This is a genomic window from Actinomadura sp. NBRC 104425 (assembly GCF_030269545.1).
GTDB classification, from domain to species: domain Bacteria; phylum Actinomycetota; class Actinomycetes; order Streptosporangiales; family Streptosporangiaceae; genus Spirillospora; species Spirillospora keratinilytica.
In genome coordinates this window covers 1-55392 of record NZ_BSTN01000029.1, presented here as the reverse complement: position 1 = coordinate 55392, position 55392 = coordinate 1, and the positions used below count along the sequence as shown (strand labels likewise).

Here is a 55392-nt window from a genome sequence, read left to right as displayed (position 1 = left end):
CGGCGGGCGGGGCTCGAATGTCGGTGGAGGCCGATACAACGTTCGCCATCCGACGGACCGCAAGGGTGGAGGACGAAGTTCATGACTTCCGGCGACGCCGGGTGGGAGGAACGGAGCGCGGTGCGCGTGGTGCCGCCCCTCCGACCACGCAAACTGGCCAAGGTGCCCTTCGTCGAACTGGCGGAGGGCCGGTTGCAAGGGGTGGTGTCGAGCGGTTCGGACATCGCCCGCGTGTACGTCTCGTCGATCGCGGCCGGGACGCACAACTTCAGCTGCAGCACCAACAACAACCGGCCGTGCGCGGGCGCCGGAGGCTCCCGCCACTGCAAGCACCTCAAGGCGCTGATCGACGAGGCGGTCAGGCAGTACGGGTTCGACCGCGTCGCCCGCTACCTGAAGGTGGACGCCTCCGAGGGGGACGACCTGCATTTCCTGCTCAAGGGCAGGCTTGAGAAGGCACCGGCCGCCATGGTGTTCAGCCGGTTCCTTCGGCACCTGACCTATCTGCAGGTTCCGGCCGTCTCCGAGCCCCTCCCCGAGATGCACTGGTTCCCGGCCTGGAAGGCGGTGGCCTGATGCAGGCGGTACAGCTCGCCGAACTGCTCGCCCAGAGCCCGCCCGGCGTCGCCGAGGCCGTGGAGGTGGTCGCCGGGTTCGACGCCGCGCTGGCGGGCGGGCTCGCCCGGCTCGGCCCCCGGCACACCGAGGCGGTCAACGCGCTGGCCGCCGCGGTGGGCGCGTCCCCGCTCGGCACGGCGCTGGCGGACGCGTCCGCCAAGGTCGCCGGCGGCGCCATCGGCGTCCCCGAGATGACCGCGCTGGCGGGGGCGCGCGCCGCGCTGCTCGGTGCGGCCCATGACGCCCTGCTCGCCCGGCTCGACGGCGCGCTCGGCCGGTCCCGCGCCGTCTGGGAGGAACGCCCCGCCGAAGGCGAGCCGGTGCCCGCCAACCTGCTCGCCGCGGCTCGATCCTGGCTGCGTGAGCTGGCCATCGCCGGCTGGCTCGGCGTCGACGAGGGGCTGGCGTCGGCCGCCGAGCAGGCGGTCGAGGCGCTGTGGGGCGAGCCGCGGCTGCGCCGCCTCGCCGTCCTGCTCGACGGCATGGCCGCCGAGCTGCGCGTCTCGTCCCCGGTCGCGACGATGGACCGGGTCCCCGAACGCCGCTGGGCCGACCTGTGGACGCGCGCGGTGCTGCTGTCGCATTCGGGCGGCTGGACGGGCGGCACCGCCACCGTCTCCGGGCGGCTGCTGCCCCTCGGCGTCGACGTCCACGAGCACGGCACGGCCGTCCAGGCGCAGCTGCACGCGGTGCTGGAGCCCGCCGACGGCGACGGGCCGGTGCGGCTCGTCCGCGTCGCCGTCTCCGCCGCCAAGGTCGACACGATCGTCGGCCCGGAGGTGTGGAAGCTGCTGTCGGCCTACCCGACGCTGCTGGCGGCCCTCGCCGAGCACCGCTCCGTCAACGTCGCCGGCATGCGGCTGACCGCCGGCGGCGACCTGCTGTGGGACGAGGAGCGCGCCGAGGCCGGCGAGCCCGCCGACCCGTTCGCCACGGCCCGCGTCCGGCTCCCCGACGCCGAGGCCCCGGCCGTCGCGCCGCTCGACCGCCACCCGGTGCACATCGCCGAACCGGTGCTGGTCGAGGGCTACAAGGTCAAGCGGGAGGGCACGTTCGACCTGGGCGGCCAGATCCTCGCCGTCGACCTGGACCGGCTGCCGCCGGGCGGCCCGCTCACCGAGCGGCTCGTCACCGCCTCCACGGCGTGCATCGGCCTGCTCCGCTGGGACGCCGGGCGGTGGAGCCTGCAGCCGCTCGCCGTGCAGAGCGCCGTCAAGAAGCAACCGGTCGCGGCGCACAACGGCGACTGGGCGCTGGGCCCCACCGACCCGAAGGTCGTCAAGGCCCAGGTTCGGTCCGGCGACCCCGTGGCCGTCCTCACTGAACGCGCGGGAAGGCTGCTGCGCAAATGATCGACAGCGACGACGTCCACAGCGATGACGTCCGCCGCCAGGTGCTGCTGTGGCGGCTGCTGGGGCAGGTGTTCGACGTCGAGGAGCAGCCCGCCCTGGAGTCGGCGAGCCTGGCCGTCGTCGAGGAGCGCGGACTCCCGGCGGCGCTGCTCGACCCCGGCGTCTCGGTCGACACCGTCCTGCAGCGGTTCCCCGAACTGGAGGCCGAGTTCCGCGACCCGCTGGCCGAAGGCGACGTCGGCGACCGGGTGCGGCGCACGGCCGTGGTGTCGAAGCTGCTGCTCAACGCGTTCCGCACCGGCACTGGCGACGTGTCGGCGGAGCGGCTGGCCACCTGGCAGCGCGACGCCGAATGGCTGCGCCGCGCGCTCGGCGCCTGCGCCGGCCGCGGCCCCGGCCAGGGCGAATCGGGCGACGAACAGAGCGGCGCAGGCCAGGGCGAGCAGAACGGCTCCGGGAAGGGCTCCGGCCCGGGGCGCGGGTCCGGCGCCGGGCAGGGGTTCGAGGTCACCGACGCCGACCTGGAAACGTTCCTGGCCACCCTGGAGGGCGACCTGGTCAGCCGGATGCGGCTGCGCGAGGTGCTCGCCGACCCGGCGCTGGCCCGCCGGCTCACCCCGAGCATGCCGCTGATCGAGCAGCTGCTGCGCGACAAGCACAACCTGTCGGACGAGGCCCTCGCCAACGCCAAGGCGCTGATCAGGCGGTATGTGGACGAGGTCGCCGAGGTGCTGAGGACGCGGGTGGAGCAGACCAGCACCGGCAAGATCGACCGGAGCGTGCCGCCCAAGCGGGTGTTCCGCAACCTCGACCTCGACCGGACGATCTGGAAGAACCTGGTCAACTACGACCCGCAGGAGGAGCGGCTCTACGTCGACCGGCTGTTCTACAAGCACACCGCCCGCCGCACCACGCCCGCACGGATGATCGTGGTGGTCGACCAGTCCGGGTCCATGGTGGACGCGATGGTCAACTGCACCATCCTGGCGTCCATCTTCGCCGGGCTGCCCAAGGTGGACGTGCACCTGATCGCCTACGACACCCGCGCGATCGACCTGACGCCGTGGGTGCGCGACCCGTTCGAAGTGCTGCTGCGCACCACGCTCGGCGGTGGCACGCACGGGCCGGTCGCGATGCGGATGGCCCGGCCGAAGATCGCCGACCCGCGCAACACGGTGCTGGTGTGGATCTCCGACTTCTACGACGACCGGGGCCTGCTCGACGACTTCCGGTCGCTGCACCGGTTCGGCGTGAAGTTCATCCCGGTCGGGTCGGTCAACAGCTCCGGCCGCGCCGGCGTCGACCCCTGGTACCGGCAGAAGCTCAAGGAGCTGGGCACCCCCGTCCTGTCCGGCCACATCGACAAGCTCGTGTTCGAACTGAAGAACTTCCTGACCTGACGCCCCCGCACGCAACCGACGTTCATTGAGGAGACCCTTGCCATGACCGACGAGATGCTGCGCGCACCCGCCGAGGTCAAGTACGCCGACGAGCTCGACTACCTGGAGTCGATCGACGACGGGCACAAGCCGTTCTCGTGGCGGCTGAGCCCGCGGATGGTCCGCACGTTCATCCTCGGGTCGGAGCGCTCCGACGGCCTCGACCGGGAGATTCCGCAGAAGTGGTTCGGCGACCGCACGTTCGTCGAACGCGCCATCGTCACGCTCGCGTCCGACCGCGGGCTGCTGCTGATCGGCGACCCGGGCACCGGCAAGTCCTGGCTGGCCGAGCTGCTGGCGGCGGCGATCTGCCGCAACTCGACGCTGGTCGTGCAGGGCACCGCCGGCACCACCGAGGACCACATCAAGTACTCCTGGAACGTCTCCATGGTGATCGCCAAGGGGCAGTCCCGGGAGTCGATGATCCCCTCGCCCATCATGACCGCGATGGAACGGGGCATGATCGGCCGGTTCGAGGAGCTGACCCGCGCCACCAGCGACGTGCAGGACGCCCTCATCTCGATCCTGTCGGAGAAGTACATCTCCATCCCCGAGCTGGACGCCGACAACACCGTGTTCGCCAAGCCCGGCTTCTCCGTCATCGCGACGGCCAACAGCCGCGACCGGGGCGTCAACGACCTGTCCTCGGCGCTCAAGCGGCGCTTCAACTTCGTGCGCATCCCCGTGGTGACCAGCAAGAAGGCCGAGGCCGACATCGTGCGGTTCCGCACCACCGAGCTGCTGCGGCGGCACCGGATCGAGCTGGAGGTGGCGCCGTCGCTGCTGGAGGTGCTGCTGCAGAGCTTCGCCGACCTGCGCGCCGCCGCCGCGTCCGCCCGCAGCGACGACGAGAAGCTGGAGTCGGCGCTGTCGACGGCCGAGCAGATCGGCGTACTGGAGGACGCGATCCTGCACAGCCAGTTCTTCGGCGAACGGGAACTGCGCGCCGAGACGCTGGCGTCCTCGCTGGTCGGGTCGCTGGCCCGGCGCAGCCCGGAGGACCTGGCCATCCTCAACAAGTTCTGGCACGGCGTCATCGAACCGCGCAGCAAGGCCGAGCAGGGGCCGTGGCAGGGCTTCCTGGAGGGCGGCCGCGAAGCGCTGGCGAAGCTGTCATGACCGGCACGGCGACCGACGACATGACGGGCGGGGCGACAGGCTTGGACGCCGTGGCCGCCGGGCCGTTCGGCGGGCTGCGCGAGCAGCTGCTCGGGGCGGCCGAGCGGTTCGGCTCCGGCCCCGTCGCGCAGATCCTGGCCGGGATGGTCGAGGACGTCGACCGGGCGCTGCGCGAACCGCTGGAGATCTTCCCGGTGTGCCACCACTCGCCCGCCTCGGCGACGGCGATGGTCCGCCGGCTGCGCGACAAGCGGCCCAAGGTCATCTACCTGGAGCTGTGCGAGGACCTGCGGCCCCTGCTGGACGAGCTGCACAACTGCACCCTGCCGGTGGCGCTGCAGGCGTTCGCCGCCGACACCGACGGCTTCCCCGAGCGGTGGGCGCCGCTCAGCGTCATCGCGCCGATCACCGAGGCGTCCGCCGAATACCAGGCGATCTCCTACGCGCTGACCACCTCCGGCGTCGAACTGGTGCTGGTGGACCGGTCGACCGACCACGTCTTCCAGTGGGAGCCGCGCGACGCCCCCGCCGGCGACGGCGGACCCGACGGCGCCGGCGAGGGCGAGGACGACGAGGCGGCGCTGCACGGCGACGCGGTCGGCGTCGAGATCGGCGACCTGCGGCCGGGCTTCGCGGAACTGGAGGAGCACCTGCTGCACCACGGCAAGGTGCGGCACTGGTCGGAGTGGTGGGACCAGTACGTCGAGCAGCCGCTGGTCGACGCCGACTACGACACCTACCGCCAGGTCATGGTGCTGATCGGCAGCCTGTTCCGGCGGCTGCGGCCCGAGGGGGCCGCCCGCACCCGGGTGGACGAGGACCGCGAACGCTACATGTGGACGCGGATCCGCGAGCATCTGGCGTCCTCGGGCGCCGACCCCGCCGACTGCCTGTACGTGTGCGGCGCCTTCCACGCCGCCAGCCGCGTCCCCGAGTTCGGCCTGCACGGCGCGACGGGGTTCGAGATCGGCCCGCGCACCGCCACGAAATGGCAGTACGGGCTCATCCCGTCCAGCCACTCGGCGATCGAGGCGCAGTTCGGGCTCGCCCCCGGCTCGGTGTCGATCGCCGCCGCGACCTGGAAGAAGGCGCTGCAGCGCACCGGCATCAAACCGTTTCGGCTGGACGGCCGGCGCAAGGGCCGCGCCAAGCCCGCGCAGCCGCGGCCCGGGCCGGTGACCGACCGGCTGTCGGGCTTCCTGACCACCGCGCCCGCCCCGCACGGCATCGACGAGCAGGAACTGCTCGGCTGGTGCGTCGACATCGTCCGGCTGGCCCGCAAGAACGGCTACCCGTCCAGCACCGCCGACGCCATCGCGGTGTACGAGACGTCGATTCTTTTGGCCGGGATCCGCGGCCGGCGGCGGCCGACGCCGTACGACTTCCAGGACGCCGCGGTCACCTGCATCGAGAAGGACGCCGTGCCGGGCCGCCGCGACATCGCGCGCCTGTGCGAGATCCTGCTCGGCGGCGACCGGGTGGGCGCGGTCGGCTACGACGCCCTGCCCCCGCTGGCCCGCGACGTCCTCGACCGGCTGGCGCCGCTCGGCTTCGACCTGGAGAAACGCACGATCCACCGGGCGCTGCTCAACCTGGACGCCGATCCCGACCTGCGGCCGTGCTCGGACCTGCTGTGGATCCTGCGCCGGCTGGTGCCCGACGCCGCCCGGCCCATCATCGGCACGCGCCGCCTGGGCGAACGCTCCAGCCAGGAGAGCTGGGACGTGGCGATCGGCCGCAACATGCGGGCGATCGTCGAGCTGGGCTACGAGGGCGTCACCGTCGAACAGGTGCTTGAGCAGCGGCTCCGCAAGACCGTGTACGCGCCGAAGGCCACCGCCGCGCAGGCGCTCGCCGCCGTGGAAGACTCCATCCTCTACCTCGGCGGCAGGCGCTTCACCGACGAACTCGGCGCCCGCGCGGTCGAGCTGCTGGCCGCCGAACGCACGGTGGACGACGCTCCCGAGGTGCTGCGCCGCGCCCGGCGGCTGATCTCCTACTACCAGGCGACCGAACCGGAACTGCCGCAATGGTGCCGGTCGTTCGTGACCGCGGGATACGCGCACTACTGCACGCTGCTGCCGACCGCGTTCGCCGACGACGACGCCGGGGCGCGGCAGGTCGCGGCGATGCTCGGGTTCCTGCTCGGCATGGAGAGCCTGGCGCTGTCCCTCGGCTGCGACCACACGCAGTTGGAACTGGCCGTTCAGCAGTCGCACCCGGAGGCCCCCGACAAGGTCGCCCTGCTGTGGGCGGCGCAGACGCAGCTCGGCCTGCTCCCGCTGGACGAACTGCGCAGGCGCTGCGACGGACTGCTGGACAACCCGCTGGTCGTCCCGTCGTTCCCGCTGTATTTGAGCGGCTTCGTCCAGGCCCTGGAACCCGTCCCGTCGCTGGCGTCGCTGGTGGTGGAGATCCTGTCGAAGGCGTTCGCGCGCCTGCCCGACGAGGTGCTGCTGCCGTGGCTGCCGAAGCTCATCACCACCCTGAAGGACCACGCGGCGGAGATGGTGCCCGTCCTGATCAGGGAGGCGGGCCGCACCTTCCCCGCGACCCTGGCCGCCCTGGACGCCTGGACCCCGCCCTGGTCGGCCCCGCCGGAGGCCCCCGCACCGCCCGTGGACGCGGGCCCCGCTGGCGACCTGCTGGCGGCGAACCCCGCGACCTGCGACGCGGTGGCCGCCCTGTTGGGCCTGCCGCCCGACTGGCCGACCGGGCCGTCCGACCCCACCGGGCCGGTCGCCGCCCTGCTGGCCGACCACCCCGCCACAGCGGACGCGGTCGCCGCCCTCCTCGCGTGAGCGCCACGTCCGGGCGGCAGGCTCCCTTCGGCCCGCCGCCCGGACGGCCCTCCCGCGGCTTGCGAACCGCCGGACAGCACGCCGGTCGCCGCCGTCCGCCTCGGAACCGCCCGAAGTCGGCGCCCGCCGACCGAGCCCGGGCTCAGCCGGGTCAACCCTGGTGAAAACCCGGCGGAACGCGGGGCCCGGTACTGCGCATGCCGGTCTTTCGAGCCGTGCGCCTTTGGGACAGCTCCAGCGGCGGCGCCGGATCGCCGCCGCTGCACCCGCCGACGGCTCGCAGCCGTCGCCGAGAGCAAGGCGTACGGCGGCCATCCGTCCATGCCCGCGGCGTTCGACCGCGGGCGGCTGCCGTCGGACAGTGACAGGCGCGAGCGGGACGTCAGCGGCTAAGGCCGGGGCCGCTTGGCGACTGAAGCGGAAAGGTTCTGTATGTCCCCCCGTCAGGACCGGCACCGGACGTTGTGGTGGGCCGCGCTCGCGGCGAGCGCCCTTCCCCTTGTGCTCGGACTGCTGCTCAACGTCCTGAGCAGGGGCACCACGGTGGGGATGGGCTTCGGCTTCGCGGGCGCCGCCGAGTGCCGGGGATGGCGGCTGCGGATGGAGCTGGGGCCGCTGCAGTGGCTGACGGGCATGCCGTTCCTCGTCGTCGGCCCCGCATTCATGGTGTGGGCGCGCACACGGTCACGGGTGCCCGGGTGGACGGCGGTGACGATTCTCCTGGTCGCCGGGCTGATGAAACCGCTGTCGGCCGCCTATGACCTGGCGGTATGGGGCGAAGGCTGCGCCGCCCTGTGGGAGCCGCTCGTGCCCCGCACGCTCGGATGGGACCTCCTTGCCCTCGTCCCGGCCGGCCTGATCTATTTGACGGTGCGCCGACGCCGCGGTCGTTGGGCCATGGCGTTCGCGTTGGCGGTGATGCTGCTGCTCACTGTCGGCGGCGACCACGGACGTCAGGAGATCGCCGCGATCGGCCCGGAAGACTGCCGGCCCGGCCGCGTCCGCCTTCCGCAGGCCCAAGGAACCGCGGGGATCGAGGCGATCGCGCGGATGCCGGTCAGGGAACGCGAACGCCTATCTGTGCATGGTGCGCGGCCACGACTACCCCGCCTACTCCCCGGCGAAGCCACTGCACGAGGACGTCGACGACGGCGAGCTTCTCTGGCGGGGACGACGCGTGTGCACGCGCATGGACTCACAGGGCCGCCCCACCCCGGCCGCCCTGGACGAATGGCGGCATCTGGGCGGACGCGCCGGTTTTGAGACCGTGCTCGCCTACCTGTGCCCGGACGTGGCGCTACGCCAGGCGCGGGCGGCCGCCGAGACGCGCCGACGCCTGGAGCGCGAGTACCAGAAGGAACAGGCCAGAGACGAGGCGACCTGCCGCCGCTCCGTCCGGCGCGACCCGAGGGCCGTGCGGCAGAAGACGGCCCTGGTCACCACGGGTGAGGGCGGCGGCTACTACATCGCCGACGGACCCAGCCCCAGCGACCCGTTCGGCCAGGCGATCAAGGACGGCCTGGTCGCCTCCAGCGGCCCGGCCGCCGCGGTGATGACCGGTGTGGAGAACGACGACATCTGCGTCACCGTGCGCGCCTACCGCAAGGCCCCGCCGCTGGTCCTCAAGGGCTGGGACCGCGTCCAGGAAGTCGGCATCGACAGCCCGCGCGGCACCGCCAAGCTCTACATGCCGATGGACACGCCACCAAACCTGCCGCCCCTGACCGCCGCAGGCCCCGGCCCGTACCGCGTCCGCGTCCACGTACGCAACCGCGACGCCGCCGACCTCCCCAACAGCCCCCTGGAAATCCACTTGGTCCAGGTCTTCCCGGGCACGCTGAAAAAGCCCGTCCTCCACAAAAGCACCGACCCCCGCCGCTGACTCAGCCGTACAGCGCGCGGACACCGGACGCAGTGTCCGCGCAACGGCCTGCCCGGCGGCAGCGGACACGGTGTTGACGCCGGGCGCGCGACGCGGTGGATTGCCGCCGCTGAGCTTCCCTGATCGGGGGTGTCCGCAGTGCCCCGGTTTTCAGGCTGGGGTGAAACGGACCTTTGCGCATAGCGGGGCAGGGAGAGCCGATTCGCCGTCAAGGCGGATCGGCTCTCGGTGGGTTCACGCTCAGTGGGGTCGGACGCGCCGGTTTGCCGCTCGATGTACTACCCAGGCCGAGGAGCGCGTCAAAGGTCGTGTCGTCCGGCTCGTGCTCGGGCCACGAAGGCGGCCCATGCCTGCGGGCTGAAGACGAGGTGGCCGGAGTCGGGGGCCTTGCTGTCGCGCACTCCGATGCCAGCCGCGAGGTTGGCGACCTCGACGCAGTCACCACCGGCGCCGTTGCTTCTGGAGCTCTTGCGCCACGTGGCGCGGGAAGCGTCCGGGAATCGCATGTTCTCCCGCACCTCCTTGTCTTCCGTTGCCAGCGTATATCGCTCGTTTTCGGCCGGACACCGGTCAGAAAGGGAAGTTCACTCCAAGGGACGGTCTCTGGTGGGGGAGTGGGCGGCGAGGTAGGCGCGGTACTGGAGTGCCAGGGTCTCCAGGGAGAGTCTGGGCCAGCGGGTCAGGGCGCCGGTGTGGCGGTCGATGACGAGGAGAGGGCCGTTCGCGTCCGGGCCGTGGACGGGCCACGCCACGTATCCGTACTCGAACTCGCGGATCTCGATGGGGACCGGGTGGCGGTCCCGGGACAGGCAGGCGTCGGCCCTCCGCCAGGCTTCCGCGCGGTCGATGGCGAGGGGGCGGGAGCCCTGGACGGCCATCACCTGGGCGACGCGGTGAAGGGTCGGGCACTCGGGGGTGCGGCAGGCCCGGCAGACCTGGCGGCCGGACGGGTCGGTCTGCGGGCGGTGGGCTTCCAGGACGGCGATCAGCGCGGTCGCGCAGCCCAGCACGAGGGGGCGGGCGTTGCGCAGGAAGTGTCGGCTGTGCGGGTCCAGGTGCCCGATGAGATGGGTGACGGCCGTGTTGATGGCGTCGGGGTCGGCGCGCAGAGCGGTGGAGACGCAGGCGTGCACGCGCTGCTGTACCCACGCGTGAAGGGCGTGGTGTGGGGCGGTCATGCCGGCAGCCCTCTGGTGAAGACGGCCGTCACGGTGCGGCCCCGGTCGTTGCCGTGCCAGCCCCAGCTGGTGGCGGTGAGCGCCACGGTGCGCAGGCCGCGACCGGTCTCGTCGAGCTCGCCGGCGTCCCGCGCGGCCGGCTCACCGGGACCGCCCTGGTCGGCGACGGACACCGCGATGCGGTCACCCGTGGAAAGGACTTCGACGGTGAACGAGCCCCCGCACTGCCCGGACTTGGTGTGGCGGAGCGCGTTCACCACGATCTCGTCCACGGCGAGGATCACGTCGTCAAGGACTGGGCAGCCCGCCAGCAGGCAGGCCACGAACCGGCGGACGGCCCGCGCCTGCTCCAGCGCGCCGGGGAACGTCCGCCGCCAGTAGAGCGGCGCGGTGACCGTGTTCGTGGGGATTGTCGAAAGCATGCGCACCTCGCGGGGCTTGGTCTCGTCGGGAAGCGGGTGGGCGCCACCTGCGCGGTGGCCCAATGCTCACACGCCATCACGATCGGTAGAGGTGAACTGCCCGTCACTCTCCGGCCGGGCGGCCGATTGCTGCATGCCGCCTCGGAACGTGCGGAAGCAGAACGTTCCAGATGCGCACGCACGTTCGGTGTCCGAATTCGGCCATTCGACGATCGCGGGAATCGGCGAGCGCATAACGTTGGCATCCATGCACCGTCGGTAATCGGGCGTGCTCAGCGTGCTGGTGCGTCCGCAAGTCCCCCGGGAGGTCGCCGATGACCAGCCCTTACGTTCGACGCCACCGCCTCGCCAAAGAGCTCCGCCGGCTGCGTGAGGAACGCGGCCTCACCACCGACGAGCTGGGCCGCCTCATCTACTGCAACCGCACCAAGATCTCCAAACTGGAGAACGCCCAGATCCGCCCCGACCTCGGCGAGGTCGTCAGCATTCTCAAGGCCCTCGACGTCACGGGGCGGGAATACAAGAAGGTCTTCGAGCTCGCCCACGCCGCGTCCGTCAAGCACTGGTGGGACAAGATCGGCAACACCATGGGCCCCCGCCAGCGCCTCTACGCCGACCTGGAGTCCGGCGCCAAGACCATCCGCAGCTACAACCAGATCGCTATCCCCGCTGTCTTGCAGACCCGGGAGTTCATTGACGCCTTGATCGAGATAGATCGGGCTTCCGGTCCCCTCGAATACCGCCCCGAACGCATGATCGAAGCCCGACTGCGGCGCCAGCAGCACCTCCTCAGCCCGGAGGGCCCCACCTATGAGGCCGTGCTCGACGAGTGCATGATCTATCGGCTCGGTGTGCCTCGCGAGGTGATGCGTGCCCAGCTCCGGCACCTGGTCGGAGTTGTCTCATCGGAGCCGCGCATCACCCTGCGGGTGCTGCGTTACAACGCCTACCGCCGAGGGGGCTTCATGCCTCCGACCTCGTTCTGGCTCTACACCTTCCCGGAGAAGGCAGACCCACCAATGGCTGTGGTTGACACTGCTACCACTGATCTCGTATTCACCGAACGACGGGAAGTGGCACGGTATACCGGAGACTACGACCTGCTGAGGAGGATCGCCCTGTCCCCGGCGAAGAGCTTGGCCTTCCTCACTCAGGTTGCAGAGGAACTGGACGACGGGATGGAATCCCCAACATGATCGCGAAGTACCAGCACTGGCGTAAGGCCAGCCGCAGCCGTCCCAACGGAGAGTGCGTGGAGGTGGCTAGGGCCGCTGACGGGATGATCGGTGTCCGTGACTCCAAGGCGCCCGGCGGCGCCGTGCTTGAGTTGAGCCGGTCGCAGTGGGCGCGCTTCGTCGCGGCCGTTCGCGAGGCGACCGAGGCATGAGCGTGAAGTACACGCACTGGCGGAAGTCGAGCCGCAGCGTTCCTAATGGGGACTGTGTGGAGGTGGCCAGGGGCACCGATGGAACCGTCGGTGTCCGTGATTCCAAGGCGCCCGGCGGTGTCGTTCTTGAGTTGACTCGGTCGCAGTGGGCGCGCCTCATCACGGTCGTCCGGGACGTGTCCGGAGAGTCATCATGAAGTACCTCCACTGGCGCAAGTCGCGACACAGTGAGCCGAACGGTGATTGCGTCGAGGTGGCCCGCGCCAACGATGGAACCATCGGCATCCGGGACTCCAAGGCGCCCGGTGGTCCCATCCTTGAGTTGGCTCGGGGGCAGTGGGCTCGCTTTCTCGCGGTCGTCCGGGCGTCGGGAGCGTGATGCGGCCGACGGGTCGGCGGGGCTAGGTGGTCGCGGGGCGCTCGTCGGTCTCTTGCAGGTGGTTGAGGAGGGCGGCGAGTTCGGCGGTGTCCGGGTCGTCGGGGCCTTTGAGTACGAGCATGTCCTGGTGCAGCTCGCTGAGCAGCGGTAGAACCTCGTCGATCCGCTGCTCGGCCAGCATCAGCATGATGATGTCCCTGCGGATCGCCAGCACCTCGTCAGCGCCGTCGCCCAGCGCCATGCGGTAGCCGTCCAACACCTCGCGGAACTGCCGCAGCGCCGTCGTCGACTCGCCGAGCTGCGCCCGGCTGAACGCGGCCTGGCGGCGGCAGGCCAGCGCATCCTCGTCGAGCGGGCCCCGGGTGCGGGCGTACGCGGCGGCCAGCCGGTCGAACTCCGGTGCGGCCCGCCGGTAGTTCTCCCCGAGGAACAGCGCGACGGCCCGGTACTTGCGCAGCTCCAGCACGCGCGGGTTCTCCGGGCCGACGACCGGCGCGGCCCGGTCCACGGCGGCCTCCAAGACTTCGGCCGCCTGGCTGAACCGTTCGCCGTCCAGCAGCCGCTCCGCCTCGGCGAACGCCGCCTCGATCGCGTCGCGCACCCCGCTCGGGTCGGTGACCGGCATCGGCTGCGTCCGCGTCGGGGGGAGCGTCTCGGGTTCGGCGGCGCGGGTGCGTGCCAGCGGAGCCAGCGGCGTCCGGTAGGGGCGGGTCGGGTCGGGGACGTCGTCCGGCGGCAGCTCACCCGGAGCGACACCGGTCTCGCCGCGGTCGGGCAGGAACGGCAGCAGCCGCTCGTACACCTCCTGCGCGTCGGCGGGACGCTGCTCGGGGTTCTTCTGCATCAGTTGCAGGACGAGCCGTTCCAGCGGTTCGGGCACGTCCGGCCGAAGCCGGCGCACCGGCGTCGGCTTCTCGTGCAACTGCTGGTACATCTGCTGCGGCGGCGTGGCGCCCTTATTGAACGGTTCGCCGACCAGCAGCTCGTACAGGACGCAGCCCACCGCGTAAAGATCGGTCCGCGGGCTGAGCTGGGCGCTCTTGAGCTGCTCGGGAGCCATGTAGCGGAGGGTGCCGACGTACGTGCCCTCCTCGGTCAGCCGCGTGACGTCGCTGCGCAGGATCGCCGCGACACCGAAGTCCAGCAGCTTCACGGTGCCGTCGTCGGCGACCATGATGTTGCCCGGCTTGATGTCCCGGTGGACGGCCGGGATGGCGTGCGCGTACGACAGCACCGTGCACACCTGCGCGATCACCGACGCGGCCCACGCGACGGGTAGCGGATGGTCGGGCCGGACGAACGCCTTGAGCGTCGTCCCGGACACCAGCTCCATCACCAGGTACAGGTTCACCGCCGACTCGTCGTCGAGTACCGCGTCGTAGACCTGCGGGACGCCCGGATGGTTGATGCGCGCCGTGACGCGTGCCTCGCGGCGGAACCGCTCGGCGAGCATCATGGCCTGTTCGGGAGTGTCGAGCCTGTCCCTGAGGATCTGCTTCACCGCGACCGGGCGGTCCAGCACGGTGTCGTATCCGCGCCAGACCTGCCCCATTCCGCCGGGCGTGAGCTTCTCGACCAGCTCATACCGTTCGCCGATCACCGTGGGCGGCTCCGATCCCCGCGTCACTGCCTGGACGCTGCCGACTTGACTGGCCTTGTCACAAGTGTGGCAGCGTGGGTGATCTTGCGTCCATCGCAATGGGCTCCCCGGTCAGGCCGTCTTCGACAGGCCCGCGTTACGCCGGATCATGTTCCACGCCGCCCGGCGCATCTCGCTGTTGAGCCGGGACCGGAAGTCGCCGTCATTCTTGTCGAAGTACCGGCGGCCCAGCTCGGCCTGCGAGTCGAAGTGCTCGGCCATCTTGTCCTCGAACACCTCGTCGAAGACGGGCGCGAACGCTTCATCGTCCGGCGTCGCCACGGCCGCGAGCTGCACCCGCTCGTCGGCCACCGTCTCGTTGAACGGCTTGATCACATCCTGCTCGGTCCACTGGGTGCCGAACCGCTCGTTGAACCGCTGGATGATCTCCGACAGCGGGGACTTCTCCGGCTCCTTGGCGCCTCCCTGGCCGTCCCCGAAGCTCTTCAGCTCCGCCTTCTCACCGTCCGGGGACAGGCTCGCATCGTGCTCGCCGGTCTTCTCCAACCGGATGTGCGTCATATCGATCTCGCCGATGTCGACGCTTCCGTCTCGGCGGCGCTCCAGCCGGGTCAGCAGGTACCGGCCGTACCGGTACAGCCGCTCCAGATCGGCGTCGCGGTAGGGGATGATCTGCGCGAGGAAGGCGTACTTGCGGCAGAAGTCGTTCAGGTCGGCGCGGAAGTCCTCGGCACGCTGCCAGTCGTCTTCGTCGTCGCCGAACAGCAACTCGGCGTGCCGCCTCACGGCCGGCTCGATCAGCCGGTACAGCTCCGGCTGCGCCTTCTCCCAGGCGGACGGGTCGCCCTCGGCACGCAGGTAGACCTTCATGAACTCCTGCATCTCGGCGTCGAACAGGATTTCCGCGCGCATGACCCGGCTCTGCGCCTGGTAGAGCATGTTCGGGTCGGACGGCAGAGCCGCGGCGTCCTCGTAGAACGGCCGGAACGCCTCCTGGATGGCGTCGGCCTCGTTGACGAAGTCGAGAACGGCCAGGTCGGCCTGCGACTTGCGCTCCGCGGTGCGGTTCAGCCGCGACAGCGTCTGGACGGCCGCGATGCCGTGCAGCTTCTTGTTGACGTACATCGTCGTCAAAAGCGGCTGGTCGAACCCGGTCTGGTACTTCTCCGCGACGACCAGGATGCGGTACTCGGGCCTGCCCCTGCCGCCCGCCTTGACGGCGTTGTCGTCCTTGCGGGTGTAGGCGAACGCCTTCGGCAGCTCCTTCTCGGAGATGCCGTTCTCCTGAGCCTCGGTGGTCTCCTCGCCGTCCACGTCCAACGTCCCGGAGAACGCCACCAGGACGCCGATGTCATAGCGGTGGTCGGCGATGTACTGCTTGATGGCGCGGGACATCTTCACCGCCGCGAGCCGGGACGCGGTGACCACCATGGCCTTGGCGCGCCCGCCGAGACGGCCGCTCGCCTGGGAACGGAAGTGCTCCACGATGACCTGTGCGTGCTGCACCACGGTCGAGTCGTGCAGCAACGCGAACTGGGTGAGCATCGGGTTGGCCTTGGCCGGGTCCACCTCGACGTCATTGGCGTCCCTGCTGACCAGCTTCCAGAACGTCTTGTAGGTGACGTAGTTGCGCAGCGGATCGAGGATGAAGCCCTCGTCGATGGCCTGGCGCATCGAGTAGGTGTGGAACGGCCAGTACTTGCCGTCCTCGCGCAGGTCGCCGAACAGCTCCAGCGTCTTGGCCTTCGGCGTGGCGGTGAACGCGAAGTAGGACAGGTTGGCGGCCTGGCCGCGCTCGGCGGCGAGCTGCTCGAGCCTGGCGTCGGTGTCGCCCTTGGCGGCCGACGCGGCGCCCTGCTCGTCGTCGTCGGCGTCCAGGCCGAGGCCGCGCAGCACCTTGCGGACGGCGGTCGCCGCATCGCCGGACTGCGACGAGTGCGCCTCGTCCACGATGACGGCGAACCGGCGGCCCTGGATCTCGACCGGGTTGGCCTGCAGGTAGTCCACCAGCGCCGGGAAGGTCTGCAGCGTGACGGTCACGATCTTCCCGCTGGCGCTGGACAGCGCCTGCGCGAGCTGCGACGACTTCGACCCGTCGCTACCGTCGATCTTCACCACGAGCCCGTGCGTCTGCTCGAAGCTGCCCACGGTCTCGCGCAGCTGACCGTCAAGGTTCGTCCGGTCGGTGATGATAATGGTCTTGTCGAACACCGGTTCGCCCGGCTTCACCCCGCGCTCGGCCGCCCCCGGCGCCAGCTCGGCCGGATCGGTGGGCGTGTGCAGCGAGGTCAGCCGGTGCGCCAGCCACGCGATCGTGTTGGACTTGCCAGACCCGGCCGAGTGCATCACCAGGTAGTTGCGGCCGGCGCCGTGCCGCGCGGCGTGCGCGGTCAGCTTCCGGACGGCGTCCCACTGGTGGTACCGGGGGAAGACCAACCGCTTGGTGGTCCGGCCGCCGGGGACCTTCTCCCGGTGCAGGTGGACGAACCGTTCGAGCAGGTCGAGCCAGTTGTCCGACTGCCAGACCTCCTCCCACAGGTAGGAGGTCGCGTACTTGCCGGGCGCCGGCGCGGGGTTGCCCTTCCCGCCGGAGTTGCCCGGCCCCTCGGACCCCTGGTTGAACGGCAGGAAGCGGGTCGTCTTTCCGCGCAGCTCCGGCGCGACGAACACCAGGTGCGGGTCTACGGCGAAGTTCGCCACCACCCGCTTGGCGAAGATCGGCTCCGACCAGTCGCGGTCGGCGCGGTACTGCTGCTTGGCCTCTTCGACCCCCTGCCCGGTGAAGGTGTTCTTCACCTCGGCGGTCGCCACCGGGATGCCGTTGAGGAAGAGCGTCAGGTCAAGCCGATTGCCCCTCCCAGTGTGCTTGGTGGCGTACTCCAGCTCCCGCACGACGGTCAGCCGGTTGGCGTAGTAGTCGTGCAGGACGTCCTCGGAGAGCACGAGGGACGGCTTGAAGAAGGCGACCTTGAGGCGCACGCCCCGGTCCTTGACGCCCTTGCGCAGGACATCCGGCAGCCCATCGGTCTCGATCGCCTGCCCGAGCCGCTTGGCGAACCCGAGCCGGGCCGCCTCCGCGTCACCCCCGTAGTAGTTGAGCAGCTCGTCCCACTCCTGCGGCTGCGTCGCCTCGATGAAGGCGAACAGCTGGACGGGGTCCAGCGCCAGCTCGGGCCGGTAGTCCCCCGGCGACCCCAGCTCCCACCTGTCGTTCTCCGTCAGGTGGGCCACGATGTGGTCTACGAAGACCTTCTCCTGGTGCACCGCCATGATCTAGTCCTCTATTCCGCGCCCACTCGCCGTGGACACATCGAACTCCCCGGTAACCGCCGCCGTAATCAACGCCCTCCGCCGCTCTTGCAGCAACTCTTGAGCTCGCTTAAGCGAAGTATCAATCTCTTTGATATGGGTGATTTGTTTGGTGATTCTCGCTGCCAATTGATTGCCATTCGATGGGATTGGTATGCGATAGCTCCGAAGTTGTTCCCCTGTGAGGTGAGGAATGGTTGCGATGTTTCCTTCGGCTGTGAATAGTCCCACGTACTTTGCAAGTTTAAGCCAGTACATGAGCCATTCGACGGGAAGATGACTAATGCTGCGAACGCGATGGAGAGACTTTTGGTAGAAGCATTCTTGGATGCGTCCATCCCACACGGCTGCCTCGGCAATACCGGCGCCGCCTTCGCACACTAGCAAGTCCCCCGGCTGTAGAAGATACCTGTGATAATCCTCCGGCTCGAAGGTCATTGTAGCGACGTCGCTGATGTCAATCTCGTACCAGTGGATATTTGCGTTCCGTAGATAAGGCTTTTTATTTGGCCCGGAGCTCCGTTCCTTATTTAGCATCTTCCCGAGGTCGGTGGCATAGTAGGCATAGACGGGACCTACTGACCAATCTGTGGGAATGTATGGCAGCCAAGGCCATCCGGTGGACTTGCCTGTGTCTGCACTTGCCCCTCCACTTAGTACGCTTGCGATGATGGACACCTCGCGCTCGGCCAGAGCGGATCTTTGTTTGTCTCGTTCCTGGAGGAGTGAATCGATGCGGGCGGTCTCGGCGTCGAGGAAGTCGGCGATGCGTCGCTGCTCCTCCAAGGGAGGAAGTAGTATTGGGATCGCTCGAAACTCGTCAAAAGGCAAGTCCCATTGGTTTGGACGAATTCCCTTGGAGAGTGATTGATAGATGTGAATGTATGGCCAGCTTCGCAGGATGTGGTGAATATATCTAGAATAAACTTCGCCCGTTAGTTTGCATACATAATATGCAGGGCTCACTATTCCGCGATACTTTGATACGGCAAGAGATCCTTGCCATGTCTTCATTTTATTGAGAACAAGGTCTCCTGGTTCGACAAGTAGGTAGGCGCTCAGATCCTCGCTGGGTTTGTTGTAATTATCGTCGCGGGTGGACTTGGGGACTATGCCGTGGTCGCGGTATACGGAAAGAAGTTGCTCTTGGGGATGATTGGAATTTTCTCTTCTCTGAAGAATCGTCCAAAGGGGGCGCCGTTCCCAGTGGCGAGGGGCGGCATCGAGAACGCTTATATCGATGGTAAATGCCGTGGTCACTCGGTCACCTCGGAGAGGAGGGTTTGGATTTCGGCTTCGAGGGCCTTGAGCTCGGCGTCGATCTCGGCCAGGGGGCGGGGCGGCTGGTAGACGTAGAAGTGGCGGGTGAAGGGGATCTCGTAGCCGATCTTCGTCTTCGTCTCGTCGATCCAGGCGTCGGGGACGTGGGGGAGGACCTCCCGGCGCAGGTACTCGTGGATGTCCTCGTCCAGCGGGACGTTCTCGTAGTCGCGCAGGTCAGGGTCTGGCTCGGGCTCGCCTTTCTTGAGTTGGACCTCGCCTTCGGGGTCGCGGACACCGATGATGTCGCGCAGCTCTTTCAGGAACGGCTGCTTGCTGGGCCACAGGACGCCGGCCTCGGCCATGGCCGCGCGGAGCGCGTCGTAGGCGTCGAGCTTCTTGCTCCAGGTTTTGCCCACGAGCGGCTTGAGGGCGTCGGCCATCGCGTCCGTGTCCACATGCTTGGCGAGCTTGGCCGAGTCGCGGATGGCGTCGAGCGTGGCTTCGGTGATCTCAAAGCGGAGCTTCAGCGGGCGCTCCACCGTGATGCGGCGGTAGCCGAAGTCCTCATTGCGGAAGACCTTGACCTTGCCGTGCAGCGGGTGCTCGGGGTCGGCGGCGACCTGGAGGGCCTCGCCGTAGAGCTGGGTGAGCTCGGAGATCTGCTCGTCGGTGATGTACTTGCGCTTGTCGCCCAGGGACTTGCGCATCTTGGCCCAGTGCTCGCGGGCGTCCAACAGGATGACCTTGCCCCGGTGGTCGGGGTCCTTGCGGTTGGTGAGGATCCAGAAGTACGTAGAGATGCCGGTGTTGTAGAAGAGCTGGTCCGGCAGGGCGACGATCGCCTCAAGCCAGTCCTTCTCCAGGATCCAGCGGCGGATCTCCGACTCGCCCGAGCCGGCCGCGCCGGTGAACAGCGGCGAGCCGTTGAAGACGATGGCGATGCGGCAGCCGTCCCGGTCCACCGGCCGCATCTTCGAGATCATGTGCTGGAGGAACAGGAGCGAACCGTCGGAAGAGCGGGGGAGCCCGGCGCCGAAGCGGCCGTTGAACCCCAAATTCTCGTGCTCCCACTCGACCTCGCTCTTGTACTTCTTCCAATCCACTCCGAACGGCGGGTTGGCGAGCATGTAGTGGAAGGTCTTGCCCTTGTGGCCGTCGTTGGTGAACGAATTGCCGTGGACGATGTTGTCCGGGTCCTGGTCCTTGATCATCAGGTCGGAGCGGCAGATCGCCCAGGACTCGGGGTTGAGCTCCTGCCCGTACACCTTCACGTTCGCGAACTTGTTGTGCTCGCGGATGTACTCTTCGGCAATGCTGAGCATCCCGCCCGTCCCGCAGGCCGGGTCCAGGATCTCGCGGACGGTGCCCGGCTGCGACAGGACATCATGGTCGGGTGCCAGCAGGAGGTTCACCATCAGCTTGATGACCTCGCGCGGGGTGAAGTGCTCACCGGCCGTCTCGTTGGACGCTTCGGCGAACTTCCGGATCAAGTCTTCGAAGACGTAGCCCATCAGGTGGTTGTCCACCACCTCCGGCCGCAGGTCCAGGTCTGCGAAGCGTCCGACGACCAGGTAGAGCAGGTTCGCGCCGTCAAGCTTCTTGATCTGCTGGGCGAACTCGTACTTCTCCAGCACCTCGCGGGCGTTGGGGGAGAACGCTCCGATGTAGGCCTGCAGGTGCCTGGCGCACTGCGACGGGTCGCCGGCGATCTGCTTCAGCGTGTACTTGCTGATGTTGTAGAACCGGTGCCCCGAGGCCCTGCGGAGGAAGCGTTCCAGGTCGATGTTCTCGTTCTTGCGCTGCTCGTAGGTCTCTCGGACTTGCTCGCGGGTCGGCTCAAGGACGCACTCCAGACGCCGCAGCACGGTGAACGGCAGGATGACCTTGCCGTAGTCGGACTGCTTGTAGTCGCCGCGCAGCAGGTCCGCGACGGACCAGGCTCGGTTAGTCAGCTCCGAGAACTTGGCGGTGTCCAACGGGTTCCTTCCGGTTCCGTGGGGCGGGTTAATCAATGGTTGCGCTTCGCGGGGGTGTGCGCGCGGGAATTGCCAGGGTCATGACCCGGCGGGGCGAGTGCTCCGGCGGTGAGGCCGGTGGTCAGCTCGCGTGCGGTCTCCTCGGCCAGGCGGCCCGCGATCTCGGCCGCTCGCCTCAGTGCGGCGATTCGTTTGAACGCCCTCCCGTACGCGCGTTGTTCGTCCAATGGCATGAGTGGGACGCGCAACCTGCGGGGTTGGATGCGGATGATCGATGTTCCCGTGGCGGCGCCGTGCACGTTCTCCTCGGCCGACAGGAACCCGGCGAGGAACCAAGAATCCAGCCGTGACGGGTCCGGGCGGAACAGCAGCACGTGCGGGCCGAGCATGCTGCCGGCTTCCTCCGGGCCGACGACGCGGGCGCGCACCCCGCCGCCGATGGTCTCCGGAAGCAGGACGTCCCCTTCCTTCAGGAGGACCGGCGACAGGAAGTTGTAGTCGGCCTGGTTCTTGGACGGGGCGCCGCCGTTCGTGACGTCCTGTGCCGACATCACCCGCGCTCCGCTGCCGTCCGCGGGCTCGCCCGTCTTCTGCGACCCGGTCACCGCGCGTTCCATCGCCAGCGCGTTGCCGCGCAGCAGGTCGCCGACGGTCACCGTCCGCCACGTCACCGGCTCGTCCCCGGCCGCGGGCCAGTCCGCGTCGTCGCTCGCGAGCAGGGCTTCCGCGGCTCGGCGCAGCTCCGCGCGCCGCCGGTTCACCGTCGCCGCGAAGTCGCCGGGCGTGACGACCGGCGCCACCGCGCGGACATGCCGGACGGGGGTCAAATCCATCTCCGCGCGCATCAGGTCGAGCACGGGCACGGCCCGGGCGACCCCCGGCACCGGCTCGAAGTCGTCCGGGGCGGCGGCGAACGAACGCCATGCGTCAAGCACCGCGGCCCGTACGGCGTCCCAGCCGTCCGCTTGCGAAGCGTCCACGAACAGGACGGGGTCTGCCGCCGGGCGAGCCGGGTCCGGGCGCCGCAGCACCCACAGGTGCAACCCCACGTTGAATGGGGGAGCCGCACCGGGCGCCAGCGAGATGACGGCTCGTATTGCGCCGTTGCGCGCCAGTTCCGCCCGGATGCGCCGCCCGGAGGGACGCTCGGCCACTCCGGGCGGCATCAGCATCACCGCGATGCCGTCCGGCTTCAGGTGCGCGAGGCAGTGCTGCACCCACGCCAGTTCCGATTCCAGCTTCGGCGGGAGACCGTAGACCCATCGCGGGTCGTAGGAGAGCTCGTCGTGGCCCCATGACCGGTCGGCGAAGGGCGGGTTGCACAACACGGCGTCGACGGCGAGCCCCGGGAAGGCGTCGGCGCGCAGGCTGTCGCCGGCCCGGATCGTCGTGGCGGCGTCCGGGGCGAGGACGCCGAGCCGGGCCGCGGCCAGGTCCGCCCGTTCGGCCACGACGTCCTGACCGAAGAGGCGGGTTGCTCCGCGCTGTGCGGCCGCGGCCAGGAGCCCGCCTGCGCCGCACGCCGGGTCCAGCACCTGTGGCGGGACGCCGTCCGGCAGTAGATCGGTCATCAGCTCGATCACCGGCTGCGGGGTGGCGTACGAGCCCCGGACCGTCGTGTCCGGTGCGAGCCGTCCGCCGATCAGTTCGACCGTGGGCAGGGCGCCTTCCTCGCGGACGCACGTCACGACCTTCCGCAACAGCGCCGCGTCATCCGGGCGGAACTCACATTCGGCGACCGTCGGCACCGCTTCGGCGAACGGCTCGGCGACCTTGTCCAGCTCATGGATGAGTGCGGCGTCGGGCAGCTCGGCCAGCTCGCCGACCGCCTCCGGCGCCATGCGGGACAGCGCGATCACGATCGGATACAGCGCGTTGAGCGGCGTGCCCGCCTGCCGATTGCGCAGCTCGGTCGCGAGTTCGTCCTTGGCGGAGGGCTCGGGCAGCTGTCCGCGCGCCGCCAGCCACGCTTCGACCTCGGCGCGGTCATAGGTGGGGCTGCTCTCGGTGCCGCCACTCGGGCGCGGGAAGTCCGCGTGGCGGCGGCGCCAGTTGCTGACCGTCGCGCGGGTGACCCCGGCGAGCCGGGAGATCTCGGCGGCGGTGAGTTGCTCGGTCTGCTGCGGCATCGGGCTTCCTGTGGGAGCTGCTCTGGCGGGAGTGGGCCCTACTGTACACACTCCCCCCGGCCAAGTGAACCGTTTGACTGTGCTTTCGGTTCATGGTCTTATGTGTCCTGCTTTCGCTGAGGTCCACGCGAGGAGTGATGGATGACCGGTTGGGTGGCGATCGACTTCGAGACGGCGAACGCGTTCCCCGGCAGCGTGTGCGCCGTTGGGCTCGTCCGCGTGGCGGACGGAAGAATCATCGGCGAGTGGTCATCGCTGATCCGGCCGCCGCAGGGGTACGACTACTTCGACCCGTGGAACGTGGGAATCCACGGCATCACCGCCGCCGACGTCGCCGACGCCCCGGGGTGGGAGCCGACGTTGAAACAGATCATGGCGTTCGCCGACGGCGATCCGTTCGTCGCGCACTACGCACCGGCCGACACCCGGTTCCTCGCCAGAGCCTGCGAGGTGAGCGGTATTGACATCCCCGATCTGCGGTTCGCATGCAGTGCGGTGCTCGCGCGTCAGGTGTGGCCGGAGTTGCTGTCCTACAAGCTGCCGGTCGTCGCCGACCACCTCGGTATCGACCTGGACCACCACAACGTGCTGTCCGACGCCCGCGCGGCGGCACAGATCGTGCTCGCCGCGCAGTACCGGCACGGGGCGCCCACGCTGGAGGAACTGCTGGACGCCTACAAGATCCAGATGGGGGAGTTCCGGGCAGGACAGCGCACGGGGTGCCGCCACCGGGGGAGCTGGCGGCGTGCACCGTTTCCGGAGGCCGATCCCAACGCCGACCCGGACAACCCGTTCTACGGCCTGACCGTCTGCTTCACCGGAAGCCCGGGGATGACCAAGCGCCAGGCAAGCGAGCGGCTCGCAGCACTCGGCGCAAAGCCCGTCGTCAACATTAGCAAGGCCGTCGATCTGCTCGTGGTGGGCGAAGTCGATCCCAGCTGGCTCGCCCCCGGCGCCACGATGACCGGCAAGCTCGCCAAGGCCCAGGAATACCGGGAGCAGGGCTGCGACATAGAGATCATCGACGCGGAGCAGTTCCTGGAGCGCCTCTCCGCCGCCGAGGGGTGAAGGGCGAAGATCAACATGTCGTGACCGGACCTGTTCGCGCCGACGCCATTGCAGGCGGCGGTCCACTGCTCCGTCAGGAAGCGCGCGCCGAGTCCGACACGATCGACGCCCGATGGCGCCACGTGGCGCGGGAAGCGTCCGGGAATCGCATGTTCTCTCGCACCTCCTTGTCTTCCGTTGCCAGCGTATATCGCCCGTTTCGGCCGGACGCCGGTTGGAAGAAGCTCACTTCTGCGGAGGGTGGTCTCTGGTGGGGGAGTGGGCGGCGAGGTAGGCCCGGTACTGGAGTGCCAGGGTCTCCAGGGGGAGTCGGGGCCAGCGGGTCAGGGCGCCGGTGTGGTGGTCGATGACGAGGAGAAAGCCGTTCGCGTCCGGGCCGTGGGCGGGCCACGCCACGTATCCGTACTCGAACTCGCGGATCTCGATGGGGACCGGGTGGCGGTCCCGGGACAGGCAGGCGTCGGCCCTCCGCCAGGCTTCCGCGCGGTCGACGACGATGGGGCGGGAGCCGTGGACGGCCATCACCTGGGCGACGCGGTGAAGGGTCGGGCACTCGGGGGTGCGGCAGGCCCGGCAGACCTGGCGGCCGGACGGGTCGGTCTGCGGGCGGTGGGCCTCCAGGACGGCGATCAGCGCGGTTGCGCAGCCCAGCACCAGGGGGCGGGCGTTGCGCAGGAGGTGTCGGCTGTGCGGGTCCAGGTGCCCGACGAGATGGGTGACGGCCGCGTTGATGGCGTCGGGGTCGGCGCGCAGAGCGGTCGAGACGCAGGCGTGCACGCGCTGCTGTACCCATTCATGGAGGGCGTGCTGTGCGGCGGTCATGCCGGGAGCCCTCTGGTGAAGACGGCCGTCACGGTGCGGCCCTGGTCGTTGCCGTGCCAGCCCCAGCTGGTGGCGGTGAGCGCCACGGTGCGCAGGCCGCGGCCGGTCTCGTCGAGCTCGCCGGCGTCCCGCGCGGTCGGCTCGCCGGGGCCGCCCTGGTCGGAGACGGACACCGCGATGCGGTCTCCCGTGGACAGGACCTCGACGGTGAACGAGCCCCCGCACTGCCCGGACTTGGTGTGGCGGAGCGCGTTCACCACGATCTCGTCCACGGCGAGGATCACGTCGTCAAGGACTGGGCAGCCCGCCAGCAGGCAGGCCACGAACCGGCGGACGGCCCGCGCCTGCTCCAGCGCGGGGGATCGTCCGCCGCTGCTGCTGTTGAGCTTCCCTGATTAGGGGTGTCCGCTCCTGCTACAGGTCGTGTCGCCCGGCTCGGGCTCGGGCCAGAAAGGCGGCCCATGCCTGCGGACTGAAGATGAGATGACCGGAGTCGGGGGCCTTGCTGTCGCGCACTCCGATGCCGGCCGCGAGGTTGGCGACCTCGACGCAGTTACCACCGGCGCCGTTGCTTCTGGAGCTCTTGCGCCACGTGGCGCGGGAAGCGTCCGGGAATCGCATGTTCTCCCGCTCCTCCTTGCCTTCCAATGCCAGGTGGTTACGACATCTCGTCGGCTGCGCGGGCGATGAGCGCCTGGGAGTCGCTGGGGCACAGGGCCGCCGCGCGCAAGTGGTCGAATGCCAGCGTATATCGCTCGATCTCGTGTGGCTTCTCCAGATAGAGGCCGCCTGTCTGCATCTCCATGTAGACCACCTTGGAATCGGACGGCTCCGGAAAGCCGAGGATGGAGAAGGACCCGCTCATCGCGGGATGCGCCCCGGCTCCGAACGGGAGTACCTGGAGGGTGACGTTCGGCAGCTTCGCCACGTCGGATAGGTGAGCCAGCTGAGCCCGCATGACCTGGGCGCCCCCGACCTGACGGCGGATGACGGCTTCATTGAGTACGACCCAGCATTTGGGCGCGGTAGGGGCCGTGAGGCGTTCGGTGCGCGCCATGCGGACCTCGACGAGCTTATTGATCTCGTCTTCGTCATCGAGAAGGAACGCCTGGAAGATCGCGCGGGCGTAGTCGGCGGTTTGGAGCAGGCCGGGGACATGTTCCGAGTCGTATTGGTCTATGGCCACGGCTTCGGACTCCAGCCCGACATAGACCTCGAACCACGTGGGAATGACTTCCCCGTAGCTGTGCCACCAGCCCTTCTGCCTGGCTTCGCGGGCCAGCACGAGCAGGACCTCACGCGCCTCCCCTTCGACGCCGTACACGTTGAGCAGGTGCTTGACGTCGCGCGGAAGGACGCTGACACGAGCGTTCTCGATGCGGCTGACCTTAGCGGTAGACCATTCCAGCCTTTCGGCTACCTCTTCGAGGGTGAGACCTGCTGCCTCTCGGTGTTTGCGCAGCTCACCGGCCAGGCGGCGGCGCTTCACGGTGGGGGCGCTCCTCGTGACCATGGACACCAGCCTTGTGATCAGTAGTTTGCATCTGTAATTTTCCGATGCGAAGTGCGATCGGCAAGTTACAGTCTGCCACTGTCGCTGGGCGTGCGCAGCCGAAACGCAAACGGCCCCGGGCCGGTGCCAGCACCACCGCGTCCCAGGGCCTCAGCTCGACTGGAAGGAGTCGAACCTGTGAGCAATGTACCGAATCGCTCTCCATCCGATCCGGCCGGAGGCATGTGGCGGCACGGGCGAGGCGGACTGACCGGTGAGCGGCTGAGGGTGCTTACCGAACTCATGATCGACCTGCGTGGCCTGGGGCGCGGTTCGTCCCTGCTCGCACCCACCACCGGGGAAGGGCTGCTGTTCGTGCCGCTGCCGCGGACGGGTCGGCGGATGCCGGTGCTCGGGCTGCAGGACGGCCGGGGACGGTGGTCGTACCTGTGGGACGGGGGTTACTGCGCCGACGCCGACGGCACGATGCGGGCCGCGCACCAGATCGCGGCGGTGCGGTGGTGATCGAGTGGGGGCACGTGGTGACCGGCCACGTAGGCGGCACTGCGGGGGGGGGACGTGCGGGAGGTGCGCCGGTTCGTCCGCGAGGCGCTCGACACCGAGGGCGGCGCATTCGACCTCGATGACATCGACCTCATGACAGCGGAGATCGCCACCAACGCCGCCCGGCACAGCGCAAGCGGCCGGAAGGATGGCGGGGTGCGGGTGACCGTGCTGTGGACACCCGACCTTGCACGGGTGGAGATCCAGGACGACGGCGACTCCGAAACACTGCCCCAGATGAGCCACAGCGACGAGTGGGGTGAGTCCGGCCGCGGCCTTCTGCTGGTGAACGAGCTGGCCCACGCCTGGGGCGTGAGGGTTGGCGACGACGAACGGCGAAGGGTCACGGTCTGGTTCGAGGCGAAGGGGTGACCCCATCAAGAACGAGGAGAAGTGACTGACCGGGCCTGAGCGTTCGCGGTGCCCTCGTCGATCTGTTGTAGGTAGTCGAGGAGGGCACCGAACGCGAAGGCGTCCGGATAGCCGGGGCCGCTGACAGCGGATCGGTATTCGTGATTCCAAGGCGCCCGGTGGCCCCGTGCTTGAGTTGAGCCGGTCGCAGTGGGCCGCTTTCTCGTTGGTCCTCCGGGACGCGACGGGAGCGTGATTGCGGCCGACGGGTCGGCGGGGCGTTGGTGGTGGGGTGCGCCCGCCCGGGGCGGACGGGCGCACCTGATGTGGGGTTAGGAGCGGAGGACGAAGGGGTCGGCGGTCGGTTCTTCGCTGGTGTTGATCCAGACGCTCTTGAGGCGGGTGTACTCCTTGATCGCTTCGGTGCCGTGTTCGACGCCCATGCCGCTGGCGCCGAAGCCCTCACGGGGGGACATCGGCGACATGGCGCGGTAGGTGTTGACCCAGACGGTGCCCGCGTCGAGCCGCTGGGCCATGCGGTGGGCGCGGGCCAGGTCGCGCGTCCACACCCCGGCGGCCAGGCCGAAGTCGGTGTCGTTGGCCAGGCCGACGACCTCGTCCTCGGTGGCGAACGGCATCACCGTCACCACCGGGCCGAAGATCTCCTCCCGGCAGATGCGCATGTCGTTGCGGGTGTCGACGAACACGGTCGGCTCGAAGAAGAAGCCGTCGCCGGGCACGTCGGGGCGGCGGCCCCCGTACAGGACGGTGCCGCCGTCCTGCTGCCCGATCCGCACGTACTCCTCCACCTTGGCGAGCTGCCCGGCGGTGGCCAGCGGCCCCAGCTCGGTCTGCGGGTCGAGCGGGTCGCCGATCCGGATGGTCGCGGCCCGGTCCGCGACCCGCTTGAGCACCTCGTCGTAGACGTCGCGGTGCACGAAGACGCGGCTGCCCGCCACGCAGGTCTGGCCCGCCGCGGCGAAGATCCCGGCGACGATGCCCATGGACGCGCTCTCCAGGTCGGCGTCGGGGAACACGATGTTGGGCGACTTGCCGCCGAGTTCCAGGGTGGTCTTCACGAACCGGCCCGCGCAGCTGCGGGCGATGGCCGCGCCCGTGGCGCTGCTGCCGGTGAAGCTGACCTTGGCGACCAGCGGGTGCTCCACCAGCGGGACGCCGGCGCCCGGGCCGTCGCCGGTGACCACGTTGACCACGCCGGGCGGGAACCCGGCCTGCTCGAACAGCGGCACCAGGGCCAGCAGGGAAGCGGAGGTGTGCTCGGACGGCTTGATGACGATCGTGTTCCCGCTGACCAGGGCCGGGGCCAGCTTGGTCGTGGTCAGCAGCAGCGGGGAGTTCCACGGGGTGATCGCGCCGACGACGCCGACCGGCTCGCGCAGCGTGTAGTTGAGGATGGCGCGCTGGTTGGACGGGATGACATCGCCGTGGATCTTGTCGGCCAGGCCGGCGTAGTAGAAGTAGTACTCCGGCAGCGCGGTGAGCTGGGCGCGCATCTCGCGCAGCAGCTTGCCGTTGTCGAGGGTCTCCTGCCGGGCCAGGTGGTCGGCGTTGTCGGCGATGAGGTCGCCGAGCCGGCGCAGCAGCCGGCCCCGCTGGGTCTGGGTGAGGTCCCGCCAGGACGGCGCCTCGAACGCGGCGCGGGCGGCGCGCACCGCCCGGTCGACGTCGGCGGCGCCGCCGCGGGCCGCCTCGTACCAGGGCTGCCCGGTGGCGGGGTTGACGCTGGGGAAGTACTCGCCGTCCGCGGGCGGGACCCACTCGCCGGCGATGTAATGGTCATGACGCGTGAGGGATCGGACGTTCACCGTCGACGCTCCTTGTGTGTTCGAGGATGAGGGCGGCCAGTTCGCCGGGGGCCTGCAGCGGCAGCAGATGCCGGACGCCCGGGACGACGACCGCGCGGGCGCCGGGGACGGCTGCGGCGATCTTCCGGCTCATCTCCGGGGTGGAGCCCGGATCGTCGGACCCGGTGACGGCCAGGGTGGGCGCGGTGATGCCGCCCAGCCTCGGCCACAGGTCCCGGTCGGCGGTGCAGAAGATCTCGTAGCAGCGCGCGTAGGAGTCCCGGTCGGTGGCCAGCAACGTCTGCAGAACCTCCTCGGCCAGCTCCGGTTCGGCCTTCCGCCAGGCGTCGTCGAACCAGCGGTCCACGGCGGCGCGGGCGGTGGCGGCGGGGTCGCGGCGGGTCAGCTCCAGCCGGGCCCGGACCGCCGCGGCCTGCTCGGGCGTCCGGTCGGCCACGGCGCTGACCAGCGTCAGCGACCGCACCGACGCGGGGGAGCGCAGCGCCAGTTCCTGGGCGATCAGGGCGCCCAGGGAGAACCCGACGACGTGCGACGGGCCGGGCAGCGCCCCGGCGACGGCGGCGGCCAGGTCGGGCAGGCCGGTACCGGGCGCAACCGGCGCCGACCCGCCGTGACCGGGCAGGTCCAGCAGGGTGACGCGGTGCCGGGCGGCGAGCGCGGGCACGCACCGCCGCCACATGGCACGGTCCAACCCGACGCCGTGCAGCAGCACGACGTCGGTGCCGGCCCCGGTCCGCTCGGCCGCGATCACTGTTCCGTGGACAGCGGGGCCAGCCGGGCCTGCGGACGGCCCTGCGCGGCGGCCGCCAGCCCGATGACGATCTCGCCGGCGCGCGGGGCGTCCGGCACCCGCGCCTCGACCGTCTGATGGTGCGACCTGGTCGTGGCGTCGGTGACGTGCTTGAGCGGGATGTCGAACACGGTCCCGGCGGGGGCGCGCTTCTCCACGGCCGGCAGCAGCGTGGTGGCGTCGGCCGCCTTGCGGAAGTGGTCGCCGAACTTCAGCGTGTGGATCAGCGCGGAGCCGTGCTCGATCTCGCCGTCCAGGCCCACGATGGCCGCCTTGCCGTACGCCTCGACCGGCGTGCCGAGCGCCTCGACGACGCGGGGCGCGAGCAGCTCGCCGAGCCGGGGCGCGACGTCGTCGATGACCGGGGCGAGGTCGCGCACGAAGCCTTGCCCGGCCCACGGGTTGTCGATGACGGCCAGCACCACGGCGACCCGGGCGGCCGGCGAGACCGGTTCGCCGCCCTCGGTGAGGACCTCTTCCACCGTGGTGACGATCTTGCGGACGTTCAACGTGCGTACTCCACATCCTTGAGGGTGACCCGGGGATCGGTGCGGCGGTCGCCGATGCGCGCGTTGGGGCGCGGTCCGGCGGCCGCCGCGGCGACGACCACGATCTCGCCGGGCCGGGGCGCGTCGGGGACGCGCATTTGAACGGTCTGGTAGTGCGAGCGGGTGGCGCTTTCGGTCTTGTGCCACACCGGGACCGTCAGCGCGGACCCGGCCGGGGCGCGGTCGTCGGCGAACGCGATGATCGAGGTGCCGTCGACCAGCTCGCGGAAGATGTTGCCGAAGTAGGGCGTGTGGATGAGGGCGGCGCCGTGCTCGATCTCGCCGTCCAGGCCCACGATGGCGCCCTTGCCGAACGCCTCGACCCGCTCCGGGCCGCCGAGCGCGTCGGTCAGCCGGCGGGTCAGCTCGGTCGCCAGCACCGGTGCCAGCGCGGCGGCCTCGGCGGAGAGGTCGGGCAGCACACCGCGTCCGGCCCACGGGTTGGCGACGACCGCGGCGGCGGCGACCCGGCGCACCGGGACGCGCACCGGGCGGCCCACCTCGATGAGGATCTCGTCGGTGGTCGTGACGAACTTGCGGACCGGTGGCGCCGTCATGCCGGCGAACCCGAGGTGAACTGCGGCATGACCTTCTCGGCGAACAGCTCGAGGCTGCGCATGGCGTGCTCGTGCTTGAGCCCGGGATGGGTCGTCCACAGCAGCAGGTGCTCCAGGTTCAGCTCGCTGCGCAGCTCGTGGATCTTCTCCGCGACGTATTCGGGGGTGCCGACGAGCAGGTTGCGGGGGTGCAGGAAGTCGAAGGACAGCCGGTGCTCGTCGGTCAGCTCCTCGCCGGCCTCCATCAGGTTGCCCAGGCCGCGCCAGTGCGTGATCCACCGATAGGAGGTGAGCAGCGCCTCCTCGAACTCGGCGCGCGCCTGCTCCATGGTGTCGGCGACGTAGACGTCGCGGACCAGGCCGATGCCCTCGCCGAGGGCGTACTCGCGGCCGGACGCGGCGCTGGCGGTGGCCCGGTACAGCTCGAAGCGCTCCTTGAGGGCCGACACCGGCGGCAGCCAGAACAGCCCCTGGATCTGCCGGCTCGCCGCCCACTTGATGGACCGCGGGGTGTCGATGACCTGCCACAGCGGCGGGTGCGGCCGCTGCAGTGTGCGCGGCACCACCGCCATCTTGGTGATGACACCGTCAGCGGTGAAGGCGTCGGTCGCCGGTGACATCGGGTGGTTCCACCGCACCCCCGGCGCGGGGAACTCGTAGAACCGGCCCTTGTGGTGGAAGAAGTCACCCGACCACGCCTTGACCATGACATCCAGGGTCTCCTCGAACAGGGCGCGGTTGCGCTCCTGGTCGCGGGGGTCGGCGGCGTCGTTGAGGTTGAGCGCCTCCCGGCCGTACAGGCCGCGGCCGACGCCGACCTCGACCCGGCCGCCGGACAGCTGGTCGAGCATGGCCAGGTCCTCGGCGAGCCGCAGCGGATGCCAGAACGTGATGATGTTGGCGGCCTGGCCGATGCGGATGCGTTCGGTGCGGGCGGCGATGTCGACGCCCATCAGCACCGGGTTCGGGGTGATCTCGAAGCCCTCGTGGCCGAAGTGGTGCTCGGTGTACCAGATCGACCAGAATCCGGCCTGGTCGGCGGCCCGGGCGAACTCCCTGGCCTCCCGCATCGCCTGGTCGTAGGCGTCCAGCCTGCCGGGGGCGCCGAGGGCATGGAAGATCGAGAATCGCATCAAGGCTCCTTTCCGTTCTCTGCCGGGGTGCCGGACGCACCGAGCACGGGGTCCGCCATGACCTCCCGTTCGCTGGCCCGGACGTGGTCGCGCATCGCCATCTCGGCGCCGAACCCGTCCTTCTCGCAGATGCGCTCCAGGATGATCCGGTGCTCGTGCAGCGACGCGCCGAGCCGTCCCGGGTGGCGCAGGGTGCTGACGACGAGCCGGTGGTAGGCCAGCTGGTTCATCAGCAACCGGTAGTGGTTCTGCAGACGGGTGTTGTCGGCGCCGTGGACGATGACGCCGTGGAAGTCGTGCACCAGCCGCGCGTACTCGTCGGCGTCGCCGCGCGCCACGGCGAGCTCGGACTCGGCCACGTTCCGCCGCAGCTTGTCCAGCTCCGGCACCTGCCCGCGGCGCGCCAGCAGCCGGGCCGCCAGGCCCTCCAGCATCTCCTTGAGCTGGAACAGCTCGACGACCTCCCGCCGGGACGGCCGGCGCACGAAGGTGCCGACCCGGGACCGGATCTCCACCAGCCCCTCGACCTGGAGCTGCTTGAGCGCCTCGCGGATCGGGGTGCGGCTGGTCCCGTACGTCTCGGCCAGCGTCACCTCCGACAGCGGGGCGCCCGGCGGATGGTCGCCGCGGATGATGGCGTCCCGCAGCTCCGCCAGGACCCGGGCCCGGACGCCGCCGGCGCCTCCGCCGGAGTCTGAACTCGCGGATGGTGCTTGCATGGCAGAGACGCTAACCATCGATCCCGTCGGACGTCAATGGACGAGCCGATTTCCCCCTAAGAGTGCTGGTGAGCCTGAACAGCAAGTAAATGGTCCGAGAGTATTGACCTACGTCACACCCCCGGCCTACGGTCGTCTGCCATACAAGCTGCGAGGAAGGGAGCCTCTATGCAGCCACGGACGGACACCGCGCCGCACGGCAGACCGGGCGCGGTGTTCTGGATCTCGCTGGCGGTCTCCGCCGTCTTCGTCGGATGGGGTGTGGCCGCCCCCGACACGCAGATGGACGCCATGAGCACGGCGCTGAACGCCATCACCCGCAACTTCGGCTGGCTCTACCTGACCGTGCCGCTGGTGCTGCTGGTGGCGCTGCTGTTGTTGGCCTTCAGCAGGTACGGCCGCATCCGCCTGGGCGCCGACGACGAGCGCCCCGAGTTCCGCACCCACTCCTGGCTCGCCATGATCCTGTCCGCGGTCATGGGCATCGGGCTGGTGTCGTACGGCGTCGCCGAGCCGATCTCCCACTTCGGGACCCCGCCGCACCATCTCGCCGCGCCGGGCACCCCCGAAGCGGCCGTGGTGGCGCTGCAGTACTCCTACTACGACTGGGGCGTGCACGCCTGGGCCGTCTTCGCGGTGTTCGGGCTGGCCATCGCCTACTCGACGTACCGCAAGCGGCGCGGCGGGCTGGTCAGCTCGCTGTTCACACCGCTGCTGGGCGACCGGGTCAACGGCCCCATCGGCAAGTCCATCGACATCTTCGCCGTCTTCGCGACGCTGTTCGGCACCACCACCTCGCTCGGCCTCGGCGCCCTGCAGATCGACAACGGGCTGGGCCGACTGCTGGGCACCCCGTCCGGGACGGCGACCCAGGTCGTCATCATCGCCGTCACCACGGTGCTGTTCACCGCGTCGGCGGTGTCGGGCCTGGACCGCGGCATCCGGTTCCTCAGCGAGTCCAACCTCGTGCTGGCCGTGGCGCTGTTCTTCTTCGTGCTGTTCACCGGGGCCACGGCCTTCGTCATCAACCTGTTCCTGGAGTCCGTCGGCCGCTACGTCAACGACTTCTTGGCGATGAGCCTGCGCGGGCCGACGTTCGGCGACCTCGCCTGGATGCAGGGCTGGACCTACTTCATGATGGCGTGGTGGATCGCCTGGGGCGCCTTCGTCGGCGTCTTCCTGGCCCGCATCTCCCGGGGCCGGACGATCCGGCAGTTCGTGCTGGGCGTGCTCGGCGTGCCCAGCCTGGCGTTCTTCGCCTGGTTCGCGGTGTTCGGCGGTTCGGCGATCGAACTGGACATGCGGCACGGCGGCCATGTCGCCAAGGCCACCGCCGCCGACATCAACAGCGCGTTCTTCACCCTGCTCGACGCGTTCCCGCTGCCCGCCCTCACCTCGACGGTCGTCATCCTGCTCGCGGTGCTGTTCTTCATCTCCGGGGCGGACGCCAACACCTTTGTGCTCGGCATGCTGACCTCGCGCGGCAGCCTGCGCCCCCGCCGCCCGGTGCTGGTCGTCTGGGGCGCGGTGACCGGAGCGCTCGCGGTCATCCTGCTGCTGGCGGGCGGGCTGGAGGCGCTGCAGCAGACGGTCATCGTCTCCTCGGCGCCGTTCATCCTCATCATCGGCGGGCTGCTGGTGTCGCTGTGGAAGGATCTCAAGGACGATCCGGCCGCCGTCGCACCGCAGGTGCCCGCCGTGCCGGCGGCGCGGACGGAACCGGTTCTGATGGCCGAGACGGTGAAGAAGGGAGCGCGGTCGTGACCACCGGAGACGAACTGAAGCGCAAGGTCCGCGACATCTGGCACGCGGCCTGGGACCTGGGGGAGGTGTCGGCGCTGGACGATCTGCTCGCGCCCGACTACCGCCGCTACGGCCGCACCTCGCCGGACGGGCAGACGCGGGAGGAGCTCAAGGCGTCCATCACCGCCTGCCGCCGTGCCTTCCCCGACCTGACCACGGTCATCGACGACATCGTGGGGGAGCCCGGACGGCTGGCCATCCGGTGGCACAGCGGTGGCACGCACACCGGGTCGATGCTCGGCGTGCCGCCCACCGGCCGGACGGTGGCGGTGTCCGGCGCGACCTTCGCGCATGTGGCAGGCGGTCTCATCGTCACCGAGCACGTCACCTGGGATCCCCGGGAACTGCTGGAGGCGCTCGGCATCATCACCGTCGGCGCGGGAACCCCGGCCGGCGCACGGACCCTGGAGGAGGTGTGAACGCGGTGCTCACCGCCGTCGACCAGGAGCTGATCCGCAACGTGCACCGGAGGTTCGTCTCCGGGGTCACCATCGTCACCACTTGCCATGAGGGCGTCCCGCGCGGCCTGGCGGTCAACGCCTTCGCCAGCATCTCGCTGGACCCGCCGCTGATCCTGGTCTGCGTGCAGAAGACGTCCTCGACCTACCCGTCGCTGTTCGCCGAGCAGTACTTCGCCGTCAACATCCTCAGCCGGGACCAGCAGGCCCTGGTACGCAAGTTCGCCACCAAGGACCCCGACAAGTTCGCGGGCGTGGCATGGCACCCGGGGGCGACGGGCGCCCCGGTCCTCGACGGGGTCAGCGCCCACCTGGAAGCGGAGATCACCGAACGGCTCCAGGCCAGCACGCACACCGCCTTCATCGGCAGGGTGGTCGAGGCGGGCCACTCCGACCGTCCGCCCATGGTCTACAGCGCGGGCCGCTTCTACGACGGAGGTCTTCTCCACGAACTCACCTGACCCGACCGCGGGCTCCCCCTCGCCTCCGCGTGCATGGTGGTTCCGGCCCGCGCGTCGGCAGTTGGGATGAGCGGCGGCGCGCGGGCCGGGGGTCAGGGGGTGGGGCGTGTCTCGGTGAGGGTGCGGAACGTCGCCAGCAGGACGTGGGCCAGGTTGTAGACGATCAGCCCCGGCGGGGCCGCGGCGGCCTGGGGCGGCGAGTTGACGATCGTCATCATCGGGGTGCCGGACTCCTCGGCGGCGGCGCGGACCCGCGCGGTGGCCTCCTGGACGGCCGGTTCGGCGGCGCCGCCGGTCAGGCCCATCGCGACCGACAGGTCGGCGGGCCCGACCATGATCGCGTCGACGCCGTCGACGGCGAGGATGGCCGGGGCGTTGGCGCAGGCCTCGGGTGTCTCGGCCATGACCACGACGAGCGTGCGGTCCGCGGTGTCCCGCAGGTGGTCGGGGATGCTCGCCGCTCCGAACCGGCCCGCCCGGCTGTAGGTGGCGAAACCCCGTTCGCCGAGCGGCGGGTAGTGCGCGGCGGCGACGGCGCGGCGGGCGTCCTCGGCGGTGTCCACGTGCGGGACGATGATGCCCGCCGCGCCGAGGTCCAGCACGCGCAGGACCAGACCGGGGTCGTCCTGCCCCACCCTGACCAGCACCGGCAGGCCGTGCGCCTGCGCCGCGGTCAGATGGTGCTGCAGCGCGACCAGGTCCGCCGGGCCGTGCTCGCAGTCGATCACCACGTAGTCCAGCCCGGCGACCCCGGCGAGTTCGACGAGGAACTCGCCGGGCATCCGCAGCAGCCCGCCGACCAGGGTCTCCCCGGCGCGCAGCCGCCGTTTCACCGCGCCACCATCCCCGCGGACAGGTCGATGTCGGCCGCGCACAGGCCCTGCATCGACAGCATCGCCAGCAGCGCCGCCGCGACCTCCTCCTCGGTGACCATGCGGCCCAGCGCCGAGCGGGACACGAACGCCCGCTCGGCCTCCTCGTAGGACGTGCCGGTGCGTTCGGCCTCCAACCGGAAGTTGCGCTCCATCCGCGGGCCCGCGACCGGGCCGGGCGACAGCGAGTTGACGTTCACGCCCGCCGGTCCGACCTCGGTGGCCAGCGTGGTCGTCAACCCGATCACCGCCATCTTCGACGCGCAGTACGGGGTGCGCGCGGTGAGCGGGCGCTTGCCGCTGACCGACGCCACGTTCACCACGTCGCCCGCGCCCCGCTCCACCATCGGCGGCAGGAACGCCCGGCACATCAGGTAGACGCCGCGGACGTTGACGTCGAAGACCGCGTCCCACTCCTCGGGCTCGATCTCGGTCAGCCGCTTGACCGGCCCCGGCACCCCGGCGTTGTTGACCAGGATGGAGATCTCCTCGTCGGCCAGTTCGGCGGCCAGGGCCGCGACGTCGCGCGGGTCGGACACGTCGCAGGCGGCGGCCCGGCCCGGCGTCGCCAGCCCGGCCACGGCCGCCTCCGTCTTGGCCCGGTTCCGGCCCACCGCGATCACCCGGGCGCCGGCGTCGGCCAGGGCCCGGACCATCGCCAGACCGAGGCCGTTGCCGCCGCCGGTCACCAGCGCGGTGCGCCCGGCGACCCGGTGCGCGGTCACGCGTACGCCTCGTCGCGCCAGGGCAGGGACGCGTCGCCGAACCGGGCGGCGCGCACGTCGCCGGAGCGGGCGTGCCCCTCGAACAGCTCGACCCGCGAGGCGCGGCCGCACACCTCGCCGAGCCGGGCGCTCGCCGCCGGGTCGGTGACCTCCTGGTAGGTGACGGTCTTGAGGTACTTGCCGACCCACAGCCCGCCGGTGTACCGGGCCGCGCCGCGCGTCGGCAGGACGTGGTTGGTGCCGATGACCTTGTCCCCGTACGACACGCAGGTGCCCTCGCCGAGGAACAGCGCGCCGTAGTCGCGCATCGACTCCAGCGCCCGGCGGGGCTCGGCGGTGAGCACCTCGACGTGCTCGGCGGCGTAGCCGTCGGCGACCGCGAACGCCTCCTCCACCGAGTCCACGACGACCACCTCGCCGTGGTCGCGCCAGGCGGGCTCGGCGAAGTCGCGGGTCGGCATGCCCGGCAGCAGCCGCTCGATGTGCTCGATGACCTCGCGGCCGAGGTCGGCGGAGGTGGTGACCAGGATCGCGGGGGAGTCGGGGCCGTGCTCGGCCTGCGACAGCAGGTCCACCGCCACGGTGAACGGGTCGGCGGTCTCGTCGGCGATCACCAGGATCTCGGTGGGGCCGGCGAACAGGTCGATGCCGACCTCGCCGAACAGCTGCCGCTTGGCCTCGGCGACGTAGGCGTTGCCCGGCCCGGCGATCATGTTGACGCGGCCGATCGTCTCGGTGCCGACCGCCAGCGCCGCCACCGCCTGCACGCCGCCGAGCAGGTAGATCTCGTCCGCCCCGGCCAGGTGCATCGCGGCGATCGTCGCGGCCGGGATCTCGCCGCGGATCGGCGGCGTGCACGCGCTCACCCGCGGCACCCCGGCGACCTTGGCGGTGACGATCGTCATGTGCGCCGACGCCGTCAGCGGGTAGCGGCCGCCCGGCACGTACGCCCCGGCCGCGGCGACGGGGATGTGCCGCTGGCCGAGCCGCACGCCCGGCAGCGTCTCGGCCTCGAAGTCGGTCAGCGAGTCGCGCTGCAGCTGCGCGAACCCGCGCACCTGCTCCTGCACGAACGTGATGTCCTCGATCACCTGGGCCGGAACGCCCGCGATGATCCGCTCGACCTCCTCGGGGGCGAGCCGGAACGACTCCGGCGACCAGTTGTCGAAGCGTTCGGAGTACTCGCGGACGGCGGCGTCGCCGCGTTCCCGCACGTCGGCGATGATCGCCTCGACGCGTTCGCGGACCTGCCCGAGGTCGTGCGCGACGCGTTCAGAGGGGACGGGCTTCTTCAGGATCTGGGGCACGGGTCGGCTCTCCTTCGTCGTCACTTGTCGTTCAGCCACTCGTTCAGCAGGCCCGCCAGCACGCGCGGGCGTTCGATCGGCAGCAGGTGGCCGGCCCCGGGCAGGATGCGCAGCCGTGCCCGCCGGTCCGGCACGGCCTCGGCGATCCGGCGGTGGAAGGCCACCGGGCACAGGGCGTCGTCGCTGCCGCAGACCGTCAGCACCCGGCACGATGCGGACGCCAGCACGCCGAACGCGTCGGTGCGGGTCGCCTGCGCCGCCAGTTGCGCGCGGAAGGTGTCGGGGCCGATGCGGCGGGCCATGCCCCAGAACCGGTCGTCGTGGCCGGGTTCGGCGAACATCGTCGGCAGGATGTCGTCGCGGATGACCGCCTCGAACCCGCCGGTGGCGGTGCGTTCGTCCATGGACCGCCAGCCGGCGAGCTGCTGCGGGGTCGGCGCGGCCGCGTTGGTGGAGATCGCGCACAGCGCCGTGACGCGTTCGGGAGCCAGGCGCAGCACCTCGAACCCGACGATCGCGCCGAGGCTCAGGCCGATCAGCGTGAACGGCCCGTCCACCGCGGCGAGCACCTGCTCGGCCATGCCGGTGACGGTCGGCGCGGTGATCTCGGCGTGCACGGTGTCCGGCAGCTCCACGCCGGACCACAGGTCCGCGTCGCAGAGCATGCCGGGCACCAGGACGGCCGGTGTCATCGCCGCGGCACCAGCGCGGCGGGGGCCAGGTAGCCGCCGTGGTCGAGGGCGACGCCCGCGTCGGCGGCCTGCCTGACGACCTCCTCGTCCCACTCCAGGCGGACGCGGCCTTCACCGCCGGTCACCACGACCATGGACGCCTCGGCGTCGCCGGCGTTGCGGACGGCGCGCCACGCCCCCTCGGGGATCGACAGCATGTCCCACGGGCCGAGCCGCACCGACAGCTCCTCGCCGGGGCCGTTCAGCGTGACCTCCCACTCGCCGTCCTTGACGATCAGCACCTGGGACCGGCCGTGCCGGTGTCGTGACACCCCCTGCCCGGGCAGCGCGCGCAGCCACGCGATCGAGTGGCCGTGCGGGTTGCCGATGAGCGGTTCCTGGAAGCGGTCCTCGGTGATGCCGTAGCCCACCACCGCCGCGAGCCTGGCACCGCCGCCGGGCAGCCGCGAGTCGAGGAACGGCGCGTCGCTCCACACCAGGTCGTCGGGGGTGGCCACGCGCTTGCGCATCTCCTCGGCGCTGTAGGTGCGCAACGCGGCGATCTGCTCCGCCGTGATCGGCCGGACCAGCTGCGACTCGTCCGGAAGCGGGTCGCCGGCGACCGTGTCCACCAGTTCGCCCGCCGCCGTCAGGTACAGGCCGTGCTTCTCGGCCTCTTTCAGCACCGAGGGCGCCCAGATGATGCCGCCGGTGTCGTCCTCGCCGAGCGTGGTGAACAGCCAGCCGTCATCGGAACCCACGTTGGTGAAGCCGCGGAACACCCAGGTGGGGATCGAGGCGATGTCGCCCTCGCGCATCACCAGCTCCCCGTCCACCCCGTCGGTGCCCCAGCGCACCAGGAACTCGCCCCGGAAGCACAGGAACACCTCGGCGGTGAAGTGCAGGTGCATGCTGTTGGTCACGCCGTTGGGCATGGCGGCGGCGCCGACGTTGAAGCCGTGCGGCTCGCGCAGGTTGATCACCTGGCCGGGGCTCTGGCTGACCCCCGGGCCGATCATCGCGTAGTTCTCCTTGCGGTCCGAACCGGGCGTCCGGCAGTCGATGAACGCCTGGTCGCAGGAGACGAAGTCGCTTCGCCGGATGGTGCGCCGGGCCAGCTCGGCCTGCTTGACCCGGACCGTGGGCATAGTGTTCATACGTATGCACGATACGGCAGTGTGACATCGGTCTGTCAACGAGGGCGTCGGTCTTCGCCTGGGAGCGGCCGTGAAAGACGTATGCTTGCGTCGGTACGGCACAACCTGTGGAGGCAGACCGGTGGGCATCACCAGCCGAGACGTCGCCCGCCTGGCGGGCGTCTCACAGCCCACCGTGTCGCGGGCGCTGCGGGGCGACCCGCGGATCTCCGCCGAGACGCGCCGCAAGGTGAAAGAGGCCGCCGAGGCGCTCAACTACGTCCCGAGCGAGGCCGGGCGCAGCCTGTCCACCCGCTCGACCAAGCGCATCGGGGTCCTGGTCACCGACCTGACCAACCCGTTCTATCCGCATCTGGTCGCGCCCCTGCACGACGAGTTGGAGCGCCTGGGCTACCGGATGATGCTGTTCACCGAGCGGTCCGACGAGGTGATCGCCTCCGAGCGGCTGCTGGACCGCTCGATCGACGGTGTGGTGCTCACCACCACGACCCTCGACTCCGGCCTGCCCGCGGAGCTGCGCAGGCGCCGGCTGCCGTTCGTCTACCTCAACCGGGAGAGCGGGACGCCCGCCGACGCCGCCGTGGTCGACAACCGGCACGGCGCCGGGCTGGTGGCCCGGGAGCTGGCCGGGCTCGGCCACACCCGGATCGCCGGGATCTTCGGCCCGGACGAGACCAGCACGGGACGCGACCGCGAGTACGGCTTCCGGCTGGCGCTCGCCGAGGTCGGGGTCGGGCTGCCGGAGGAGCGGGTGCGCCGCGGCCCGTTCGAGTACGCCACCGGCCGCGACGCCCTGACCGAGCTGCTGACCGTCGACCCCCGCCCCACCGCCGTCTTCTGCGGCAACGACGTCATCGCGTTGGGTGCCCTGGACGCGGCGCTGCAGGCCGGCGTCCGCGTGCCCGACGAGCTGACGGTGATCGGCTTCGACGACATCCCGATGGCGTCCTGGACCGCGTTCCAGCTCACCACCGTCCGCCACGACCTGCACGGCATGGCCCGCGCCGCCGCCCGCCTCCTGGTCGCCCGCATCACCACCCCCGACGCCGACCTGGAACGCGTCGTCTACACCCCCGAACTGATCCTCCGCCGCACCCACGCCCCCGCCCCTCCTGACTGACCCCCGCCTCGCCCCCCGCCGAGGCCGACCGCGCCGGCCTGGAGACGTTCAGTCCAGATCTTCCGGGGCAGGCGTCAGCGGTGGCCCTGGCCATGTCGCTGCGAAGTCGCTGCGAAGTGGTCGTGTCGCCGCAGCGGTCGTTGCGCTGCGCGCCGGACGGCGAGAGCGCCGACCTCCGATTCTGTGTGGAACGCGGTACGCGGGCCTCTGGTCCAGGCCCTCCAGGTGTTCATGCGGCCCCGGCATGCCGCTCCGGTATCGGCGGCGTCCCTCCGGACAGGTCGGGGCGTGCTGCCTCGGTTTCATCGCCTTGCCACGTTCTGGGCCCGCTTGCCGCGCCAGGCCGGCCTGATCACGTGGGCGCGTCCTCGTCGTCCGGGGCCGCCGGGGTGGGGAGTGCGCCGGCTTTCAGGCCCTCGTGGCATCCGGTGCGGGGCGTCTGCGTCCAGCTCTTCCGGGAGTTGGCGTGAGGGTTGCCGGGGGTGGTGGGGCGGCTGGGTTTTCGGCCTGCACGGGCGTGGGGTCGAGGTGCGGGGACGGCGCGCATACGGGTTCCGGCTTGTGCCCCGCTTGTCCGGTTCACCTCTCGGTGCAGCGTGCATACGGATATTCACAGCGCATGGATCGAGCATGCCGGGTGAAGCCTAGGGTGGGGATGAACAGGCCAAAAGTTGGGATCTTGAGGAAGAAAGACCCTGGTGATGCCTTGATCCCCGGTTGTGAATACGCATACACTGCCGGACACCTCAGCCCCCCGCGCGATCTGCGCCGCAAAGGAGACCGCAGTGAAGCCGAACAGATGGAACGCGCCATGACCGCGGCCACGGCCGAGCAGCCGACGCGCCCCGAGAGGGCCCAACGGGTTTCGGCCAAGGGGACCCGGCGATCAGGCCGGCGCCGCCGGCGCAACCTGGCGGTGCCCTATGCGCACCTGGCGCCCGCACTGATCGCGATCGTGCTCACCACGGTGTACCCGCTGGTGTCGGCGCTGGTGACCAGCTTCCGGCACTGGCGGCTGAACGAGACGCGCACGCCCGGACGATTCGTCGGCTTCGATCAGTACGTCCGGGCCTTCCACGACGGGACCTTCTTCAACAGCGTCTGGGTGACGGCCTGGTTCACGCTGCTGTCGGTGACGCTGTCGGTCGGGCTCGGCCTGGCGATCGCGCTGATCCTCAACCGCCGCGGCCCGCTCACCGCGCTCACCAAGGCGCTGCTCATCCTGCCGTTCGCGGTGGCTCCGGCCCTGAAGGGCTTCTCCTGGCGGTTCATGCTCAACCCCGACCACGGCGTCTACGACAAGATGATCGGCGCGGTGCTGCCGTTCACCGCCGATGTGAACTGGCTCGGAGAGCCGTTCTGGGCGCAGGTCGTGGTCGTACTGACCGAGGTGTGGGGCTGGGCCCCGCTCATCGCGTTGATGCTGCTCGGCGGGCTCGGCTCGATCCCGCCGGAGGTGCACGAGGCGGCACGGGTGGACGGCTGCGGGGCGTGGCAGCGGTTCCGCTACGTGACCTGGCCGCTGCTGCGGCCGCTGCTGCTGATCGTGATCTTCCTCAAGGCGGTGTTCTCGCTCAAGCTGTTCGACCAGGTCGTCACGATCACCGGCGGCGGTCCCGGGCGGGCCACCGAGACCCTCAACTTCTACGCCTACGCGCAGGGGTTCAAGTTCCTCGACATCGGCTACGCCTCGGCGATCTCCTGGATCCTCGTCGTGGTCCTGGGCGTGCTCGCCGCGCTGTACCTGTTCATCATGGCCCGGCAGGAGGCGAAATGAAGCCCGGCCGCATCCTCGGCCGCGTGTGTCACGTGGTGGCGACGCTGGCGATCCTGTTCTTCGTCCTGTTCCCGATCTTCTGGTTGGCGATCACCGCGTTCCGCCCCGAGAAGGACGCGTTCTCCACCTCGCCGTGGTTCTCGCCCACGCTGGAGAACTTCCGCAAGATCATCGGCGGTGAGAACGACCTGGTCGCGGCGACCGCCAATAGCGTGACCGTCGGTGTGGCGACCACGGTGATCGCGATCCCGATGGCGCTGCTGGCGTCGTACGCGTTCTCCCGGTACCGCTTCCCCGGGCACCGGTCGATGCTGCTGGCGATGGTCGCCACGCAGTTCATCCCGGGGGTGGCGATCGCGCTGCCGTTCCTGACGCTCTTCCGCGACCTCGGTCTGCTGGACACCCGGACCGCCCTGGTCGTGGTGAACCTGTCCATCGTGGTCCCGTACATCACCTGGCTGCTCAAGGGGTTCGTGGACGGGCTGCCGCTGGAGATCGAGGAGGCGGCGCGGCTGGACGGCTGCGGGCAGATCCGGCTGCTGTGGCGGGTGGTCACCCCGCTGGCGGCCCCCGGCATCTTCGTCTGCGCGGTGTTCTCGTTCCTGCTGTCGTGGAACGAATTCCTGTTCCCGACCTTCCTGGCCAAGGAGAACGCGACCACGCTTCCGGTCGGGCTGATAACGCTGGTGCGCCCGGAGGGCGTGGCATGGGGCCAGATGGCCGCCGCCGGGCTGATGGTGATGGGCCCGATGCTGGTGCTGTCGCTGTTCGTCCGCAAGCACTTCGCCCAGGGCATGACGATGGGAGCGATCAAATGAGGCTGGCCCTGCTGCGGCGGCGCGCGACGCGGCCCGTCGCCCTCGCCCTGGCCGGTGTGCTGCTCGCCGGCGGCTGCGCCACGGCGCGGGCCGACCACGACCTCACCGAGGTCGTCCGGACCGGCGCCCTGGACGACATGGGGCTGCTCACCGGCAAGCCGTACGGCGGGCAGAAGATCAGGCTGCTGATCTGCTGCAACACCACCGCGCAGTTCCTCGGGCTGCGGGAGCGCACCGGCAAGGAGTTCACCCCGCGCACCGGGATCGAGGTCGAGTGGGCCAACATCCCCTATGAGTCGTTCCTGCAGAAGATCGTCGCCGAGAGCGCGCTCGGCACCGGCACCTACGACCTGGTCGCCTGGACCGACGCGTTCGGCGCGTCCGTCCGCGCCGGGGTGCAGCCCCTCGACGGCGTGATGAAGCAGTCCGGGATGAACCTCAACGACTTCCCGCCGCCGTTCCGCGAGGCCGCCACCGCCGGCGACCCGAAGGGCACCGTGTACGGCATCCCGTTCCGCGGCTTCGCCTACGCCTTCTACTACCGCAAGGACACCTACGACAAGCTCGGCATGAAACCGCCGGAGACGTGGGACGAGTACATCTCCCAGCTGGACAAGCTGAAGAAGAGCGACTCGCGGCACCCGCTCGCCGGCCAGTACGGGCGGGGCAGCGGCCAGAACCTGTTCACCTGGCTGTCGATGCTGTGGAGCAACGGCGGCGACCTGTTCGACAAGGACGGCCGCGTCGCCTTCGACAGGCCCGAGGGCATCGAGGCCACCGAGAAGTACATCTCCATGGTCCGCAAGCAGTACAGCCCGCCGGCGTCGACCAACTGGACCGAGACCGAGGCCACGCAGTCGATGGAGCAGGGCAACGCCAACACCGTGCTCACCTGGACCTGGCAGTACGAGGACTTCAGCAACCCGCAGAAGGTCAAGCCGGACGTGGCGGAGAACGTGCTGCCCGCGCAGCTTCCGGGGATGCCGGGCAAGGCGCGCGTGTCCTACGGGATGACCTGGCTGATGGGCGTGCTGCGCAGCTCCGAGAAGCAGGGCGCGGCCTGGGAGTACCTCAAGTGGCTCACCAACCCCAAGACCGAACGCGCCGTCGCGCTCGACAAGTCCGACCCCGAGAAGGCCACCGGCGTCGCCGTCCACGTGTCGAACATGCTGGACGAGGAGGTCAACAAGGCCAACCGCGGCGTTCCGAAGCTGCAGGAGGTGGCGCTGCGCAACGGCCGCATCATCCCCACCTCGCTCGACTGGCCGCAGATCCAGGACGCCCTGGAGGTCGCGATCAACAAGATGGCGCACGGCGCCGACGTGCGCACCGAGCTGGCCGCGGCGGCCAAGCGCATCCGGCAGATCAACGAGGGCGAGGGGAACTGACCGCGACCATGCAGCCGGAACAGATCGCCCCGGAAGGCACGGCCCTGAAGGAGGTGGCCTACGCCCCGTACCGGGATCCGGAGGAGTTCATCGTCGAGTGGACCGACCGGATCTGGGTGCGCCGCGGCATCGGCCTGATCCGCGAGAACTACGCCGCCGACGCCGTCGTGCACGGCGCCTACGGAACGGTCCGGGGCGTGGAACCGGTGGTGTCCGGGACGCTGCAGAAGATCAACGCGTTTCCGGACCGGGTCGGGCAGGCCGACGACGTGGTGTGGGAGGCACGCGGCGACGACGCGTTCGTCAGCTCGCACCGCGTGTTCAGCGCGGGCACCCACACCGGGATGTCGCACTACGGGCCGCCCACGCACCGGCCGTTCACGTCCCGCACCATCGCCACCTGCCTGTACCGGCGCGGCGTCATGCAGGAGGAATGGGTCGTCCGGGACGAACTGGCGGTCGTGCAGGCGCTCGGCCTGGACCCGGACGCGATCGCCCGCGACCTGGCCTTCGCCCCCGGCGGCGTCGTCCGCAGCGCACCCCCCGAGTCCCCGCTGACCTGCGGGGACTCGGGGCCGCGCCCGGACGGCGGGGCGGCGTTCCGAGGTGAGTGCGAGCACGTCCTCGAACTGATCGAACAGGTGTGGAACGGGCGGCGGCTCGACCGGGTCACCGACTGGATCGCCCGCGACGTCACCTGCCACACCGCCGGGCACCGCGATGTCATCCGCCCCGACGGCTACCAGCGGGCCCTGCTGGACCTGCTGGCCCCGTTCCCCGGCGCGCGGATCGAGATCCGCGACGTCGCCGCCAACCACTCCGCCCCGCACGGCGGCGTCCGCGTCGCCGTGGTGTGGGTCCTGCGCGGCGTCTACGACGGCATCCCGCGCTACGGCCGGCCCACGGGCTCGCCCGTGGACGTGCTGGGCGCCTCGCAGTTCCTCTTCCGCGACGGCCGGGTCGTCCGGGAATGGCGGATCTACGACGAGATCGCGATCCGCGCCCAGATCGCCCACGCCCGCGGCGACGAGCCGTCCCCCTGACGGCCGTTCCCTGGCAAGTTCCGACCCTGCACGTGAGGTTGTGACATGCGTTTCACCCCTGCCCGTCTCGCCGAGCTGGACGGCGCCTACAAGATCCTGAAGGCGCCCGGCTCCGACGCGCCCGCGGCTCAGACCGACCCGGGCGTCGCCGAGCGCGTCTCGGGCATGCTGGCCGACATCGAGCGCGGCGGCATCGACGCCGTCCTGCGCTACGCCCGCGAGCTGGACGGCTGGGACCGTCCCGACGTGGAGGTCTCCCGCGACGACCTGAAGCGGGCCGGCGACAACCTGTCGCCGCAGCTGCGCCAGGCGCTGGAGCTCGGCGTGGAGCGGACCTCCGCGTTCGCCCGCGAGCAGCGCGCCCGCCTGACCGACTTCGAGGTCGAACTCGCCCCCGGCCTGGTCGCCGGGCAGCGGTACGTCCCGGTCCAGCGGGTCGGCGCCTACCTGCCGGCCGGCCGCTTCCCGCTGCTGGCGGGCGCGTGCATGACCGTCGGGGTCGCCAAGGTCGCCGGGGTGGAGACGGTGCTGGCGTGCACCCCGCCGCGCCGCGACGGCAGCGCCGACCCCGCCGTGCTGTACGCGGCGTACCTGTCCGGCGCCGACCGGGTGTACGTGCTCGGCGGGGTGCAGGCGCTCGCCGCGATGGCGTTCGGCCTGCTCGGCGAGCGTCCCGTCGACATGCTCGTCGGCCCCGGCAACGCGTATGTCGCCGAGGCGAAGCGGCAGCTGTTCGGCACCGTCGCGATCGACCTGCTCGCCGGGCCGTCCGAAATCGCCGTGCTGGCCGACGAGACCGCCGACCCCGAACTGGTCGCCGCCGACCTGCTCGGCCAGGCCGAACACGGCACCGAGTCGCCCGCCGCGCTGGTCACCACCTCCGAGGCCCTCGGCGTCAAGGTCATCGAAGAGGTCGAGCGGCAGCTGGAGGGCCTTTCCACCCGCGACATCGCCGGCCCCGCCTGGCGCGACCACGGCTCGGTGACCTGGGCCGCCGACCGGGGGACCGCGGTGGCGCTGATGGACGACCTGGCCCCCGAGCACCTGGAGATCCAGACCGCCGACGATGATTACTACCTGAACGAACTGCACAACTACGGATCGGTGTTCCTCGGGCAGTGGAGCACGGTCGCCTACTCCGACAAGGGCATGGCGGGCACCAACCACGTGCTCCCCACGGCGGGCGGCGCCCGGCACAGCGCCGGGCTGTCGGTCTCGCGGTTCCTCAAGCCGCTGACCTTCCAGCGGGCCTCGCGGGAGGCGACGCCGCTGCTGGCCGAGGCCGTCGAGGTGATCTCGGAGTACGAGGGCATGGCGGCGCACGGCGCGACGGCGACGCTGCGCCTGGCCCGCTACCGCTGACCCCGACCGAACACGGAAAGGCCGAGAACATATGGAGACAGAACGGGAATCCGGGCCCGACCGCCCGGCGGGTGCGCCGATCGCCATGAACGCGCCGATCCAGCGGACGATGCCGTCCGACTTTTCCATCTCCGTCCGCCCCGGCAACGGCGCCGACCTGCCCGGCGGCCCGGTGCACGGCGCGCGGCGGCAGCCGATGCGGGGCTTCGAGGACACCTACACCGACATCGTCGACTACATCGTCCGCATCACCCACCGCATCTGGGAGGACCAGGACGTCGGCTACATCTACGACACCTACAGCCCCGGCTGCCGCCTGTACGACGACAGCGGCCTGCGGTACGGCGTCGAAGGCCTGGTGAACGGCACGATCCAGAGCATCAACGCCTTCCCCGACTGCCGCCACTACGCCGACGACGTGATCTGGGCGGGCGACGAGGACCAGGGCTTCGTCACCTCGCACCGCGCCATCAACATCGGGCACCACACCGGCCCGTGGCGCTGGGGCCCGCCCACCGGCCGCCGCCTGGAGACCTGGGTGATCGCCAACTGCGTCGTCCGGGAGAACGAGATCTACGAGGAGTGGGTCCTCTACAACACGGCCGCCAAGCTGGCGCAGCTGGGCATCGACGTGTTCGAGGCGGCGCGCGCGTTCGGCAACGAGGGCGGCGCCGTACCGTTCGCCGACCGCAACATCACCGAGGTCGAGCGGCTCACCGGCGGACGCAAGCCGCAGCCCTACCCGGCGGCCGACCCGAACGGCGGCTTCGACCTGGAGCACACGGTCCGGGCGCTGTTCCACGACACCTACAACCGGCGCGACCTCAGCGCCATCGACCGCGCCTACGCCCCGAACGTGCGGTGGCACGGAACCACCAACCGCACCGGCTACGGCCGCGCCGACGTGCGCGGCATGGCCCGCAACCTGCTCGCCACGTTCCCCGACCTCGGCATGCACGTCGACGAGGTCTACTGGATGGGCAACGACCGCGACGGCTACGCCGCGTCCGTGCGGTGGACGGCGGTCGGCACGCACCGCGGCTACGGGATGTACGGGCGGCCGACCGGACGGCGTGTCCACCTGTGGGGCATCTCGCAGCTGTACTTCTCCGGCGGCCGGATCGTGGAGGAGTGGACGCTGTTCAACGAGTTCGACGTCCTGGCCCAGATCCTGCGCGACGACCCGCCCGCCCAGTGATCCGCGTCGCCTGCCGTCAGCTCGCGCCGCGTCTGGGGGACCTGGCCGCCAACCGCGAGCTGACGGCGAGCGCGATCGGCGCCGCGGCGGCGGGCGGCGCGGACGTCGTCGTGCTGCCCGAACTGGCCACCTCGGGTTACGTCTTCGAGTCGGCGGAGGAGGCCGCGGCGGTCGCCGTGACCCCCTCCCACCCGCTGTTCGGGGAGTGGGCGTCGGCCGCCGGCCGGGCCGTGGTCGTCGGCGGGTTCTGCGAACGCGGCGACGACGGCCGCCTGTACAACAGCGCGGCCGTCGTCGACCGCGGCGGCGTCCGCGCCGTCTACCGCAAGACCCACCTGTGGGACCGGGAGAAGCTGCTGTTCACGCCCGGCGACCGGCCGCCCCCGGTGGTGGCGACCGCGGCCGGGCCGGTCGGCGTGCTGATCTGCTACGACCTGGAGTTCCCCGAGCTGACGCGGACGCTTGCGCTGGCGGGCGCCCGCTTGGTCGCCGCGCCCGTCAACTGGCCGCTCGTGGACCGCCCCTCGGGGGAGCGTCCGCCCGAGGTGGTGATCGCCATGGCGGCGGCCCGCGTCAACCGGATGGCCATCGCCTGCTGCGACCGGTCCGGCACCGAACGGGGCCAGGAGTGGACCGCGGGCACCGCGATCGTCGGTACCGACGGCTGGGTGCTCGCCGAGGGCGCCGACGCCACCGCCGATATCGATCTGGAGTGCGCCGCGTCCAAGGCCGTCTCTCCCCGCAACGACCTTTTCGGCGACCGCCGCCCCTCCCTCTACACCCTGTGAGGGAAGGGCCGTCCCGGTCTCTCGCTGGGCGTGAGGCCGGGACGCTCGCCGTTCACATGCCCTGCTGGGGCGCCGCCTGGTGCGGCTGCTGCGCGCCCTTGCCGCTCGGCTCGAGAAGCGGCACCAGGCCCTCGAGGGCCCGCCCGGTCTCGTTGCAGGACTGGGCGCACAGGCGGCAGTGGGCGTGCTGGTCGCTGTGCTCGGCGCACGAGTCACCGCAGGTCTTCACGGCCTGGATGGCCGCTTCGACCTGCGCCTTGGTCAGCCGGGCGTCGTAACCGGTGTGCCGTGACAGCACGGCGGCGGTGGCCGCGCATATGTCGGCGCAGTCGAGGTTGTCGCGGATGCAGCGGGCCAGCCGGGGCAGCTCGTCGGCGGGCTCCGACAGACACGCGTCGGCGCAGGCGGTGCATGCCTGCGTGCAGCTGGTCAGCGCGTCGATGACATGGGAAAGCCGGTCGTGCTCCAGGTTGATCTCGGCCGGATACGTGTCCAGCATCTGCGCTGTGTACGTCATGGGAATCACCTCGCTCCTCGGGTGCTGCCCTACCCTTCGGCGGCCCGGCAAACGTTCGGCGCCGCCGCCCGCCGCACCGCTTCGCTGATCACGCCGACCGGCCCGACCCGGGTGCGGTCTCCCCGCCGCACCCGGCGAACGGACGGCGCCGTCCACCTGCCGGCGGTCCAAGCCGAACCGGCAGGCGAACAGCAGGCGTCGCGACGGCTCTACCGCCCGCCGGGGACGCGGTCGCGGCCCCGGTAGGCGGCCCACGTGGCGATCACGCCGGTGATGAACGTGGTGATCACGCCGACCTGCTGCACGGCCTGCCCGACGGCCACCGCCGCCCCCCTGTCCCCCGTCAGGTTGCCCAGCCCGTCCGGGCTGATCAGGAAGCCGACGGTCACGAACAGGCCGAGGAACGCGCCCACCCCCGGCGACCAGCGCCAGCGCGTCAATCCCACGAACAGCGCGCCCGCCAGCAGGATGACGATGCCCGGCGGTATCGCGACAGGGAACTCCACCCCGGCCGCCCACAGGATGGCGATCCCCAAGGCGCCCACGAGCAGGCCCCCGATCGTCGCCCAGTGAGTCCTCGTCCTCGTACCCGGATCAGACATGAAACCGCTCCCTCGCATGGGCTCTCGCTGATCCGTTCATGGTCGTGCGCCGCGCCGTCGCCGACGTCCCCCACGAGGCGACAAACGCACTACGCGAATCCGCGTACACGCGCGCGCGGGACGTACTCCCGTGTCACTACCGTCGAGCCCGCCGACGCGGCGCCCTACGGGGCGGCATGCCGTCCGCATCCGGCCGGGCGCCCCCGCCCGGGGCGCTGCTGCGGTTTTCGCTGGTAACAGGCACAATGTCTGGGCGGTCATTTCGCCGCTTCCGCCCCGGTCGGCGAGGGAGCGCGAGACGACTTCCTCAAGCCACGGCGACACGCCCGTTCCAGGCGGCACCGGGTGCGAGGGCACACCGATCCTGACCCGTGGACGTGGAGATGGAAGCTGAGACGCAAGAGGCCCCGGCACGGCGCACGAACATTCGGCTGAGGCTGTCCAAGAGGCAGGAGCAGCCCCCGGCCTCGGTGTTCGTCGTCGGCACCCTGTTCTCCGGCTCGACACTGATCGGGCGCGATATGACCACCCGCATCAGGAGGGCCCACTACGTCGGTGAGCTGAACAACTTCACGCAGTTCCCGAAGCTCAGCCACCCGACCTCCGGGCGGCGGTGCGGCCCCTGCTCCCTGCTCGGCAGGCAGTGCCGGCACTTCACCGACGCGCTGCGGGAACGCGTGACGTACGACGACATCCTCGGCATGCACGGGCAGTTCGCGCGGTCGCTCGGCGCCTCCGTCATCATCGACGGCAGCAAGTACGTCGCATGGCTGCGGCACGCCGTCGAACAACGCAGCGCCGACCCGGGAAACCGCACCCAGGTGGCCGTGATCGCCACGGTGCGCAACCCCTTCGCCTTCGCGATCAGCCACCGGAACCGGACGGGCGAGCCGCTGTGGCGGGGAGCCGAGATCTGGCGGGACACCTACGTCGACGCCATCCGCACCGTCAACACCTTCGGGCTGCCGCTGCTGACCGTGCGCTACGAGGACTACATGGCCGACCCGGAACGCGCACTGGAACGCCTCAGCGCCTTCCTGCACCTGCCGCTCGACCCCGAACCGGACAACACCCGGCTGCACGACACCGGCGGGAACTGGAGCTCCTTCGTTCCGTACGTGGGCAAGGAGCAACTCGCCGAGTTCATCGAGAGCCTGGACGGGCCCGGGCGCGAGGAGGCGGAGAAGTTCGTCGCCCAAGCGCGGGCGTACTGGCAGGACGGAAAGCCCGTCGAGGACACCCGCTGGCATCGCAGCCTCAACCCCGGTGAGGCCAACGCGATCCTGAGCGCCCCCGGACTGGCCGACGTGGCGAGCCTCCTCGGCTACAACGTCGCCGAGATCGTCCACAAGGCCGTCCGGAGGCGCGGCTGAACGGGCCGCGGGCGATCACGGGACCGGGGGCTGCTCGTCCGGTCCGGTCGGCTTCACGGTGCACAGCCCGCCGACGGCCGGGCATGCGGCACCGATACGGTTCACACCGGCCTCCTCGCCGCGTTCGTGCCGTTCGGTGCGAACGTCTCGTCCGGAAGTCGTTACGATCGGGGGCCATCGGCTGCGTCGCGGAGGGGGATCATGTCCGATCAGTACGAGGCGGTGTTCGCTCGGTACGACACCGACGGGGACGGCCGGCTCACCGTCGAAGAGGTGACCGCGGCGATCGCGGGGATGTTCCCGGCGGCCGAGGTGAACGACCTGTCCGGGATCGTCGGGGCGCTGTTCGCCGAGTACGACACCGACAAGGACGGGCGGCTGACGGCGGACGAGTTCGTGCCGCTGGCGCAGAACCTGCCCGAACTCGGCTCCGCCAACTGAGCAACCGGCCGACACGAACGCGGTAGTCCACCGTCCGGCCTCTCTCCGGCTCCAGCCGCACCCGGTCGGCCGGTGGACATCGCGCGCCACCCGTCGGCCACCAGAAGGACAACGGCGTCTGAATGATCGGGCGGTGTGTCCCCTATGGTGGTCGGATGCAGGATCCGGGGGCCCGCCGGCTGCCTCGCGGGCGCCACGCCTTGCCACGCGCGGAGGTGCAGCGCATCCAACGGGCGCGGCTCTGCCGCGCGATGGCCGATGTGATGGCGGAGAAGGGGTACGTGGCCACGTCGGTGGCGGACGTGCTCAAGCGCGCCGTGGTGTCGCGGCAGAGCTTCTACGAGCTCTTTGAGTCCAAGCTGGACTGCTTCATGGCCGCCTTCGAGGCGGCCGGCGAACTGCTGCTGCAGCGGATCGCCGAGGCGGTGGACGACGGCGCGGGCTGGGCGCGCGGCGGCGGGCCGCCCGCCGAGCAGGCTGGGGACCGGCTGGCGCTGTTCGAGCGGGCGATCACCGCGTACCTGCGCGCGCTGGCCGAGGAGATGGCCTATGCGCGGCTCTTCCTCGTCGAGGTGCACGCGGCCGGACCCGAGGCGCTGCGGCGGCGCGCCCGGCTGCGGGAGACCCTCACCGAGGCGCTCGCCGACCTGCTGGGCGCGACGGACGAGGCGGGCCGCTTCGGCTGCCGGATGATCGTGGCGGCGACCAGCGCGATGGTGACCACGGCCGTCGCCGAGGGCGACCCGGATGCCCTGCGGGCCCTCGGGCCGCCGCTGATCGACCATGTGCGCGTCATGTGGAACGCCGGAGTCTTCACCGGGTCCGCGGGGCAGGCCGGCACCTCCTGACCCGGCCGTGAGGGCCGGCGGAGGCGCGGTGTCCCCGCGTCCCCTGCCCGCCGGCCGCCGACGCGCGCGTGCTTGTCCCCCGTGCGAGCTACACGCGAGTGTCCACTGTGCGGGGAAGATTCCGGGCCGACGAATCCCTAGCGTTTTTCCATGTCACCGCGGCGTTCCGGCCGCGCGATCCCGCTAACGCCAAGGAGTCGTCATGCGATTGTTGGGGCAACTGGTGCTGCCGTTCGCGGCCGTCGCCGCGGTCGCCTTCGTCGGCAGCATGGGCGCCGCCGCCGTCGAGGGGAACGGCCTGTTCACCATGGTCATCGGTGTCGCGACGGCCGTGCTGGCGGTCGTCGTCTACCGGTGGGTGGTGCGGCGGACCGAGCGCCGCACGCCGGAGGAGGTGGCGGGCAAGGGCGCCGTCCCCGCCTTCGGCCGCGGGCTGGTGGTCGGCGTCGCGCTGTTCTCGGCCGTCATCGGGAACATCGCCTTCAACGGCGCCTACCACGTCGACGGCCTCGGCTCGCCGGAGGGCGCGATCGGGTTCATCGGCTTCATGGCCGCCGCCGCCGCGACCGAGGAGCTGATGTTCCGCGGCGTCCTGTTCCGCCTCATCGAGCAGCGCCTCGGCACCTGGATCGCGATGGTGCTGACCGGCGCGCTGTTCGGCGCGTTCCACCTGACCAACCCGCACGCCAGCCTGTGGGGCGCCATCGCCATCATGATCGAGGCCGGCGGCATGCTCGCCGCCGCCTACGCCGCCACCCGCAACCTGTGGCTGCCGATCGGCCTGCACTTCGGCTGGAACTTCGCCGAGGCCGGCATCTTCAGCACCGAGGTCTCCGGCAACGGCGCGACGGAGGGGCTGCTGAACAGCGACATCTCGGGCCCGGCCTTCTACACCGGCGGCTCGTTCGGCCCGGAGGCCAGCCCGCCCGCGATCACGTTCTGCGTGCTGGCGACGATCGTGTTCCTCTGGCTGGCCCACCGGCGCGGCAACCTGGTTCCCCGACGGCGCTCCGCCCGAGCCGCCGCGACCGCTACCCTCTCCCAGTGACCGATCTTCGGCGCATCCCGGAACTGTGGCGGCGGTGCGACGTCACAGTCCGGGATCTACCGCTCGCGCTGCTGCTCACCGTCATGTCGCTGCTGCCGGCGCTCCAAGGCGACGGGACGCGCATCGGCGAACAGCCGGCCAGGGCCTACGACGCACTGGCCGTCGCGGCGGTCGCCCTCCAGGGCCTGCCGCTCACGGTGCGGCGGCGGTGGCCGGCGGTCTGCCTCCTGCTGGTGGCGCTCGGCTTCGCCGTCGACCAGCTCCGCGACTACCACGCGTACGCGGGCGCCGCGCTGCCGGTCGCCTTGCTGAGCGCGGGCGCCCATCTGGAGCGGCACCGGCGCCTCACCGTGATCGGGCTGTCGGCGGCGTACGTGCCGTTGGCGGTCGCGCTCGACCGGCTCGGCTCGACCGCGGGAGTGGCGGAGTACGTGATGTTCTATGTGACGCTGGCGGGCGCCTGGGGCATCGGGGCCTGGCTGCGTTCCACCCGGGCCGCCGAGGCCGAACGCCGCCGCCGCGTCGCCGAGGCGACCCGCGCGGCCGAACGCGCCCGCATCGCCCGCGACCTGCACGACGTGGTGACCCACCATGTGACGGCCATGGTGGTGCAGGCCGAGGCGGCCCGGTACCTGACCGCCGCACCCGATCGCCTCGACGCCACGTTGAGCGCCGTGACCGACACCGGGCGGCGCGCCATCACCGACCTGCGGCACCTGCTGGACGTGCTCAACCCCGACCACCAGGGCGCCGCCGACAGGACGCCGTCCACCGGCGACCTGCACGCGCTGGTGGAGCAGACGCGCCAGGCGGGGCAGCCGGTGGAGTTCACCATGGAGGGCACCCCGGCACGGGCCGGCGGCAGCGCCGAACTGGTGGCCTTCCGGGTGG

The 55392-nt window shown here is 70.6% G+C and carries 57 protein-coding genes; 31 read left to right on the top strand and 26 right to left on the bottom strand.

Features of this window, described 5'->3' with window-relative positions; translation table 11 throughout:
- Positions 1 to 81 precede the first annotated feature (81 nt).
- From QSK22_RS28725 to QSK22_RS28695, 7 genes are all read left to right on the top strand, one after another.
- A complete protein-coding gene (locus tag QSK22_RS28725) occupies positions 82 to 576 on the top strand; it encodes a hypothetical protein (RefSeq protein ID WP_285497554.1) in 495 nt (164 codons plus the stop codon).
- On the top strand, positions 576 to 1970 hold the full coding sequence (locus QSK22_RS28720) for a hypothetical protein (RefSeq protein WP_285497553.1): 1395 nt from the start codon (positions 576 to 578) through the stop codon (positions 1968 to 1970). Before QSK22_RS28725 ends, QSK22_RS28720 begins: the two co-directional genes overlap by 1 nt.
- The gene (locus QSK22_RS28715; RefSeq protein WP_285497552.1) at positions 1967 to 3370 is read left to right on the top strand and encodes a VWA domain-containing protein; all 1404 of its coding nucleotides are present in this window, start codon (positions 1967 to 1969) and stop codon (positions 3368 to 3370) included. The genes QSK22_RS28720 and QSK22_RS28715 overlap by 4 nt, the downstream gene beginning before the upstream one ends.
- A gap of 42 nt (positions 3371 to 3412) precedes the next feature.
- On the top strand, positions 3413 to 4528 hold the full coding sequence (locus tag QSK22_RS28710) for an ATP-binding protein (RefSeq protein WP_285497551.1): 1116 nt from the start codon (positions 3413 to 3415) through the stop codon (positions 4526 to 4528).
- The gene (locus QSK22_RS28705; protein ID WP_502872384.1) at positions 4525 to 7329 is read left to right on the top strand and encodes a DUF5682 family protein; all 2805 of its coding nucleotides are present in this window, start codon (positions 4525 to 4527) and stop codon (positions 7327 to 7329) included. Before QSK22_RS28710 ends, QSK22_RS28705 begins: the two co-directional genes overlap by 4 nt.
- Positions 7330 to 7761: 432 nt before the next feature.
- Positions 7762 to 8592 carry a hypothetical protein gene (locus QSK22_RS28700; protein ID WP_285497550.1) on the top strand — a complete coding sequence of 277 codons (831 nt, stop codon included), beginning with the start codon at positions 7762 to 7764 and terminating at the stop codon, positions 8590 to 8592.
- Complete coding sequence (locus QSK22_RS28695; protein WP_285497549.1) at positions 8519 to 9211, top strand: hypothetical protein; 693 nt, start codon at positions 8519 to 8521, stop codon at positions 9209 to 9211. The genes QSK22_RS28700 and QSK22_RS28695 overlap by 74 nt, the downstream gene beginning before the upstream one ends.
- Positions 9212 to 9510: 299 nt before the next feature.
- Here QSK22_RS28695 and QSK22_RS28690 read toward each other — a convergent pair whose 3' ends face one another.
- From QSK22_RS28690 to QSK22_RS28675, 4 genes are all read right to left on the bottom strand, one after another.
- Positions 9511 to 9717, bottom strand: a complete 207-nt coding sequence (locus QSK22_RS28690) for a DUF397 domain-containing protein (RefSeq protein WP_285497548.1) — start codon at positions 9715 to 9717, stop codon at positions 9511 to 9513.
- Between the two features lie 78 nt (positions 9718 to 9795).
- A complete protein-coding gene (locus tag QSK22_RS28685; RefSeq protein ID WP_285497547.1) occupies positions 9796 to 10389 on the bottom strand; it encodes an SUKH-4 family immunity protein in 594 nt (197 codons plus the stop codon).
- A complete protein-coding gene (locus QSK22_RS28680; RefSeq protein ID WP_285497546.1) occupies positions 10386 to 10811 on the bottom strand; it encodes an ATP-binding protein in 426 nt (141 codons plus the stop codon). The genes QSK22_RS28685 and QSK22_RS28680 overlap by 4 nt, the downstream gene beginning before the upstream one ends.
- A 66-nt stretch (positions 10812 to 10877) precedes the next feature.
- Positions 10878 to 11060 carry a hypothetical protein gene (locus QSK22_RS28675; RefSeq protein ID WP_285497545.1) on the bottom strand — a complete coding sequence of 61 codons (183 nt, stop codon included), beginning with the start codon at positions 11058 to 11060 and terminating at the stop codon, positions 10878 to 10880.
- A 65-nt stretch (positions 11061 to 11125) separates the two neighbouring features.
- On the opposite strand from QSK22_RS28675, the gene QSK22_RS28670 reads away from it, so the two are divergent.
- Genes QSK22_RS28670 through QSK22_RS28655 form a run of 4 tightly spaced genes read left to right on the top strand, consistent with a single transcriptional unit; the run spans position 11126 to position 12577 of the window.
- Positions 11126 to 12007 (top strand): helix-turn-helix domain-containing protein, encoded by an 882-nt coding sequence (locus QSK22_RS28670; RefSeq protein WP_285497544.1) that lies wholly within the window; start codon positions 11126 to 11128, stop codon positions 12005 to 12007.
- On the top strand, positions 12004 to 12198 hold the full coding sequence (locus QSK22_RS28665; protein WP_285497543.1) for a DUF397 domain-containing protein: 195 nt from the start codon (positions 12004 to 12006) through the stop codon (positions 12196 to 12198). The genes QSK22_RS28670 and QSK22_RS28665 overlap by 4 nt, the downstream gene beginning before the upstream one ends.
- A complete protein-coding gene (locus tag QSK22_RS28660; protein WP_285497542.1) occupies positions 12195 to 12395 on the top strand; it encodes a DUF397 domain-containing protein in 201 nt (66 codons plus the stop codon). The genes QSK22_RS28665 and QSK22_RS28660 overlap by 4 nt, the downstream gene beginning before the upstream one ends.
- Entirely contained in the window at positions 12392 to 12577 is a 186-nt protein-coding gene (locus tag QSK22_RS28655) for a DUF397 domain-containing protein (protein ID WP_285497541.1), read from the top strand. Before QSK22_RS28660 ends, QSK22_RS28655 begins: the two co-directional genes overlap by 4 nt.
- Before the next feature lie 22 nt (positions 12578 to 12599).
- On the opposite strand, the gene QSK22_RS28650 is transcribed toward QSK22_RS28655, so the two are convergent.
- The 5 genes from QSK22_RS28650 to QSK22_RS28630 all read right to left on the bottom strand — a co-directional run bounded on the left by QSK22_RS28650 (position 12600) and on the right by QSK22_RS28630 (position 22854).
- Entirely contained in the window at positions 12600 to 14204 is a 1605-nt protein-coding gene (locus QSK22_RS28650) for a serine/threonine-protein kinase (protein WP_285497540.1), read from the bottom strand.
- 84 nt (positions 14205 to 14288) lie between these two features.
- Entirely contained in the window at positions 14289 to 17447 is a 3159-nt protein-coding gene (locus QSK22_RS28645; RefSeq protein WP_285497539.1) for a type I restriction endonuclease subunit R, read from the bottom strand.
- Positions 17448 to 17450: 3 nt separating this feature from the next.
- Positions 17451 to 18746: a restriction endonuclease subunit S gene (locus tag QSK22_RS28640; RefSeq protein ID WP_285497538.1), complete on the bottom strand. Its 1296-nt coding sequence runs from the start codon at positions 18744 to 18746 to the stop codon at positions 17451 to 17453.
- A complete protein-coding gene (locus tag QSK22_RS28635; protein WP_285497537.1) occupies positions 18743 to 20725 on the bottom strand; it encodes a type I restriction-modification system subunit M in 1983 nt (660 codons plus the stop codon). The genes QSK22_RS28640 and QSK22_RS28635 overlap by 4 nt, the downstream gene beginning before the upstream one ends.
- A gap of 32 nt (positions 20726 to 20757) precedes the next feature.
- Positions 20758 to 22854 carry an N-6 DNA methylase gene (locus QSK22_RS28630; RefSeq protein WP_285497536.1) on the bottom strand — a complete coding sequence of 699 codons (2097 nt, stop codon included), beginning with the start codon at positions 22852 to 22854 and terminating at the stop codon, positions 20758 to 20760.
- Positions 22855 to 23007: 153 nt separating this feature from the next.
- Between QSK22_RS28630 and QSK22_RS28625 the strand changes: the two genes are divergently transcribed.
- A complete protein-coding gene (locus QSK22_RS28625) occupies positions 23008 to 23922 on the top strand; it encodes an exonuclease domain-containing protein (RefSeq protein WP_285497535.1) in 915 nt (304 codons plus the stop codon).
- A 225-nt stretch (positions 23923 to 24147) separates the two neighbouring features.
- Here QSK22_RS28625 and QSK22_RS28620 read toward each other — a convergent pair whose 3' ends face one another.
- From QSK22_RS28620 to QSK22_RS28605, 4 genes are all read right to left on the bottom strand, one after another.
- Complete coding sequence (locus QSK22_RS28620; protein ID WP_285497534.1) at positions 24148 to 24744, bottom strand: SUKH-4 family immunity protein; 597 nt, start codon at positions 24742 to 24744, stop codon at positions 24148 to 24150.
- Entirely contained in the window at positions 24741 to 25097 is a 357-nt protein-coding gene (locus tag QSK22_RS28615; RefSeq protein ID WP_285497578.1) for an ATP-binding protein, read from the bottom strand. The genes QSK22_RS28620 and QSK22_RS28615 overlap by 4 nt, the downstream gene beginning before the upstream one ends.
- A 61-nt stretch (positions 25098 to 25158) precedes the next feature.
- On the bottom strand, positions 25159 to 25392 hold the full coding sequence (locus QSK22_RS28610) for a DUF397 domain-containing protein (protein WP_425549610.1): 234 nt from the start codon (positions 25390 to 25392) through the stop codon (positions 25159 to 25161).
- Positions 25393 to 25402: 10 nt separating this feature from the next.
- Entirely contained in the window at positions 25403 to 26233 is an 831-nt protein-coding gene (locus QSK22_RS28605) for a helix-turn-helix domain-containing protein (protein WP_285497533.1), read from the bottom strand.
- Between the two features lie 306 nt (positions 26234 to 26539).
- Between QSK22_RS28605 and QSK22_RS28600 the strand changes: the two genes are divergently transcribed.
- From QSK22_RS28600 to QSK22_RS33875, 3 genes are all read left to right on the top strand, one after another.
- A complete protein-coding gene (locus QSK22_RS28600) occupies positions 26540 to 26761 on the top strand; it encodes a hypothetical protein (RefSeq protein WP_285497532.1) in 222 nt (73 codons plus the stop codon).
- Between the two features lie 54 nt (positions 26762 to 26815).
- Positions 26816 to 27172 (top strand): ATP-binding protein, encoded by a 357-nt coding sequence (locus tag QSK22_RS28595; RefSeq protein WP_285497531.1) that lies wholly within the window; start codon positions 26816 to 26818, stop codon positions 27170 to 27172.
- A gap of 130 nt (positions 27173 to 27302) precedes the next feature.
- Entirely contained in the window at positions 27303 to 27407 is a 105-nt protein-coding gene (locus QSK22_RS33875; protein WP_352231498.1) for a DUF397 domain-containing protein, read from the top strand.
- A 76-nt stretch (positions 27408 to 27483) separates the two neighbouring features.
- On the opposite strand, the gene QSK22_RS28590 is transcribed toward QSK22_RS33875, so the two are convergent.
- Genes QSK22_RS28590 through QSK22_RS28565 form a run of 6 tightly spaced genes read right to left on the bottom strand, consistent with a single transcriptional unit; the run spans position 27484 to position 32724 of the window.
- Positions 27484 to 28977: an aldehyde dehydrogenase gene (locus tag QSK22_RS28590; protein ID WP_285497530.1), complete on the bottom strand. Its 1494-nt coding sequence runs from the start codon at positions 28975 to 28977 to the stop codon at positions 27484 to 27486.
- On the bottom strand, positions 28949 to 29728 hold the full coding sequence (locus QSK22_RS28585; RefSeq protein ID WP_285497529.1) for an alpha/beta fold hydrolase: 780 nt from the start codon (positions 29726 to 29728) through the stop codon (positions 28949 to 28951). The genes QSK22_RS28590 and QSK22_RS28585 overlap by 29 nt, the downstream gene beginning before the upstream one ends.
- Positions 29725 to 30276 carry an amino acid synthesis family protein gene (locus QSK22_RS28580; protein ID WP_285497528.1) on the bottom strand — a complete coding sequence of 184 codons (552 nt, stop codon included), beginning with the start codon at positions 30274 to 30276 and terminating at the stop codon, positions 29725 to 29727. Before QSK22_RS28580 ends, QSK22_RS28585 begins: the two co-directional genes overlap by 4 nt.
- Positions 30273 to 30872, bottom strand: a complete 600-nt coding sequence (locus QSK22_RS28575) for an amino acid synthesis family protein (protein WP_285497527.1) — start codon at positions 30870 to 30872, stop codon at positions 30273 to 30275. Before QSK22_RS28575 ends, QSK22_RS28580 begins: the two co-directional genes overlap by 4 nt.
- Complete coding sequence (locus QSK22_RS28570; RefSeq protein ID WP_285497526.1) at positions 30869 to 32005, bottom strand: LLM class flavin-dependent oxidoreductase; 1137 nt, start codon at positions 32003 to 32005, stop codon at positions 30869 to 30871. The genes QSK22_RS28575 and QSK22_RS28570 overlap by 4 nt, the downstream gene beginning before the upstream one ends.
- Positions 32005 to 32724: a GntR family transcriptional regulator gene (locus tag QSK22_RS28565; protein WP_285497525.1), complete on the bottom strand. Its 720-nt coding sequence runs from the start codon at positions 32722 to 32724 to the stop codon at positions 32005 to 32007. Before QSK22_RS28565 ends, QSK22_RS28570 begins: the two co-directional genes overlap by 1 nt.
- A 168-nt stretch (positions 32725 to 32892) precedes the next feature.
- Here QSK22_RS28565 and QSK22_RS28560 point away from each other — a divergent pair, with 168 nt between their 5' ends.
- Genes QSK22_RS28560 through QSK22_RS28550 form a run of 3 tightly spaced genes read left to right on the top strand, consistent with a single transcriptional unit; the run spans position 32893 to position 35446 of the window.
- The gene (locus tag QSK22_RS28560) at positions 32893 to 34488 is read left to right on the top strand and encodes a BCCT family transporter (RefSeq protein WP_285497524.1); all 1596 of its coding nucleotides are present in this window, start codon (positions 32893 to 32895) and stop codon (positions 34486 to 34488) included.
- Positions 34485 to 34946, top strand: a complete 462-nt coding sequence (locus tag QSK22_RS28555; RefSeq protein WP_285497523.1) for an ester cyclase — start codon at positions 34485 to 34487, stop codon at positions 34944 to 34946. The genes QSK22_RS28560 and QSK22_RS28555 overlap by 4 nt, the downstream gene beginning before the upstream one ends.
- Complete coding sequence (locus tag QSK22_RS28550) at positions 34943 to 35446, top strand: flavin reductase family protein (protein ID WP_285497522.1); 504 nt, start codon at positions 34943 to 34945, stop codon at positions 35444 to 35446. Before QSK22_RS28555 ends, QSK22_RS28550 begins: the two co-directional genes overlap by 4 nt.
- A 92-nt stretch (positions 35447 to 35538) precedes the next feature.
- Here QSK22_RS28550 and QSK22_RS28545 read toward each other — a convergent pair whose 3' ends face one another.
- The 5 genes from QSK22_RS28545 to QSK22_RS28525 are packed head-to-tail and all read right to left on the bottom strand — an operon-like array spanning position 35539 to position 40178.
- Entirely contained in the window at positions 35539 to 36279 is a 741-nt protein-coding gene (locus tag QSK22_RS28545) for an HpcH/HpaI aldolase family protein (RefSeq protein WP_285497521.1), read from the bottom strand.
- Positions 36276 to 37043: an SDR family NAD(P)-dependent oxidoreductase gene (locus QSK22_RS28540; protein WP_285497520.1), complete on the bottom strand. Its 768-nt coding sequence runs from the start codon at positions 37041 to 37043 to the stop codon at positions 36276 to 36278. Before QSK22_RS28540 ends, QSK22_RS28545 begins: the two co-directional genes overlap by 4 nt.
- Positions 37040 to 38350: a histidinol dehydrogenase gene (gene hisD, locus QSK22_RS28535; RefSeq protein WP_285497519.1), complete on the bottom strand. Its 1311-nt coding sequence runs from the start codon at positions 38348 to 38350 to the stop codon at positions 37040 to 37042. Before hisD (QSK22_RS28535) ends, QSK22_RS28540 begins: the two co-directional genes overlap by 4 nt.
- Before the next feature lie 20 nt (positions 38351 to 38370).
- Entirely contained in the window at positions 38371 to 39042 is a 672-nt protein-coding gene (locus QSK22_RS28530; protein WP_285497518.1) for an alpha/beta fold hydrolase, read from the bottom strand.
- Positions 39039 to 40178 (bottom strand): cupin domain-containing protein, encoded by a 1140-nt coding sequence (locus QSK22_RS28525; RefSeq protein WP_285497517.1) that lies wholly within the window; start codon positions 40176 to 40178, stop codon positions 39039 to 39041. Before QSK22_RS28525 ends, QSK22_RS28530 begins: the two co-directional genes overlap by 4 nt.
- A 121-nt stretch (positions 40179 to 40299) precedes the next feature.
- Between QSK22_RS28525 and QSK22_RS28520 the strand changes: the two genes are divergently transcribed.
- The 8 genes from QSK22_RS28520 to QSK22_RS28485 all read left to right on the top strand — a co-directional run bounded on the left by QSK22_RS28520 (position 40300) and on the right by QSK22_RS28485 (position 49672).
- Positions 40300 to 41298 (top strand): LacI family DNA-binding transcriptional regulator, encoded by a 999-nt coding sequence (locus QSK22_RS28520; protein ID WP_285497516.1) that lies wholly within the window; start codon positions 40300 to 40302, stop codon positions 41296 to 41298.
- Positions 41299 to 42109: 811 nt separating this feature from the next.
- On the top strand, positions 42110 to 43075 hold the full coding sequence (locus QSK22_RS28515; RefSeq protein WP_285497515.1) for a carbohydrate ABC transporter permease: 966 nt from the start codon (positions 42110 to 42112) through the stop codon (positions 43073 to 43075).
- Positions 43072 to 43893 carry a carbohydrate ABC transporter permease gene (locus QSK22_RS28510; protein ID WP_285497514.1) on the top strand — a complete coding sequence of 274 codons (822 nt, stop codon included), beginning with the start codon at positions 43072 to 43074 and terminating at the stop codon, positions 43891 to 43893. The genes QSK22_RS28515 and QSK22_RS28510 overlap by 4 nt, the downstream gene beginning before the upstream one ends.
- Positions 43890 to 45281, top strand: coding sequence for an ABC transporter substrate-binding protein (locus QSK22_RS28505; RefSeq protein WP_285497513.1), 1392 nt, complete (start codon positions 43890 to 43892; stop codon positions 45279 to 45281). Before QSK22_RS28510 ends, QSK22_RS28505 begins: the two co-directional genes overlap by 4 nt.
- An 8-nt stretch (positions 45282 to 45289) precedes the next feature.
- Complete coding sequence (locus QSK22_RS28500; protein ID WP_285497512.1) at positions 45290 to 46324, top strand: ester cyclase; 1035 nt, start codon at positions 45290 to 45292, stop codon at positions 46322 to 46324.
- 45 nt (positions 46325 to 46369) lie between these two features.
- A complete protein-coding gene (gene hisD, locus QSK22_RS28495) occupies positions 46370 to 47686 on the top strand; it encodes a histidinol dehydrogenase (RefSeq protein ID WP_285497511.1) in 1317 nt (438 codons plus the stop codon).
- An 85-nt stretch (positions 47687 to 47771) separates the two neighbouring features.
- A complete protein-coding gene (locus tag QSK22_RS28490) occupies positions 47772 to 48884 on the top strand; it encodes an ester cyclase (protein ID WP_285497510.1) in 1113 nt (370 codons plus the stop codon).
- Entirely contained in the window at positions 48881 to 49672 is a 792-nt protein-coding gene (locus QSK22_RS28485; protein WP_285497509.1) for a nitrilase-related carbon-nitrogen hydrolase, read from the top strand. The genes QSK22_RS28490 and QSK22_RS28485 overlap by 4 nt, the downstream gene beginning before the upstream one ends.
- 52 nt (positions 49673 to 49724) lie before the next feature.
- Here the strand turns inward: QSK22_RS28485 and QSK22_RS28480 are convergent, their stop codons facing one another.
- Together QSK22_RS28480 and QSK22_RS28475 are read right to left on the bottom strand one after the other, a co-directional pair.
- Positions 49725 to 50189: a four-helix bundle copper-binding protein gene (locus tag QSK22_RS28480; protein WP_285497508.1), complete on the bottom strand. Its 465-nt coding sequence runs from the start codon at positions 50187 to 50189 to the stop codon at positions 49725 to 49727.
- A 209-nt stretch (positions 50190 to 50398) separates the two neighbouring features.
- Positions 50399 to 50791 (bottom strand): hypothetical protein, encoded by a 393-nt coding sequence (locus tag QSK22_RS28475; RefSeq protein ID WP_285497507.1) that lies wholly within the window; start codon positions 50789 to 50791, stop codon positions 50399 to 50401.
- A gap of 383 nt (positions 50792 to 51174) precedes the next feature.
- On the opposite strand from QSK22_RS28475, the gene QSK22_RS28470 reads away from it, so the two are divergent.
- The 5 genes from QSK22_RS28470 to QSK22_RS28450 form a co-directional block, all read left to right on the top strand.
- Entirely contained in the window at positions 51175 to 52164 is a 990-nt protein-coding gene (locus tag QSK22_RS28470; RefSeq protein WP_285497506.1) for a sulfotransferase family protein, read from the top strand.
- A gap of 201 nt (positions 52165 to 52365) precedes the next feature.
- Positions 52366 to 52605: an EF-hand domain-containing protein gene (locus QSK22_RS28465; RefSeq protein WP_285497505.1), complete on the top strand. Its 240-nt coding sequence runs from the start codon at positions 52366 to 52368 to the stop codon at positions 52603 to 52605.
- Between the two features lie 263 nt (positions 52606 to 52868).
- On the top strand, positions 52869 to 53453 hold the full coding sequence (locus QSK22_RS28460) for a TetR/AcrR family transcriptional regulator (RefSeq protein ID WP_285497504.1): 585 nt from the start codon (positions 52869 to 52871) through the stop codon (positions 53451 to 53453).
- A 202-nt stretch (positions 53454 to 53655) separates the two neighbouring features.
- Complete coding sequence (locus tag QSK22_RS28455) at positions 53656 to 54501, top strand: CPBP family intramembrane glutamic endopeptidase (RefSeq protein WP_285497503.1); 846 nt, start codon at positions 53656 to 53658, stop codon at positions 54499 to 54501.
- A partial coding sequence (locus QSK22_RS28450) for a histidine kinase (RefSeq protein WP_285497502.1) occupies positions 54498 to 55392 on the top strand: 895 nt, incomplete at its 3' end. The genes QSK22_RS28455 and QSK22_RS28450, both read left to right, overlap by 4 nt.

What these genes read in the sequence shown, in the direction of transcription:
- QSK22_RS28455 (WP_285497503.1), top strand. Translation starts at nt 53,656, where the DNA reads ATGCGATTGTTGGGGCAACTGGTGCTGCCGTTCGCGGCCGTCGCCGCG.
- QSK22_RS28680 (WP_285497546.1), bottom strand. Translation starts at nt 10,811, where the DNA reads ATGCTTTCGACAATCCCCACGAACACGGTCACCGCGCCGCTCTACTGG.
- QSK22_RS28645 (WP_285497539.1), bottom strand. Translation starts at nt 17,447, where the DNA reads ATGGCGGTGCACCAGGAGAAGGTCTTCGTAGACCACATCGTGGCCCAC.
- QSK22_RS28670 (WP_285497544.1), top strand. Translation starts at nt 11,126, where the DNA reads ATGACCAGCCCTTACGTTCGACGCCACCGCCTCGCCAAAGAGCTCCGC.
- QSK22_RS28500 (WP_285497512.1), top strand. Translation starts at nt 45,290, where the DNA reads ATGCAGCCGGAACAGATCGCCCCGGAAGGCACGGCCCTGAAGGAGGTG.
- QSK22_RS28700 (WP_285497550.1), top strand. Translation starts at nt 7,762, where the DNA reads ATGTCCCCCCGTCAGGACCGGCACCGGACGTTGTGGTGGGCCGCGCTC.
- QSK22_RS28515 (WP_285497515.1), top strand. Translation starts at nt 42,110, where the DNA reads ATGACCGCGGCCACGGCCGAGCAGCCGACGCGCCCCGAGAGGGCCCAA.
- QSK22_RS28570 (WP_285497526.1), bottom strand. Translation starts at nt 32,005, where the DNA reads ATGCGATTCTCGATCTTCCATGCCCTCGGCGCCCCCGGCAGGCTGGAC.
- QSK22_RS28620 (WP_285497534.1), bottom strand. Translation starts at nt 24,744, where the DNA reads ATGACCGCCGCACAGCACGCCCTCCATGAATGGGTACAGCAGCGCGTG.
- QSK22_RS28685 (WP_285497547.1), bottom strand. Translation starts at nt 10,389, where the DNA reads ATGACCGCCCCACACCACGCCCTTCACGCGTGGGTACAGCAGCGCGTG.
- QSK22_RS28720 (WP_285497553.1), top strand. Translation starts at nt 576, where the DNA reads ATGCAGGCGGTACAGCTCGCCGAACTGCTCGCCCAGAGCCCGCCCGGC.
- QSK22_RS28710 (WP_285497551.1), top strand. Translation starts at nt 3,413, where the DNA reads ATGACCGACGAGATGCTGCGCGCACCCGCCGAGGTCAAGTACGCCGAC.
- QSK22_RS28660 (WP_285497542.1), top strand. Translation starts at nt 12,195, where the DNA reads ATGAGCGTGAAGTACACGCACTGGCGGAAGTCGAGCCGCAGCGTTCCT.
- QSK22_RS28460 (WP_285497504.1), top strand. Translation starts at nt 52,869, where the DNA reads ATGGCGGAGAAGGGGTACGTGGCCACGTCGGTGGCGGACGTGCTCAAG.
- QSK22_RS28705 (WP_502872384.1), top strand. Translation starts at nt 4,525, where the DNA reads ATGACCGGCACGGCGACCGACGACATGACGGGCGGGGCGACAGGCTTG.
- QSK22_RS28525 (WP_285497517.1), bottom strand. Translation starts at nt 40,178, where the DNA reads ATGAACACTATGCCCACGGTCCGGGTCAAGCAGGCCGAGCTGGCCCGG.
- QSK22_RS28600 (WP_285497532.1), top strand. Translation starts at nt 26,540, where the DNA reads ATGATCGACCTGCGTGGCCTGGGGCGCGGTTCGTCCCTGCTCGCACCC.
- QSK22_RS28630 (WP_285497536.1), bottom strand. Translation starts at nt 22,854, where the DNA reads ATGCCGCAGCAGACCGAGCAACTCACCGCCGCCGAGATCTCCCGGCTC.
- QSK22_RS28530 (WP_285497518.1), bottom strand. Translation starts at nt 39,042, where the DNA reads ATGACACCGGCCGTCCTGGTGCCCGGCATGCTCTGCGACGCGGACCTG.
- QSK22_RS28465 (WP_285497505.1), top strand. Translation starts at nt 52,366, where the DNA reads ATGTCCGATCAGTACGAGGCGGTGTTCGCTCGGTACGACACCGACGGG.
- hisD (WP_285497511.1), top strand. Translation starts at nt 46,370, where the DNA reads ATGCGTTTCACCCCTGCCCGTCTCGCCGAGCTGGACGGCGCCTACAAG.
- QSK22_RS28715 (WP_285497552.1), top strand. Translation starts at nt 1,967, where the DNA reads ATGATCGACAGCGACGACGTCCACAGCGATGACGTCCGCCGCCAGGTG.
- QSK22_RS28560 (WP_285497524.1), top strand. Translation starts at nt 32,893, where the DNA reads ATGCAGCCACGGACGGACACCGCGCCGCACGGCAGACCGGGCGCGGTG.
- QSK22_RS28655 (WP_285497541.1), top strand. Translation starts at nt 12,392, where the DNA reads ATGAAGTACCTCCACTGGCGCAAGTCGCGACACAGTGAGCCGAACGGT.
- QSK22_RS28480 (WP_285497508.1), bottom strand. Translation starts at nt 50,189, where the DNA reads ATGACGTACACAGCGCAGATGCTGGACACGTATCCGGCCGAGATCAAC.
- QSK22_RS28510 (WP_285497514.1), top strand. Translation starts at nt 43,072, where the DNA reads ATGAAGCCCGGCCGCATCCTCGGCCGCGTGTGTCACGTGGTGGCGACG.
- QSK22_RS28575 (WP_285497527.1), bottom strand. Translation starts at nt 30,872, where the DNA reads ATGACGGCGCCACCGGTCCGCAAGTTCGTCACGACCACCGACGAGATC.
- QSK22_RS28690 (WP_285497548.1), bottom strand. Translation starts at nt 9,717, where the DNA reads ATGCGATTCCCGGACGCTTCCCGCGCCACGTGGCGCAAGAGCTCCAGA.
- QSK22_RS28695 (WP_285497549.1), top strand. Translation starts at nt 8,519, where the DNA reads ATGGACTCACAGGGCCGCCCCACCCCGGCCGCCCTGGACGAATGGCGG.
- QSK22_RS28490 (WP_285497510.1), top strand. Translation starts at nt 47,772, where the DNA reads ATGAACGCGCCGATCCAGCGGACGATGCCGTCCGACTTTTCCATCTCC.
- QSK22_RS28675 (WP_285497545.1), bottom strand. Translation starts at nt 11,060, where the DNA reads ATGGATGCCAACGTTATGCGCTCGCCGATTCCCGCGATCGTCGAATGG.
- QSK22_RS28470 (WP_285497506.1), top strand. Translation starts at nt 51,175, where the DNA reads ATGGAAGCTGAGACGCAAGAGGCCCCGGCACGGCGCACGAACATTCGG.
- QSK22_RS28725 (WP_285497554.1), top strand. Translation starts at nt 82, where the DNA reads ATGACTTCCGGCGACGCCGGGTGGGAGGAACGGAGCGCGGTGCGCGTG.
- QSK22_RS28565 (WP_285497525.1), bottom strand. Translation starts at nt 32,724, where the DNA reads ATGCAAGCACCATCCGCGAGTTCAGACTCCGGCGGAGGCGCCGGCGGC.
- QSK22_RS28475 (WP_285497507.1), bottom strand. Translation starts at nt 50,791, where the DNA reads ATGTCTGATCCGGGTACGAGGACGAGGACTCACTGGGCGACGATCGGG.
- QSK22_RS28665 (WP_285497543.1), top strand. Translation starts at nt 12,004, where the DNA reads ATGATCGCGAAGTACCAGCACTGGCGTAAGGCCAGCCGCAGCCGTCCC.
- QSK22_RS28505 (WP_285497513.1), top strand. Translation starts at nt 43,890, where the DNA reads ATGAGGCTGGCCCTGCTGCGGCGGCGCGCGACGCGGCCCGTCGCCCTC.